The sequence below is a fragment of the Enterococcus sp. DA9 genome, assembly GCF_008000875.1.
GTDB classification, from domain to species: domain Bacteria; phylum Bacillota; class Bacilli; order Lactobacillales; family Enterococcaceae; genus Enterococcus_B; species Enterococcus_B lactis.
The window spans coordinates 2,348,257-2,405,927 of record NZ_CP042839.1 but is presented as its reverse complement, the minus strand read 5'-3'; the positions used below and the strand labels follow the sequence as shown (position 1 = coordinate 2,405,927).

General features: G+C 38.7%; 53 protein-coding genes, 2 pseudogenes and 1 riboswitch (2 of these 56 only partly in view). Of the genes and pseudogenes, 49 read left to right on the top strand and 6 right to left on the bottom strand.

Annotated elements, in window-relative coordinates:
• From FTX43_RS12525 to FTX43_RS12450, 16 genes are all read left to right on the top strand, one after another.
• On the top strand, positions 1-723 hold the 3' portion of the coding sequence (locus tag FTX43_RS12525) for a DUF368 domain-containing protein (protein WP_002309619.1). Its footprint begins 138 nt before the window's first position; 723 of the gene's 861 nt are visible here — the last part of the coding sequence; the start codon falls outside the window, past its left edge; it ends in the stop codon at positions 721-723.
• Between the two features lie 187 nt (positions 724-910).
• A complete protein-coding gene (locus tag FTX43_RS12520; protein ID WP_187160004.1) occupies positions 911-3,226 on the top strand; it encodes a cation-translocating P-type ATPase in 2,316 nt (771 codons plus the stop codon).
• A gap of 181 nt (positions 3,227-3,407) precedes the next feature.
• Positions 3,408-5,249 (top strand): DNA primase, encoded by a 1,842-nt coding sequence (gene dnaG, locus FTX43_RS12515; protein ID WP_002320677.1) that lies wholly within the window; start codon positions 3,408-3,410, stop codon positions 5,247-5,249.
• Positions 5,250-5,272: 23 nt separating this feature from the next.
• A complete protein-coding gene (gene rpoD / locus FTX43_RS12510) occupies positions 5,273-6,382 on the top strand; it encodes an RNA polymerase sigma factor RpoD (protein ID WP_002290142.1) in 1,110 nt (369 codons plus the stop codon).
• A gap of 216 nt (positions 6,383-6,598) precedes the next feature.
• A complete protein-coding gene (locus FTX43_RS12505; protein ID WP_147607094.1) occupies positions 6,599-8,704 on the top strand; it encodes a cell division site-positioning protein MapZ family protein in 2,106 nt (701 codons plus the stop codon).
• A gap of 281 nt (positions 8,705-8,985) precedes the next feature.
• On the top strand, positions 8,986-9,849 hold the full coding sequence (locus tag FTX43_RS12500) for a virulence factor B family protein (RefSeq protein ID WP_002290150.1): 864 nt from the start codon (positions 8,986-8,988) through the stop codon (positions 9,847-9,849).
• A gap of 104 nt (positions 9,850-9,953) precedes the next feature.
• Complete coding sequence (locus FTX43_RS12495) at positions 9,954-10,427, top strand: Fur family transcriptional regulator (protein WP_002290152.1); 474 nt, start codon at positions 9,954-9,956, stop codon at positions 10,425-10,427.
• A gap of 95 nt (positions 10,428-10,522) precedes the next feature.
• Complete coding sequence (gene xerD / locus FTX43_RS12490; RefSeq protein ID WP_002309610.1) at positions 10,523-11,410, top strand: site-specific tyrosine recombinase XerD; 888 nt, start codon at positions 10,523-10,525, stop codon at positions 11,408-11,410.
• Positions 11,411-11,428: 18 nt separating this feature from the next.
• Positions 11,429-11,800 carry a GNAT family N-acetyltransferase gene (locus tag FTX43_RS12485; protein ID WP_002290158.1) on the top strand — a complete coding sequence of 124 codons (372 nt, stop codon included), beginning with the start codon at positions 11,429-11,431 and terminating at the stop codon, positions 11,798-11,800.
• The gene (locus FTX43_RS12480) at positions 11,797-12,567 is read left to right on the top strand and encodes a segregation/condensation protein A (protein WP_301178618.1); all 771 of its coding nucleotides are present in this window, start codon (positions 11,797-11,799) and stop codon (positions 12,565-12,567) included. Before FTX43_RS12485 ends, FTX43_RS12480 begins: the two co-directional genes overlap by 4 nt.
• Positions 12,551-13,126, top strand: coding sequence for an SMC-Scp complex subunit ScpB (scpB, locus tag FTX43_RS12475; RefSeq protein WP_002309607.1), 576 nt, complete (start codon positions 12,551-12,553; stop codon positions 13,124-13,126). The genes FTX43_RS12480 and scpB overlap by 17 nt, the downstream gene beginning before the upstream one ends.
• Complete coding sequence (locus FTX43_RS12470) at positions 13,127-13,843, top strand: pseudouridine synthase (RefSeq protein WP_002313886.1); 717 nt, start codon at positions 13,127-13,129, stop codon at positions 13,841-13,843.
• An 81-nt stretch (positions 13,844-13,924) separates the two neighbouring features.
• Positions 13,925-14,049, top strand: a riboswitch (FMN riboswitch).
• A 123-nt stretch (positions 14,050-14,172) separates the two neighbouring features.
• Positions 14,173-14,784, top strand: a complete 612-nt coding sequence (locus tag FTX43_RS12465) for an ECF transporter S component (protein ID WP_002309605.1) — start codon at positions 14,173-14,175, stop codon at positions 14,782-14,784.
• Positions 14,785-15,163: 379 nt separating this feature from the next.
• Positions 15,164-16,687 (top strand): YfcC family protein, encoded by a 1,524-nt coding sequence (locus FTX43_RS12460; RefSeq protein WP_002290168.1) that lies wholly within the window; start codon positions 15,164-15,166, stop codon positions 16,685-16,687.
• A gap of 236 nt (positions 16,688-16,923) precedes the next feature.
• On the top strand, positions 16,924-18,264 hold the full coding sequence (locus FTX43_RS12455) for a M20 family metallopeptidase (protein ID WP_002313884.1): 1,341 nt from the start codon (positions 16,924-16,926) through the stop codon (positions 18,262-18,264).
• Between the two features lie 153 nt (positions 18,265-18,417).
• Positions 18,418-19,155 (top strand): alpha/beta hydrolase, encoded by a 738-nt coding sequence (locus tag FTX43_RS12450; RefSeq protein ID WP_002316165.1) that lies wholly within the window; start codon positions 18,418-18,420, stop codon positions 19,153-19,155.
• 161 nt (positions 19,156-19,316) lie between these two features.
• Here the strand turns inward: FTX43_RS12450 and FTX43_RS12445 are convergent, their stop codons facing one another.
• Complete coding sequence (locus tag FTX43_RS12445; protein ID WP_002309599.1) at positions 19,317-19,538, bottom strand: ferredoxin; 222 nt, start codon at positions 19,536-19,538, stop codon at positions 19,317-19,319.
• Positions 19,539-19,568: 30 nt separating this feature from the next.
• On the opposite strand from FTX43_RS12445, the gene FTX43_RS12440 reads away from it, so the two are divergent.
• From FTX43_RS12440 to FTX43_RS12395, 10 genes and pseudogenes are all read left to right on the top strand, one after another.
• Positions 19,569-20,600 carry a helix-turn-helix domain-containing protein gene (locus tag FTX43_RS12440; RefSeq protein ID WP_002309598.1) on the top strand — a complete coding sequence of 344 codons (1,032 nt, stop codon included), beginning with the start codon at positions 19,569-19,571 and terminating at the stop codon, positions 20,598-20,600.
• Complete coding sequence (locus FTX43_RS12435) at positions 20,587-21,990, top strand: ATP-dependent DNA helicase RecQ (RefSeq protein WP_147607093.1); 1,404 nt, start codon at positions 20,587-20,589, stop codon at positions 21,988-21,990. The genes FTX43_RS12440 and FTX43_RS12435 overlap by 14 nt, the downstream gene beginning before the upstream one ends.
• 65 nt (positions 21,991-22,055) lie before the next feature.
• The gene (locus FTX43_RS12430; protein WP_002309596.1) at positions 22,056-22,691 is read left to right on the top strand and encodes an SAG1386/EF1546 family surface-associated protein; all 636 of its coding nucleotides are present in this window, start codon (positions 22,056-22,058) and stop codon (positions 22,689-22,691) included.
• A gap of 48 nt (positions 22,692-22,739) precedes the next feature.
• Positions 22,740-23,420 (top strand): (d)CMP kinase, encoded by a 681-nt coding sequence (cmk, locus tag FTX43_RS12425; RefSeq protein ID WP_147607092.1) that lies wholly within the window; start codon positions 22,740-22,742, stop codon positions 23,418-23,420.
• A 134-nt stretch (positions 23,421-23,554) separates the two neighbouring features.
• Positions 23,555-24,784, top strand: a complete 1,230-nt coding sequence (gene rpsA / locus FTX43_RS12420; protein WP_002320679.1) for a 30S ribosomal protein S1 — start codon at positions 23,555-23,557, stop codon at positions 24,782-24,784.
• 181 nt (positions 24,785-24,965) lie between these two features.
• Positions 24,966-26,276 (top strand): ribosome biogenesis GTPase Der, encoded by a 1,311-nt coding sequence (gene der, locus FTX43_RS12415; protein WP_002290177.1) that lies wholly within the window; start codon positions 24,966-24,968, stop codon positions 26,274-26,276.
• A gap of 241 nt (positions 26,277-26,517) precedes the next feature.
• A pseudogene (locus FTX43_RS12410) lies at positions 26,518-26,792 on the top strand (HU family DNA-binding protein).
• 232 nt (positions 26,793-27,024) lie between these two features.
• Complete coding sequence (locus FTX43_RS12405; RefSeq protein ID WP_002309590.1) at positions 27,025-28,071, top strand: hypothetical protein; 1,047 nt, start codon at positions 27,025-27,027, stop codon at positions 28,069-28,071.
• Position 28,072: 1 nt separating this feature from the next.
• On the top strand, positions 28,073-29,332 hold the full coding sequence (locus FTX43_RS12400) for a tetratricopeptide repeat protein (protein WP_002290180.1): 1,260 nt from the start codon (positions 28,073-28,075) through the stop codon (positions 29,330-29,332).
• Between the two features lie 5 nt (positions 29,333-29,337).
• Positions 29,338-29,919: a ReoY family proteolytic degradation factor gene (locus FTX43_RS12395; protein ID WP_002309587.1), complete on the top strand. Its 582-nt coding sequence runs from the start codon at positions 29,338-29,340 to the stop codon at positions 29,917-29,919.
• Positions 29,920-30,000: 81 nt separating this feature from the next.
• On the opposite strand, the gene FTX43_RS12390 is transcribed toward FTX43_RS12395, so the two are convergent.
• Entirely contained in the window at positions 30,001-30,876 is an 876-nt protein-coding gene (locus FTX43_RS12390; protein WP_002309586.1) for a YitT family protein, read from the bottom strand.
• A gap of 147 nt (positions 30,877-31,023) precedes the next feature.
• Between FTX43_RS12390 and FTX43_RS12385 the strand changes: the two genes are divergently transcribed.
• The 3 genes from FTX43_RS12385 to FTX43_RS12375 all read left to right on the top strand — a co-directional run bounded on the left by FTX43_RS12385 (position 31,024) and on the right by FTX43_RS12375 (position 33,281).
• Positions 31,024-31,356: a nucleotide pyrophosphohydrolase gene (locus FTX43_RS12385; protein ID WP_147607091.1), complete on the top strand. Its 333-nt coding sequence runs from the start codon at positions 31,024-31,026 to the stop codon at positions 31,354-31,356.
• 107 nt (positions 31,357-31,463) lie between these two features.
• Positions 31,464-32,672, top strand: a complete 1,209-nt coding sequence (locus FTX43_RS12380; protein ID WP_002344136.1) for a CCA tRNA nucleotidyltransferase — start codon at positions 31,464-31,466, stop codon at positions 32,670-32,672.
• A gap of 153 nt (positions 32,673-32,825) precedes the next feature.
• Positions 32,826-33,281 (top strand): hypothetical protein, encoded by a 456-nt coding sequence (locus FTX43_RS12375; RefSeq protein WP_002290187.1) that lies wholly within the window; start codon positions 32,826-32,828, stop codon positions 33,279-33,281.
• A 369-nt stretch (positions 33,282-33,650) separates the two neighbouring features.
• Here the strand turns inward: FTX43_RS12375 and FTX43_RS12370 are convergent, their stop codons facing one another.
• The gene (locus tag FTX43_RS12370) at positions 33,651-34,868 is read right to left on the bottom strand and encodes an IS110 family transposase (RefSeq protein WP_073490895.1); all 1,218 of its coding nucleotides are present in this window, start codon (positions 34,866-34,868) and stop codon (positions 33,651-33,653) included.
• A 490-nt stretch (positions 34,869-35,358) separates the two neighbouring features.
• Between FTX43_RS12370 and FTX43_RS12360 the strand changes: the two genes are divergently transcribed.
• The 5 genes from FTX43_RS12360 (at position 35,359) to FTX43_RS12340 (ending at position 41,264) form a co-directional block, all read left to right on the top strand.
• Positions 35,359-35,634, top strand: coding sequence for a hypothetical protein (locus FTX43_RS12360; protein WP_002290188.1), 276 nt, complete (start codon positions 35,359-35,361; stop codon positions 35,632-35,634).
• A 12-nt stretch (positions 35,635-35,646) separates the two neighbouring features.
• Positions 35,647-37,725: a sodium:proton antiporter gene (locus tag FTX43_RS12355; protein ID WP_147607090.1), complete on the top strand. Its 2,079-nt coding sequence runs from the start codon at positions 35,647-35,649 to the stop codon at positions 37,723-37,725.
• A gap of 158 nt (positions 37,726-37,883) precedes the next feature.
• Positions 37,884-39,767: an ABC-F family ATP-binding cassette domain-containing protein gene (locus FTX43_RS12350; RefSeq protein WP_002309580.1), complete on the top strand. Its 1,884-nt coding sequence runs from the start codon at positions 37,884-37,886 to the stop codon at positions 39,765-39,767.
• Positions 39,768-39,778: 11 nt separating this feature from the next.
• Positions 39,779-40,726: a thymidylate synthase gene (locus FTX43_RS12345; RefSeq protein ID WP_002344138.1), complete on the top strand. Its 948-nt coding sequence runs from the start codon at positions 39,779-39,781 to the stop codon at positions 40,724-40,726.
• A 19-nt stretch (positions 40,727-40,745) separates the two neighbouring features.
• The gene (locus tag FTX43_RS12340; protein WP_002313876.1) at positions 40,746-41,264 is read left to right on the top strand and encodes a dihydrofolate reductase; all 519 of its coding nucleotides are present in this window, start codon (positions 40,746-40,748) and stop codon (positions 41,262-41,264) included.
• 63 nt (positions 41,265-41,327) lie between these two features.
• Here the strand turns inward: FTX43_RS12340 and FTX43_RS12335 are convergent, their stop codons facing one another.
• Complete coding sequence (locus FTX43_RS12335) at positions 41,328-41,981, bottom strand: hemolysin III family protein (protein ID WP_002309577.1); 654 nt, start codon at positions 41,979-41,981, stop codon at positions 41,328-41,330.
• A 129-nt stretch (positions 41,982-42,110) separates the two neighbouring features.
• Between FTX43_RS12335 and FTX43_RS12330 the strand changes: the two genes are divergently transcribed.
• The 6 genes from FTX43_RS12330 to lepB all read left to right on the top strand — a co-directional run bounded on the left by FTX43_RS12330 (position 42,111) and on the right by lepB (position 46,185).
• Positions 42,111-42,953 carry a DegV family protein gene (locus tag FTX43_RS12330; protein ID WP_002309576.1) on the top strand — a complete coding sequence of 281 codons (843 nt, stop codon included), beginning with the start codon at positions 42,111-42,113 and terminating at the stop codon, positions 42,951-42,953.
• Positions 42,954-43,109: 156 nt separating this feature from the next.
• Complete coding sequence (locus FTX43_RS12325; protein ID WP_147607089.1) at positions 43,110-44,003, top strand: SGNH/GDSL hydrolase family protein; 894 nt, start codon at positions 43,110-43,112, stop codon at positions 44,001-44,003.
• A 5-nt stretch (positions 44,004-44,008) separates the two neighbouring features.
• Positions 44,009-44,722, top strand: coding sequence for a YpmS family protein (locus tag FTX43_RS12320; protein WP_025478090.1), 714 nt, complete (start codon positions 44,009-44,011; stop codon positions 44,720-44,722).
• A 19-nt stretch (positions 44,723-44,741) separates the two neighbouring features.
• A complete protein-coding gene (msrA, locus tag FTX43_RS12315) occupies positions 44,742-45,260 on the top strand; it encodes a peptide-methionine (S)-S-oxide reductase MsrA (RefSeq protein ID WP_002309572.1) in 519 nt (172 codons plus the stop codon).
• Positions 45,257-45,484, top strand: a complete 228-nt coding sequence (locus tag FTX43_RS12310; RefSeq protein WP_002309571.1) for a YozE family protein — start codon at positions 45,257-45,259, stop codon at positions 45,482-45,484. Before msrA ends, FTX43_RS12310 begins: the two co-directional genes overlap by 4 nt.
• 149 nt (positions 45,485-45,633) lie before the next feature.
• Positions 45,634-46,185, top strand: a complete 552-nt coding sequence (gene lepB / locus FTX43_RS12305) for a signal peptidase I (RefSeq protein ID WP_002313873.1) — start codon at positions 45,634-45,636, stop codon at positions 46,183-46,185.
• A gap of 87 nt (positions 46,186-46,272) precedes the next feature.
• On the opposite strand, the gene FTX43_RS12300 is transcribed toward lepB, so the two are convergent.
• Both FTX43_RS12300 and FTX43_RS12295 read right to left on the bottom strand, forming a co-directional pair.
• Positions 46,273-46,815, bottom strand: coding sequence for a folate family ECF transporter S component (locus tag FTX43_RS12300; RefSeq protein ID WP_002313872.1), 543 nt, complete (start codon positions 46,813-46,815; stop codon positions 46,273-46,275).
• Between the two features lie 235 nt (positions 46,816-47,050).
• A complete protein-coding gene (locus tag FTX43_RS12295; RefSeq protein ID WP_002309568.1) occupies positions 47,051-47,449 on the bottom strand; it encodes a VOC family protein in 399 nt (132 codons plus the stop codon).
• A gap of 260 nt (positions 47,450-47,709) precedes the next feature.
• Here FTX43_RS12295 and ylqF point away from each other — a divergent pair, with 260 nt between their 5' ends.
• The 9 genes and pseudogenes from ylqF to codY all read left to right on the top strand — a co-directional run.
• A complete protein-coding gene (gene ylqF / locus FTX43_RS12290; protein WP_002309567.1) occupies positions 47,710-48,570 on the top strand; it encodes a ribosome biogenesis GTPase YlqF in 861 nt (286 codons plus the stop codon).
• Entirely contained in the window at positions 48,563-49,330 is a 768-nt protein-coding gene (locus FTX43_RS12285) for a ribonuclease HII (protein ID WP_002309565.1), read from the top strand. The genes ylqF and FTX43_RS12285 overlap by 8 nt, the downstream gene beginning before the upstream one ends.
• Before the next feature lie 55 nt (positions 49,331-49,385).
• Entirely contained in the window at positions 49,386-50,243 is an 858-nt protein-coding gene (gene dprA, locus FTX43_RS12280; RefSeq protein WP_147607088.1) for a DNA-processing protein DprA, read from the top strand.
• Positions 50,244-50,364: 121 nt separating this feature from the next.
• Positions 50,365-52,443 (top strand): type I DNA topoisomerase, encoded by a 2,079-nt coding sequence (gene topA / locus FTX43_RS12275; protein WP_002345057.1) that lies wholly within the window; start codon positions 50,365-50,367, stop codon positions 52,441-52,443.
• Positions 52,412-53,787 (top strand): annotated as a pseudogene (gene trmFO, locus FTX43_RS12270) (FADH(2)-oxidizing methylenetetrahydrofolate--tRNA-(uracil(54)-C(5))-methyltransferase TrmFO). The gene topA and the pseudogene trmFO overlap by 32 nt, the downstream one beginning before the upstream one ends.
• Positions 53,788-53,984: 197 nt before the next feature.
• Positions 53,985-54,890, top strand: coding sequence for a tyrosine recombinase XerC (gene xerC / locus FTX43_RS12265; RefSeq protein ID WP_002313869.1), 906 nt, complete (start codon positions 53,985-53,987; stop codon positions 54,888-54,890).
• A 35-nt stretch (positions 54,891-54,925) separates the two neighbouring features.
• Positions 54,926-55,474 (top strand): HslVU peptidase proteolytic subunit, encoded by a 549-nt coding sequence (hslV, locus tag FTX43_RS12260; protein ID WP_002290221.1) that lies wholly within the window; start codon positions 54,926-54,928, stop codon positions 55,472-55,474.
• 13 nt (positions 55,475-55,487) lie between these two features.
• A complete protein-coding gene (hslU, locus tag FTX43_RS12255; protein ID WP_002313868.1) occupies positions 55,488-56,888 on the top strand; it encodes an ATP-dependent protease ATPase subunit HslU in 1,401 nt (466 codons plus the stop codon).
• Between the two features lie 15 nt (positions 56,889-56,903).
• On the top strand, positions 56,904-57,671 hold the 5' portion of the coding sequence (gene codY, locus FTX43_RS12250) for a GTP-sensing pleiotropic transcriptional regulator CodY (RefSeq protein WP_002309554.1). 24 nt of this gene lie beyond the right edge of the window; the window shows 768 of its 792 coding nt (coding positions 1-768); it begins with the start codon at positions 56,904-56,906; the stop codon falls past the right edge of the window.

Genomic DNA, 57,671 nt, shown 5'->3' with positions numbered 1-57,671 from the left:
TTTGGCATGTATGAGCGACTGATTTCTTTTCTAGCCCATATCACAAAAAATTTCAAAGAAAATGTTTTGTTTTTCCTGCCTGTTGGTCTAGGCGGAGTGACAGGCATCTTTTTACTTTCTTTTTTAGTCAGTTTTTTATTAGGGGCGTATGAAACAACAATATTGTGGTTTTTTGTTGGGTGTATCGTCGGAACTGTTCCTGCGTTATGGAAAGAAGCAGGAAAAAAAGGACGAGATACTTCTGATGTAATCATCATGGTTGTTACTTTTGTTCTGGCTTATTTGTTTTTATTATACGGTGCTCGATTATTTGATGGACAAGTCGATCAGAATTTTGGGACTTGGCTGATCGCCGGCGGATTGATTGGTTTAGGTATGATTGTCCCAGGATTGAGTCCTTCTAATTTTTTGGTATATATGGGATTGTACAAAGCGATGGCTGACGGATTTAAAGAAGTTCGGTTTGAAGTCATCTTGCCGATTGGAATTGGTGGGGTTCTTTGTGTCCTTGGCCTGTCAAAAATCATGGATTATATTTTCTCAAAGGCATACAGTAAGCTATTCCATTTTATTTTAGGCGTCGTTTTTGCTTCAACGATTATGATCATCCCTACTGATTACGCGGGATTGGGAGTCGCTGGAGTGCTAGCTTGTCCTGTTCTTTTTGTAGCTGGTACAGCACTAGGATGGTGGATGAGCCGTTTGGAAGAACAATATAAGTAAAGATAGTTCGATAATAAAAAACAACACACGGGTGATTCATACAAAAAAGGTCAGCATCTTTTTCGTAAGAATCATTCGTGTGTTTTTCTATAAATTTTATAAAAACAAGTTGTTTTTAATCTTGGAACACGCTAGACTTAAACACGTGATTATTTTTGAAAGTTGGCGGAAAATGGAGAAAAAGAAAATGAATGGACTTACACAGCAAGAAGTAGTTCAGAAAATGGCTTCTGGCCAGCAAAATGACTACCAGGAAGATGCATCAAAAAGTACAAAGCAAATATTCAGCGATAATATATTGACGTTATTCAATTTTCTGAACTTCGGTATCGGAATTTGTCTGTTATTTGTAGGTGCTTATTCCAACATGGCGTATTTAGCAATTATTATCGTAAATATCGTTATTGGAATTTATCAAGAAATACATGCAAGAAATCTTGTACGAAAATTATCGATTGTTTCCCAATCAGAAGTACTAGTGATTCGGGACGGTAAAGAACAATCGATTTCTACTAAAGAGCTGGTATTAGGAGATTTGGTAAAGATCGGAGCTGGAGAACAGATACCAGCCGATTTGCAGGTCATATCAGGACGGGCAGAAGCAAATGAAGCTCTTTTGACAGGTGAATCTGACTTGATTGTCAAAGAAGCTGGAGCTGAATTGCTTTCTGGGAGCTTTTTGACAAGTGGTTCTGTCATGGCTGAAGTCATCCGAGTAGGGGCAGATAATTATGCTGTCCGCTTGACTAGCGAGGCAAAAACCCACAAAGCTATTCATTCTGAACTTGTAGATTCGATTCGTAAAGTATCCAAGTTCACTAGTTTCGTGATTATTCCTTTAGGGATCATACTATTTTTGGAGGCACTGTTCATTCGCGATGCTTCTATCAAGATTTCAGTTATTGCCTCTGCAGCAGCTTTGTTAGGGATGCTTCCAAAGGGATTAGTATTGTTGATAAGTATTGCGTTAACGACAGGTGTAACAAAACTGGCAAAAAAACGGATTCTTGTTCAAGACATGTATTCCATTGAAACACTTGCTCACGTCGATACATTATGTTTGGATAAAACAGGAACCATTACTGAAGGGAAAATGAGTATCCAGCGTGTAGAAGCATTACATCCGCTGTATGAAAAAGCTATTCCAGAAATTATGGGAACGTATCTTGCAGAAAGCAGTGATAACAACATCACCATGCGGGCGATGAGAGAGTATTTTGAGCTTTCTAATCGTTATGATGTAACAAACAAAGTCGCATTTTCTTCTGATCGCAAATGGGGTGCGATGGAGTTTCCAGAATTAGGAGTCGTATACGTAGGAGCACCTGAACGCTTGGTGGAAGAAGATCGACTGCCAGATAGTCTAAAAACAGCTCAAGCGAATGGCTATCGCGTCCTTATGTTGGGGATTGCTCCAAATCAGCAATTAAACGAAGAAACCCCCGCGTTTGTTGAGCCAGTTGCTCTGTTTGAAATCGATGATCCAATCCGAAAAAATGCGCCAGAAACACTAGCTTATCTTCATGAGGAAGGCGTTGACCTGAAAGTAATCTCTGGAGATAATCCATTTACTGTCTCCAATATTGCTAGACGTGCAGGATTACCGAATTATGATGCGTATATCGACCTTTCTCAGATTACTGAAGAATCGGACGTGCGAGAAGCCGCGCATCAATATACCGTTTTTGGTCGAGTGAGTCCTCAGCAAAAGAAGTTACTGGTAAATGAATTAAAAAATAGCGGCAGAACGGTTGCGATGACAGGTGACGGCGTGAATGATGTTTTGGCATTAAGAGAAGCAGATTGCAGTATCGCCATGGCAGAAGGTGACGGAGCGACACGTCAAATTGCTAATCTAGTATTGTTGGACTCTGATTTTACGACATTGCCAGAAGTCCTGTTTGAAGGACGTCGAGTAGTCAACAATGTGACGAAAGTCTCCGGTATCTTTTTCATCAAAACGATTTATTCTTTTATTTTATCGATTATCTGTGCCGTTACAGCTATTGGATTTCCATTTATCCCTATCCAGATTACGCTGATTGATTTGGCGATTGAAGGGTATCCTTCCTTCTTTTTATCATTTGAACAAGATAAACGCAAAATCACTTACCGTTACTTGCCTACTGCACTTATCAACGCTTTGCCGAATGCCTTGCTTGTAGTAGTGAATATCATAGCAGTGTATCTACTTGGAAAAACGTTCGCGTGGGGAAGTAGTGAAACCACTACGTTGATGTATTACTTGCTAATTGGAATCAGCTGCATGGCAGTTGTAAAAGCTTGTTATCCTTTCAACCCGTTGCGAATATTCTTAGCAGTAACAACAATCGTAGGGATATATGTAGCTGCGATGCTGTTCCACGGAATTTTGGAAGTAAACTTAGGTTTAGGAGAAACCATAGGATACTTCGTTATGTTCATGATCGTAAATATTGTCCTTCGATTATTGTACTGGAAGGCTGATATTCAAAATCAGCTACTGAAAAGAGTAGCAAATTGATGCTTAATTAAATAGAAATGTGTTATACTTGAAAAAGAATTGAAATATGATACAATCAAACATGTATAATTGTGTCCTTTAAAATCGCACTGATTTCAGTTAGTGCGATTTTTTACCGGTTATTCTCCTGAAATATCTTTTGTTAAAACGAAAAGATATCAATAAAGCAGGGGGTGGAAAAATGGCTCAACGGATTCCTCAAGAAGTTATCGAAACGGTACGCAGTCAAACGAATATCGTTGAGGTGATTGGACAATATGTCCAATTGAAAAAGTCTGGTAAAAACTACTTAGGGCTGTGTCCTTTTCATGAAGAACGCACACCATCCTTCTCTGTTGCAGAAGACAAGCAGATCTTTCATTGCTTTGGTTGCGGTAAGGGCGGAAACGTGTTTACTTTTCTTCAAGAACTAGAAGGACTGAGTTTTCCAGAAGCAGTGATAAAAGTAGCAGATTTCGAACAGATTCCGTTGGAAGATCAATGGCGTCAGCGAACGTTAGCTGTACAAAACCCTGAATCTGCTACAGGAAAATTGATTGCTGCTCATGAAAAAGCAGCGGAAATCTATCATCACATGCTGTTGCATACAAAAGCGGGACAGCCAGCCTTAGAATATTTGCAAAGTCGTGGGTTGTCTTTAGAATTGATTGAAGAATTCAATATCGGCTTTGCACCTAATGAACGCTCGTTTCTTCAGCAAGTCTTCAAGAATGAATCATTCTCAAATGAATTGTTAGAACGTTCTGGATTGTTTGTCGCACATGATGATGGCCGTATGTCGGACCGTTTTTACCAAAGGGTGATGTTTCCCCTTCGTAATCCTCAAGGCCAGACAATCGGGTTTTCAGGACGCTGGCTTGCACCTGAAAAAGGGCAGGAAAAAGATCAGCCCAAATATTTGAACAGTCCGGAAACAGAATTATTCAATAAAAGACAAGTGTTATTTAATCTTGATAAAGCAAGAAGCGATATCCGAAAAAATGGAGAAGTCTTGTTGTTCGAAGGTTTTATGGATGTGATTGCTGCATGGCAGGCTGGTATCAAAACTGGATTAGCTTCCATGGGAACAAGTCTGACAGCTCAACAGATCCAGCAAATGGAAAAACTGACGAAAGAACTGGTTTTTTGTTATGACGGAGATAACGCAGGTTTTGAAGCAACCAATCGAGGGATTGAATTGCTTCGGCAAAATAGTCGTTTAGGACTTTCGGTCGTAGTCGTTCCAGAAAAGCTTGATCCTGATGAATATCTCCGTAAGTATGGGGAAGCATCTTTTCAAGAATTAGTGGCTCATGGGCGTGAAACAGTTTTTACTTTTAAATCACGTTATTTGAAACAAGGGAAAAATTTAGAAAATGAAAAAGACAAAATCGAGTACCTTGAAGAATTATTAGTTGAACTTAGCCGAGTCGTTTCACCAATTGAACAAGATATGTATTTATCGCAGCTGTCCACAGAGTTTCGGGTCAGCAGAGAGACGATACAAAAACAATTGCGTGAGCTCCGAAGAACAAATCAGCAAAATCGTCAAGAACCTCAGGAAAACCAGCATACGCAGACCAAGAGACAAGAAACTGCACGGAAGAAGAGACCGTTGACGCAGGTAGAAAAGGCAGAGCAGATTCTGTTGTACCGCGCATTTAAAGAAGTTTCTGTCCGCAATATTTTAAAAGAACGAGAATTTCAGTTTATCCACGACGCATACGCAGAAGTTTATTTTTTATTCGATGCATATGTCTCACAACATTATGAATTCAACCTTGCAGAGTTTTTAGACTTTTTGCAAGATGAAAATTTAAGGCGGTTGGTGGTGGAGATCGAATATTTACCGGTGGCAGAAGAAAGTTCGCCACGGGAAATCCAAGACTTGCTAGATGTGATCAGCAAATCTGGCTTAGCTGATGAAATAACATTAAAAAAACAAATGCAGCAAGAAGCCAGACGTACTGGGAACAAACAGCTTGAGCTTGAATTGACGATCGAAATCATCAATTTAACGAAACAGTTAAAACAAGCCAAATAGCTACTCAAGGGGGGCCTTCTTTTATGGCAAATGGAACAGATAAAAAAAAGTATGAAGCAGCAGTAGCAGCTTTCATCAAAGAAAACAAACCCAAACGACAAGTTGTATATGATGATTTATCCAATCAGCTTGCTACACCATTCACTTTGAATGCAGATGAAATGGACAAATTGATCCAAAAGATTGAAGACGCAGGTATCAGTGTGGTGGATGAAAATGGTGATCCATCAATTCACAGCTTGAAAAGTGCTGAGAAAAAAGCTGAACAGGCAAAAACAGAAGATCTATCTGCGCCAACCGGTGTAAAAATCAATGACCCGGTTCGTATGTATCTGAAAGAAATTGGCCGTGTCTCCCTTTTAACTGCGGAAGAAGAAGTAGCGTTAGCATTGAAAATCGAAGAAGGTGACCAAGAAGCAAAACAGCGTTTAGCAGAAGCAAACCTTCGTTTAGTAGTAAGTATCGCTAAACGTTATGTAGGGCGAGGCATGCAGTTCCTTGACTTGATCCAAGAAGGAAATATGGGGCTGATGAAGGCAGTTGAAAAATTTGACTATCGCAAAGGGTTCAAGTTTTCTACTTATGCTACATGGTGGATTCGTCAAGCAATTACTCGTGCAATCGCCGACCAAGCACGTACGATCCGTATTCCAGTTCACATGGTAGAAACAATCAATAAATTGATTCGTATCCAGCGTCAATTGTTGCAAGACCTAGGAAGAGAACCTACGCCGGAAGAAATCGGTGCAGAAATGGACCTTCCGACAGAAAAAGTCCGCGAAATCTTGAAAATCGCGCAGGAACCTGTTTCTCTTGAAACGCCAATCGGTGAAGAAGATGATTCTCATTTAGGTGATTTCATCGAAGACCAAGAAGCAACAAGTCCAGCAGAACACGCAGCATATGAACTACTAAAAGAACAATTGGAAGATGTACTAGATACATTGACTGATCGGGAAGAGAATGTCCTTCGCTTACGTTTTGGCCTAGACGATGGACGTACGAGAACACTGGAAGAAGTAGGAAAAGTATTTGGTGTTACTCGGGAACGTATTCGTCAGATCGAGGCTAAAGCGTTGAGAAAATTACGCCATCCTTCTCGTTCAAAACAATTAAAAGACTTCTTAGAATAAGCATGAACTATTGATCAGAAGAGAAATCAGTAAAATGGTTTGGTTTATTTTAAAAGAAAAAAAGCTTGGGACTACGCGGTCTCAAGCTTTTTTTTCTATAGGGAAAAAATTTATTCATTATTTTTAAGTAAATCCTAAAAATAAGCTATTGGCGTGACGTATAGAATATGATAGATTAAATGGTAGCGTAAACCTAGTAAAGGAGCCGATCGCTAAGTGATGAAAAAATGTCCAAATTGCGGATCGAAAAAAATGGATGAGAACAATATCTGTCCAGACTGCGGTCATCAACTAACTGCAGAAGATCAGCAAACAAAAGAAACAATCGAAGAAATAAATGCAGATGAAACTATGCAGGATAAATCAACTGAAGACGCAGTCTTTCCTGATACAGAATTAAACGATCCAATCGAATGGTCGGAATTGAAAGATCTACCTCTCGAATCTGTGATGGAATTATTCGAAAAAACAGAACCAGAAGACGATGTATCATCTACTCACGATAAAGTAGCCAATAAAGAAAAAATGGAACAGAAGAAAGTGACTGTTCATGAGACTTTGGAAAAATCAGGAAAGAATCAAGAGGAAACCCTTGAATCAAAACAAAAAAGAAGAGTAGCTGAACTAAAAGAAATCGTCGAGAATGAGGAAGAAAATTCGATACTATCCGCCTATATCAAAGCACATCGTGAAGATACAAAGGAAGAGCACGCGGAAGAGCTGCTCAAAATGATCAGTGAAAAAATTGCACAGGAAAACAAAGTAGAACCAGAACATGACGCTGAAAAAGACGCTGAAAAAGACATTAGTAGAGTAAACGCTGCAGGTAAAGAATCAGTAAAAACGAATGATCTAAAAACGGATGTCCCGGAAAAAACTGAAACATTGTCTGAAAAACAATCAGAAGACGAGAAATCGAATGGGTTGCCGGAAGCAGAGAAAAAAGAAATGCTCGAAAAAGCAGACAAGAAATCAACAGAGTCAGATAGTATAAATAATGAATCCGATGCTGAAAGTCAATCTGCAAGTGAAGATAGCACTGTTCTTGAAGCTAAAATAGAAAAAGAAGAGAACCAGCCTGAGCTGATTGAAGCAGAAACAGAACCAACAACAATCGTGCCAAATACTGTAAAAACGCCTCAAGAATCAAACCTAGAAAAAAAAGATCTAGATAAGACACAAAAGAAAAAATCAAAAAAAGTGCCTTATCTCGCTTTAGCAGCAGTTCTTCTACTAGGTGGGGGAGGCTGGGCTTATTATGACCATCATCAAAAAGTAGAAGCCGAAGTAGCAGCAGAAGCAAAAAGACAGCGACAAATGGAAGACCTTCACGGGAAACTTGCTGCCTTTTATACAGATGATCACCATCAATTTATTCGTGCAGATATGATTCATCAAGATCTATCGAAATTAAAAAATGATTTATCAAGTCTTAAGAATGAAAAAGGATATTCAGAGTTAGAAACAACTTATCAAGATATCCAATCTAAGATCCAAGATATCCAGAAAGTGAATGAATGGTTCGTAGCTTCTGTGATCGTCGATGATCATCTAGCAGATGACATCAAGTTGAAAGCAGATAAAGAGATACAAACGATCGAAACGGATAACACAGATTTTGGAAAATTGATTCAACAAGCACAAACAGAAGCTAAAAATCAATATGCTGAATTGCAAACAGCTAAAGAAAAAACAGCTATAGTCTTTAAAGACGGAAAAGTAGTGGGTTCAGCGACACGCGACCAATACAAGACGGCAAAAGAAGCAGTAGAAAAGGTGAAAAATACAGATCTATCTGCTCAGTTGAATGAACAATTGAAACAAGTAGATAAGATGCTCACTGATAAAGAGAAAAAAGAAGAAGAGGAAAAGAAAAAAGCAGAAGAAGCGAAAAAAGCAGCTGAAGAACAAGCAAAACAAGCCGCTCAACAAGCTGCCGCTCAAGCCGCTCAACAAGCTGCGGTCGCACAAGCAGCACAGCAAGAAGCGGCATCCTCGACCCCGTCCTCTTCAAACTCAGCAAATCAGCCAATCAAATCTGCCAGAGCAAGTGATATTGCCGATGCATCTAATCCAGCATGGACGTGGGCACCAGGTGTCCAAAGCAAAGTGATTGCTACATGTATCCAACGTGGATATATCGTTGAAGGAGGATACAGATTAGAAAAAGCCAGAATCGAAAATGGGGAAGGCTATTACAATCTATATGCCACTTCAACAAAATCTGCATTGATGAAAGGCATTGGAGAAAGTGCGTTGCCATTTTATATCGTAACGATCAACTGTAAAACTGGGTGGTTCGGAGGAAATGGGAGCAATTAGTTTTAGCTAAACGAAAGAGGTTGTGAGCCTGCCGTTTCACTCTGAGTCACAAGGAACAATTTCAAAAAACAGCTTCTCATGTTTGATGAATAGTGTGACTTGAAACCGAAGAGTTGGCAGGTGAACATCGTTTATTCGAAAAAGGGGAGTATGACACAACTGTCGTCATACTCCTTTTTTCACCTTTCCAAAGCAAGGCTCAGCTATTCAAGTAGATAACATTATGTTATGATAGCAAAGAAATGTATTAAGAAAACCTTTCACTATAGAGGGAGAAAAAAATGAACGATTTATTAGCAACTATATTTACAGGTATTATTATTGATGAAAATGAAAAAAATTACTTTGTCCAAAAAAATGGGCAAACCTTTGGCTTAAGCAAATCAGAGGGCGAGCACAAAATCGGTGAGGCAGTGGAAGGATTCGGCTACCAAAATCAAAAACATGAAAACCGGATCACTACACAAATTCCAAAAAGTCGCATCGGTCACTATGCATTTGGAATCGTTACTGCTACAAGAAAGGATTTAGGGGCATTTGTCGATATCGGTCTTCCAGATAAAGACTTTGTCGTATCTCTTGATGAATTACCGACCATGACAGAGCTGTGGCCTAAAAAGGGAGATCGTTTGATGATTTCCCTTAGAGTTGACGCAAAGGACCGTGTTTGGGGGAGCTTAGCAGACGAAAAAATATTCAAATCTTTAAGCAAGTATGGAACAGAAGAAATGAAAAACAAAGATGTGATAGGAACAGCCTACCGTTTGAAATTAACAGGTACATATGTTTTGACTGAAGATTTCTATCTTGGGTTTATCCATCCTTCTGAACGATATAACGAACCTCGACTAGGCGAGCAGGTAAAAGGTCGTGTGATCGGTGTCCGACCAGATGGTGTACTGAATCTTTCATTGAAACCAAGAGCGTATGAAGCAATATCAGATGATGCACAAATGATTTTAACCATTTTAGAACGTTCTGCAGATCAGCAAATCAACTTTACAGATAAATCAGATCCAGAAGACATCATGAAAGCTTTCGGCATCAGCAAAGGTGCTTTTAAGCGAGCATTAGGCAATCTTTTGAAACAAGGACTGATTAAACAAGAAAATGGTGTGACAAAATTAGTCAAAAAATCTAATTGAGAATCCCTTGCATGTTTTTCTTAACTAGCTTATAATAATTTTAATTAACACAGTGCTATTGTTTTTCTAAATTGTAATTATTATAAATTGTTGGGGTTGAGTAAATGGTCATGAATGCTATTTCGGCGATGAAAAAAACAAAACAGCAGCTACATGAATCGGGGTTCAAGCTGACACCGCAAAGAGAAGCTACCCTGCTTGTGCTTTTGGAGAATGAGAAAGAGCATTTGTCTGCAGAAGAGATCTTCTTTTTAGTGAAAAAAAAGAGTCCAGAAATTGGACTTGCTACTGTTTATAGAACCCTTGAAATCTTGACAGAATTAAAAATTGTCGATAAAGTAAGTTTTAATGATGGATTAGCCCGTTATGATTTGAGAAAAGAAGGCGCCAAACATTTCCATCATCATTTACTATGCTTGAACTGCGGCACGATCGAGGAAGTAGAAGAGGATCTTTTACTTGAAGTGGAGCAAGTAGTAGAAGAACGTTATCATTTTTTAGTAAAAGATCATCGGCTGACGTTCCATGGAATCTGTCAGGAATGTTATGAAAAAGAAAAAAGAAACCAGTCCGTCTGAGTGTCTAGACGGCTTTTTCTTTGCTCAGATTATGGAAAAAGACTATCAGAATGAAGCGGTATCTGATATGATAGAGAGGCATGAGGGGGATTATTATGAAAGAGCAAATCAACGATTATCTCCACTACTTGAATATTGAACGGGGATTATCCGCCAATACACGTCAAAGCTATGAACGTGATTTGGAACAATACTTGCATTTTCTAGAAGAGCAGAAAGTTGCTTCATGGCAAGATGTCGATCGTTTTTTAGTCATCCGTTTTCTGGAAAAACTGCATGAAGAAAAAAAAGCGACAGCAACCGTTACGCGGATGATCTCAAGCCTCAGAAGATTCCATCAGTTTTTACGACAAGAGCGTGTTACGGATCATGATCCAATGCAGCATATCGATACGCCAAAGAAAGCGCAGAAATTACCAAGTACATTGACGCTGGCAGAAGTAGAAAAGCTGATTGAAGCACCTGATACGACAAAAACGTTAGGGATAAGAGATCGTGCAATCTTAGAAGTCATGTATGCTACTGGGATGCGCGTCAGTGAATTGATTGGATTGAAATTGGGAGATCTTCATCTTTCTCTTGGGCTGGTACAGACAGTCGGTAAAGGAGATAAAGAGCGGATTATTCCTTTAGGTGATTATGCGATCCAATGGCTGGAACGCTACTTAGACGAAGCACGTCCGTTACTTGTAAAGGACGCATCTGAAATGCATGTATTTGTCAATAATCACGGAAAAGGTCTTTCCCGGCAAGGAATCTGGAAAAATCTGAAACAGCTAGTAAGAGAGGCTGGGATTTACAAAGAAGTAACGCCGCATACGCTGCGGCACAGCTTTGCCACCCACTTGCTAGAAAACGGAGCAGATTTGCGGACAGTACAAGAATTGTTAGGTCACGCGGATATCTCTACGACACAGATTTATACACATATCACGAAAAAAAGGATGACAGATGTTTATAAGCAGCATTTTCCAAGGGCTTAGTCATAGGAAGGTGAGAAGATGTTAACACATTACCGAAAAGAAAACCGTAAAATTGCTATGGGACTGTTGAGTTTCCATAAGAAGCTGACAGGTAAGTCTTCTTTGTTGAAGGAGATAGATACGTACGAATCTGAAGATGATTATGAACTTTTTTTCTTTACGCCAGAAGGTTCGACCAACATTCAAGGAATCATTGGTGTTTATTGGGCAACGAACGATCAGCTGATCATCCATGACATTTCTTTGAATCCATCTTATCGTGGTGAGAATATGGGCTTCCAAATGTTAGATGAATTACAAGAAAAGTATCCGGATGTCTCCATCCGTGCAACTGAAATCACAGAGCCTTATATTGGAAAGTGGCTAGCAAAGAAAAAGAAGAAAGAGTGAATGAGTTGACGGAGATCAATATTAAATTAGATGTATTCGAGGGACCTCTCGATCTGCTGCTTCATCTGATTCAGCAAATGGAAATCGATATATATGATATACCAATTGCTACGATCACAGAGCAATATATGAATTATATCCATACAATGAAAACATTAGAGCTAGCTGTTGCAGGAGAATACCTAGTGATGGCTGCTACATTGATGGCAATCAAAAGTAAGACGTTGCTCCCTATCCAAGAGTTTGTTACAGATGATGAAGAACTATGGGAAGAAGATCCTCGAGAAGAATTGGTCACTCAGCTTTTAGAATACCGTAAGTATAAGTATGCGGCTGAAAAATTAACAGAAAAAGCAGAGGAACGAAGTCTTTATTACACAAAAGACCCTATGAACATCGATGGATTGGCGGATGTTGAAAAGCCGTTGAAGCGAGGACAAGTCAAAAAAATCGATTTGATCCGTGCCATGCAGAAAATTTTGGAACGTAAGAAATTTTCTCAAAAAGTGGAAAAAACGATCACGCCGGATGATACAACGATCGAAGAACGAATGATCTTTATCGAAGAGCGTATAAAAAGAAATACGCATGGCTGTACCTTCGACTCTTTTTTTGAGTCGCCTTCCAAAAGTGAAGTTGTCACTACTTTTATGGCTTTGCTAGAGTTGATGAAAAAAGGACAGATTATTGCGCAACAAAAAGAAAACTATGAATCAATTATGCTTTATCTAGCAGTAGGAGATACCGAACATGACGAAATTAAGTGAACTTGAAGCCCTTCTTTTTATTGTTGGCGAGGAAGGAATCAGTAATGAAGAATTAAGCGGACTGTTGAATCTCAGTGAAGCAGAAGTCGCAAATTTAGTGAAAGAATTAAGAGACTCTTACGCTCAAAACCCGCACTCAGCTTTGCATATTTTTGAAACGGAAAGCCATTATGTATTAACGACTAAAAAAGAGCTAGCGCCATTGCTCAAGCGATATGCGCAAGGAACATCGAACACGTTATCTCAAGCCGCTGTCGAGACTTTAGCAATCATTGCCTATAAACAACCAATCACACGAGCTGAGATCGAGCAGATTCGAGGCGTTCAGGTTTCAGGAGCGGTACAGCGTCTGGCTGCTCATAAACTGATTGAAGAAAAAGGCAGAGTAGAAGGACCAGGTCGACCGATATTATATGGAACAACTGGTTACTTCTTGGATTATTTTGGGCTGAAATCATTAGAGGAACTGCCTGATACACAAGAAATGGAAATTTCACTTGAAGAAGATGTGTCACCAGATCTATTCTTTGATGGAATGAATAAAGGAGAACAATTGTAAATGGAGAGATTACAAAAAGTAATTGCCCACGCTGGCATTACTTCTCGTCGAAAAGCAGAAGAATTTATCCTTGCAGGACGTGTAAAAGTAAACGGACAAGTTGTAAGAGAATTAGGGATAAAAGTTGGAAAACATGACACTGTGGAAGTGGATGAAGTGCCAATTTATCAAGAAGAATACGGTTATTATTTATTATACAAACCTAAAGGAGTCATTTCTGCTGTAGCAGATGACAAAGGAAGAAAAGTCGTTACGGACCTTCTGCCGATGGTAAAAGAACGAATTTACCCCGTAGGTCGACTGGATTACGATACTTCGGGTATCTTACTGCTGACAAATGATGGAGATTTTGCCCAGCGCCTGACACATCCAAAACATGAAGTGGATAAAGTTTATGTCGCAAAAGTAAAAGGGATTGCGACAAAATCAATGCTTGCACCTTTGGCAAAAGGAATAAAGATCGAAGGACGAAAAACGTCTCCAGCTAAGTTCCAAATTTTATCAGTGGATCCTAAGACAAATCACAGTATCGTGGAATTGACGATCCACGAAGGACGGAATCATCAAGTGAAAAATATGCTTCAAGCAGTTGGGCTCCCTGTGCAAAAGTTAAAACGTGAAAAATACGGTGATTTGACATTACAAGGTCTACGCCCTGGGGATTATCGTGAATTGAACAAAAAAGAAGTCAGCAGCTTATTGAACCATTCAAAATAAACACTTACTTTTTATAAGTGTTAAATGTTGCGTTTTTTGAAGAGATATGTATAATGAATATGTAAACAAAATTTATATAAGGTTCGTCTTCAGGGGCAGGGTGAAATTCCCGACCGGTGGTTATAGTCCACGACCTATTTTGCAAAAAATAGCTGAATCGGTGAAATTCCGATACCGACAGTACAGTCTGGATAAAGAAGATAGGGCTTATTTGACGCACACTTGATCAAATAACTCTAACTCTATTTTCCCTGGAAAATAGAGTTTTTTCATTTGGAGAGAAACGTCAAAAAGTTCGCTGAAGAGGAGTCCTAACAGGAGGATTTCAAATGAAGAACACCCGTGTACAGAAAATGGTTGCAGTAGCGATGTTTGCTGCGATCGCATTAGTTTTACAGTATTTTGCTTTTCCGATCATGCCGGCTTTTAGTTTTTTGAAGATTGATTTTAGTGATATCCCGGTATTGATCAGTATGTTCTTATTCGGTCCAGCGGCCGGAGTAGCAACAGCGTTCTTGCGTTCAGTATTACATCTGCTGACTACAGGTTTTTCTCCAGATAACCTAGTGGGAGACACAGCTAGTTTCTTATCAACAACGATCTTTACCTTTCCGATTTATTACTTCTTTAGTGTAAAGAAACAGCATAAAGGAAGAAATAAATTTTTAGGTGTGATTACAGGAACGATTGCTCTGACTATTTTCATGAGTATCGCGAATTATTTCGTTATTACGCCTCTTTACTTAATGTTTTTAGGACTGAACGCGACACAGATGTTGGGGATGTCTTTAGCAAATTATGTATTGATTGGGATTGTTCCTTTCAACTTAATCAAAGGATTCATCGTGAGTGCTGTCTTTTTAGTGCTACATGCGCAACTTCTTCCATGGTTAAGTCGAAAACAACATCAGTTGGAACAACGTCATACAGCAGTTAAATAAATGTCAAAAAGATCAAGAAATTCTTGATCTTTTTTTTTTTGGAAAAAAATACAATACATGCAATATTGTAAACGTTTTATTTGTTTGTTTTGAGTATTTTTTTTATTTATGCATAAAAATCAATTGGTTCTTTTGGAATGTGAAATCCTTCTCCTTTTAAAAGACGGAAATGTTTGTTTATATAAAAAAGGAAACGCTACAATAAAAATGAAGAAAGCTTTAAAAACCTAAGAGAAGGGGGAGGAAATAGGAAAAAACGAACTTTTTGAACAAAAGTTTTATAAAATGCGTGTTATTATTTTTGTTCTGGTACTCTTTTTGATAAAATAACATTAGAGCCAAAAATGATGTCTCTAACGGAAAAGAAAGGAAGAAGAAGATGGAACAAACAAAGAAGAAAAAATTTCAAATGCCTTCAGCGTATACGGTCTTATTCATTATTATTGCAGTAATCGCTGTACTTACTTGGTTTATACCAGCTGGGCACTATAGTGTAGACGATGCAGGCAACATTGTCGCTGGATCATATGAACGAGTACAACAAAATCCTCAAGGGCTGTGGGATATTTTCATGGCGCCAATCAATGGGATGCTAGGTGTACCAGCGGGGGAGCTAACTAAAGAAACACCTGCTGCAATCCCAATCTCTTTCTTCATTTTAGTTGTTGGTGGATTTTTAGGTATTATCAACAAAACAGGTGCACTAGATGCCGGAATCGCTTCAGTTGTGAAGAAATTCAAAGGAAAAGAAAAAATGCTTATTCCAGTATTGATGCTGTTATTTGCATTAGGCGGATCTACTTATGGAATGGCAGAAGAAACGATTCCGTTCTATGCTTTACTGATCCCAGTTATGATGGCAGTAGGCTTTGATACAGTGGTAGCAGTAGCCATCGTATTAGTAGGGTCTCAAGTAGGTTGTTTAGCTTCAACGGTCAATCCTTTCGCAACAGGCGTAGCTTCACAAGCTGTTGGGATTTCGATGGGTGAAGGTATTGGTCTTCGATTCTTGATGTTCGTTATTTTGTTAGCTATTTCTATTGTATATGTGTATCGCTATGCATCAAAAATCGAAAAAGATCCAACAAAATCATTAGTATACAATCAACGTAAAGAAGATATGAAACATTTCGATATCGAAGCAATCGGTCGCCAAGAAGTAATCACGAAAAAACAAAAACATGTAAATGTATTGTTCTTCATTACTTTTGGTATCATGATCATCAGTTTGATTCCTTGGACAACCTTGAATGCGAATTTCACAATTTTTGAATCGTTGACAAACTGGTTAACAAATCTTCCAGTACTAGGTACTGTTTTAGGTAAAAGCATGCTTCCACTAGGTGACTGGTACTTCCCAGAAATTACTATGTTGTTCTTAGTCATGTCAATCGTCGTAGCAATCACGTATGGTATGAAAGAATCTGAATTCGTCTCTGAATTTTTAGCTGGTGCTTCTGACTTGATTGGTGTAGCTATCGTAGTAGCTGTTGCTCGTGGTATCCAAGTAGTTATGAACAACGGGTTGATTACAGACACTATCTTACACTGGGGCGAACAAGGATTAAGTTCATTATCTTCAAGTGTATTCATCATCATTACATTTATTTTCTATATTCCTATGTCATTCTTGATTCCTTCAACTTCTGGCTTAGCTGCTGCAACAATGGGAATCATGGGACCTATGGGTGAATTTGCCGGTGTAGGGAAGGATTTAGTTATCACTGCTTATCAATCTGCGTCTGGCTTAGTAAACTTGATTACACCAACATCAGCTATCGTAATGGGTGCTGTAGCGATTGCTCGTTTCGATGTTTCAGTATGGTGGAAATTTACTGGTAAATTAATTGCGATATTATTTGTAGCCATCTGTGTGATCCTAGGTGTAGCAGCAATGTTCTAAACCTAGACAAATACAGGTACAAGGTCTATCATAAGAGTGAAGAAACCGATATACGGCTATCGATAAGCACGTGGATAAGTCGATTGCTCCATTCAGTGAGTGTTTTTTCTTTCATCATTTGTTAAGAACATTCTGCTTGCTGATGGAGCAGGCTTAAAACGTCATTATTAGAGAAGAAGAGGTTGTGTCGGAGGCATTTGACATAACCCTTTTTAACATATTAGGAGGTTAAAATCATGAAACAATTTGTGACAGAACAACATCATGAACAAGCATTAGAATCATTGAGCGAATTGATCCGTATCCCTTCCGTACTAGATGAAGCAGATTCAGGGAAAGGACACCCCTTCGGTAAAAAAGTGATTGAAGCTTTAGACAAAGTATTGGAAATCAGTGAAAAGCTAGGATTTAGAACATTTAAAGATCCAGAAGGCTATTACGGTTATTCAGAGATTGGCTCAGGAGATGAATTATTCGGTATCTTGTGTCATATGGATGTTGTTCCGGCAGGCGACGAAAACAATTGGGAAACGAAACCATTCGATCCAACCGTAAAAGATGGCTGGTTAGTTGGTCGTGGCTCCCAAGATGACAAAGGTCCTTCCATTGCGGCAATGTATGCTGTAAAAGCTTTGATGGACGCTGGCGTGGAATTCAAAACACGTATTCGTTTTATCTTTGGTACTGATGAAGAAAATTTGTGGCGTTGTTTAGAAAAATATAACGAAAAAGAAGAAGGCATTACGCAAGGATTTGCGCCAGACGCTGAATTCCCTTTAATTTATGCGGAAAAAGGCTTATTACAAGCTTACTTGACAGGCCCTGGAACGAACGATTTTTCTGTAAAAGCTGGCGGGGCGCTGAATGTTGTTCCTGATGCAGCTCCTTATTCTGGTGAAAAGATTTCTGAAGTAAAAGAAGCATTGAAAAAACACGGATTCGATTTCGAAGAACAAGGCGAAGGAATCGTCGTTCTTGGTAAAAGTATCCACGCGAAAGATGCCGCACAAGGAGTGAATGCTATTTCTCGTCTGGCAATCGTTCTTTCAGAAGTATTCGATTTTGGCCCAATCAATTTCTTAGGAAAATTAGTTCAAGAAAATGCAACTGGTGAAGCAGTCGTGGGCAAGACAGAAGATGAACAATCTGGTGAGCTAACGATGAACTTTGCAAGTTTGGAAATCACACCAGAACAAACAAAAATCGGTGTAGATATGAGAATTCCTGTGACATTCAAAAAAGAGGATTTAGTAGCTAAATTAACGAAAACAGCAGAAAAATATGAGTTGTCTTATGAAGAGTTTGACTTCCTAGATTCATTATACGTGCCATTGGATAGTGAGTTAGTGAAAAACCTATTGGGGACATATCGCGAGATTACTGGAGACATGACTGAACCATTTGTATCAGGTGGCGCTACCTTTGCCCGTACGATGAACCAGTGTGTGGCATTCGGTGCGATGTTCCCTGATACTCCTGACTTCATGCATCAGGCAAATGAACGATGGGAATTAAGCAGTATGTATAAAGCAATGGAAATTTATGCAGAAGCAGTGTATCGTTTGTGCGCTAAATAAAAAATAATCATATAAAAAGGCGGATATTCAAATGGATATTCCGTCTTTTTTATTTGGTGCTGGAAAGTTTGCATTTTTCTCTTATTTTTTTTAAGGTATAATCATACTTGATTGAGAAGAAGGTATAAACTCAGATAGAAAAGGTGGGAGAAATTGAAAATATTTAGACGAATACTAATTGGCTTAGTCATTATTTTAGGATTACTTGGCGGAGGCGGTTATTACTATATACAGCAAAATACGTACGAACCATCGTCAGAAGCACAAAAGGTGGTAAAAGAAGGAAGAAACAAAGAAGATTATTTGTTTTTTGAAGGAGAGAAAAAGAACCAGGCAAAGTCTCCATTACTTATTTTTTATCCTGGTGCTCTCGTAGACCCAGAAAGTTATAGTATTTGGGCGCAAGATTTAGCAAAAAACGGCTACTCAGTTGCTATTGTCAAAATGCCTCTTGATCTAGCAGTGATAGGTGGAAACAAAGCGGATAAGATCAAAGAAGATTTTCCGGATTCCGATTATGTGATCGGTGGTCACTCTTTAGGCGGTGTCATGGCAAGTCGATATGCGAATAAGAATCATTCAGACAGTCATTTAAAAGGGGTATTCTTCATGGCAAGCTATCCCGATAAAAAAGGAACATTGAAAGAATCAGCTGTCCCAGTTTTATCCATTACAGCAACTAAAGATAAGGTATTGAATCAGAAAGCTTATGAAGAAGCCAAGCAGTACTTACCAGAAAGAACAGAGTATGTATCAATCAACGGCGGGAACCACGGAGGCTTTGGTAGCTATGGTGAGCAAAAAGGAGATGGAGAAGCAGAAATTTCTAACGCAGATCAGCAAACTGTGATTGTCAATACATTGGAAAACTGGCTGAAAAAGTTGAAATAACCGAAATGGGTCCTATAGGGTCTATGAAAAAACAAGTCAAATAAATAGATAATAAATATAACTTTCAAAATAAGTCGGGATTTCACGGAATGGGAGAAACAGATCCCGGCTTATTTTCAAGTTTAGAAAATCTAGTGTTCATTTTTAAAGCTTAGTTTGACTTAAATTTTGTTTTCTAATAAAATCGCCCGAACTGGACATTTTTGATACGCTTTTCTTACATACGCTTCTTCTTCCGGCATGACGAACTGTTGATGAGCCTCTGGTTCTTGGGCAAATAAAACGATTCCTTCTTCATCATAATCGAAAATATCCGGCGCTTCGATTTGGCAAAGACCGCATGCAATACAGCGTTCAGGTACAAGTTTACATAGTAGTGACATTTCTAACCATCCTAACTTAAGGAGAATAATATGATTGTTTTTATTTTATCGCTATTTTCATCAAGAAACAAGCTGCGAGTCAGCTCTCTTTACCAGCTCCTTGTGGGAAAGCGAACGACTTCAGTACTTATTTTCGGATTTACTCACGAACTTTTATTTGCTCATAACAGTTTTCCAGAATTGAAACAGGACAAGTTTTCTCAGATTATGCAAAAACTTGCACAGCAAGGCTGGATCGAAATAAATGAAAATGAAGCAAAACTAACGTCTGCAGGAGCAGATAGGTTGTCTGAACTTCACACAGAATATACTGGTTTGCGTTTTGACCGATATGGACGAACTGGGGAAACTAGTTGGCGGCTCATCAAATTTGCTGTTCAAGTGATTTCTAATCTGGCATCTGGGAACCAAAATTATCTTCCAGCAGAGACAAGTCCTTTTTATACTTTTCAACTGAAAAAATGGCTTAGTGGAAGCAGATTGTCACGTGGAATTTTGATTGATAGCGCGTATGAAAGTTTAGCGCAACTGTTTTCGGAGATACCAGAAGGAGCAGCCGATTTTTTAGCTAACCAATTCTCTGGAAATGATCGAACAGGCCTTCTGCCATATCAGCTAGCAAAAACCAATGATGAGTCAGCTGTTTATTTACAACAAAGCAGATGTATCCATCTTTTGCTCGCACAAATAGAAGAACGGCCAGATTCGCTATGGTATGTGTTGATTGATCCGTTATTACAGCAAAATTTCAATCAAAGCATGATGATCACCAAGCAGATGTTTATGAATGGTCAGACAATTGACCAGATTATGGCAATCCGTCATTTAAAAAAAGGGACGGTAACAGATCATCTTATTGAGTGGGCCTTGTTTTTTGATGATTTTCCATACGAGCGGATTCTCTCTCAAGAAACGGTCGAACGGTTGGAACCAAATAAGGATTCCGTGCGCGAGTGGCGCTTCAGCGAATGGAATGTAGATGGACAATTAGATTATGGAGAATTTCGTTTGTATCAAATCTATCTATTGAGAAAGGAAGCGATACAGAATGTTAATAAATGAATTAAAAAAATATTTTGGATTCGATTCATTTCGACCCGGCCAAGAAGAAATTATTCAGGCGTTGCTTGATGGAGAAGATACTCTCGCTATTTTGCCTACAGGAACGGGGAAAAGCCTATGCTATCAATTAACAGGGTATTTAATGGATGGGATGGTCCTCATCGTGTCACCGCTACTTTCTCTCATGGAAGATCAAGTAACACAACTGCAAAAACGAGGGGAAAAACGAGTAGCTGCTTTCAATAGCTTGCTTTCGCGAGCTGAAAGAGGATATGTTCTCCGTCATCTGTCGCAATATAAATTTTTATTTTTGAGTCCGGAAATGTTGACTAACCCTTCTCTATTAGAGCAGCTGAAAAAACAGGATATAGCGCTATATGTAGTGGATGAGGCCCATTGTGTATCACAATGGGGGGTTGATTTTCGGCCAGAATATCAACAGTTAGGAAAAATCCGCGAGCATTTGGGAAACCCAGTCACATTGGCTCTAACGGCGACAGCGACAGATTTGGTAGCGAAAGATATACGTCAGGTGCTATTTGATCGACAGCCAAAAGAGGTTAGACAATCAGTCAATCGACAAAACATCTCGCTTTTTGTTCGAAAGACGCAGCAAAAAGAACAAGAACTTGAACAATTCATGGAAAGAGCACAAGGTGCGGCAATTATTTATTGTGCAACAAAAAAAGAAGTCGAACGCTTGTATCATTTATTCAGGGAGCGCTTTTCAGTTGGATATTATCACGGTGGCCTTGACACAGCTCAAAGAAGACAGCTTCAGCAACAGTTTGTAAAAAATCAGCTGCAGTTTCTCATTGCTACGAACGCATTTGGTATGGGGATCGATAAATCTGATATTCGTTATGTGATCCATTACGATTTGCCAGACAGTCTGGAAAACTATGTACAAGAAATCGGTCGAGCAGGCAGAGATCAAGAAGAAAGTGCAGCAATCCTTTTATATCAAAGTGGAGATGAACGTATTCATTATTTCTTTAATCAACTTTCTAGAGAACAGCGACAAAGTTTTGAGCTTTATTTGGAATATACAGCAGAGCAAGCGCCATTTGATGAGCTGCAAAAAAAATGGATGGAGTTGATCCAACAGTCTGAAAAACCAGAAAATTGGGTGGAACGGCTCAAACGCCAGGAAAAAGAAAAAGAATTCCGCCTACAGCAGATGCTTCGTTATATCCATGAAGAAGACTGCCGCAGAAAATTCATCTTGGCCTATTTTGGTGAAGAACTTTCCGAAAAGCCGCAGAATTGTTGTGATATTGATGGCGCAAAAGTAGAACTTCTACCAAAGAAAAAGGCTTTTTCTAAGACTGAACCGCTTCATTGGGAATCGATTTTACTAAATTTATTTAAAAAAAACATGGAACATTGATTTTTTAGGACAAGACACTTTTTCCTATGGTATAATACACACGATAGAGTTTAGGAGGTAAAACAGTGAGCAGAAAAGATAGACATCAATCTACAGAAAATAACGAAACACAAGAACCATGGGAACAACCAATCTATGATACAGATGATGAGGTTTCATCAAGAAGTTCTCAGAGACAACAAAAGAAAGGAAATACATTATTTCTTTCGCTATTTTTGATTTTACTAGTCTTATGTATCGCTATTCCAGCAGGTGCTTATTTCTGGATCAGAAACGGATCAAGCAACAATGCAACAGCAGCATCTTCTTCTGAAACTTCGACATCAGTAGTAGAAAGTTCCACAAGTACAACAAAAGAGGAGTCAACTGAGACTTCAACAGTAGAATCTAGTACAATGGCGGAAGAATCTACTGTTTCTCAAGATACAGGGGTAACGTCAGAAAGCAGTATTGCAGCAGAGACAACACCTTCTTCCTCAAGTGACACAACTTATCAAGCAGGGGATTCAAGCAGCAATGCAGCAGAAACAACACCTTCTTCCTCAGCTGTAGCCGGTACGACAACGACTGTTCAAGCAGGCGAAGGTCCAAAACAAGTGGCTGAGCGTGCAGGAATCACCATTGACCAATTGTTTGAATTGAATGGCTTAGATCCAAATAACTTTATGCTTTACCCTGGTCAAGAACTAAGAATTAAATAATAATAGTCGCGCTTTGCGGCTTTTTTTTTGAGAAAAAGGAGTTATATCATGACACAAATCAGTATTACAATCGACGGACCTGCTTCATCTGGAAAAAGCACCGTTGCCAAAATCTTAGCAAAAGAATTAAATTATATTTATACGGATACCGGTGCCATGTATCGCGCAGTAACTTATCTAGCTATTACGAATAATGTATCTTTTTCAGATGAGGAAGGACTAGTTTCACTGATCAAAAAGTATCCTATCTCTTTTTCACAACAAGAAGATGGGCAGCATGTATTCACAGCATCAAAAGACGTCACACTAGAAATCCGTCAGCCAGATGTCACAAAAGCTGTTTCAGAAGTCTCTGCTCATGGGAAAGTAAGAGAAGAACTAGTTGCTATCCAACGGAAAATAGGCGAACGCGGTGGCGTTGTGATGGACGGAAGAGACATTGGGACAGCTGTATTGCCGAATGCAGAAGTAAAAATCTTTTTAGTAGCAAGCGTAAGTGAGCGTGCAGAAAGACGATTCAAAGAGAACCAAGAAAAGGGTATCCCAACTGATCTTGAAACATTAACAAAAGAGATACAGGCAAGAGACCATTATGATTCAACAAGGGAAGTTTCTCCGCTGCAGCAAGCAGAGGACGCTGTTCGTATTGATACTACCGGCAAATCCATTCCAGAAGTCGTTGCAGCGATAAAAGCCGTCGTTTTGGAAAAGGGATATCTTCTTTTTTAAATGAAGAAAAAAACTGAAAAACAATTGTTTTTTCAAGGAAAACGAACGAAATCGCTTTATTTTTTTTGAATAATCAATTAAACTAAAAACAGTACCGTATTTACGGCAGAATGTTGGTTAGGAGGACAAGTGTTATGACAGAATTTGATCAAAATCAAGAGAACAACCAGTCAATGGAAGACGCAATGAAAAGCGTCCAAGAAGTAAAAGTTGGCGATGTTGTTAAGGGCGAAGTTTTGGTTATCGAAGACAAACAAGTAATTATCGGAATCGAAGGGGCCGGAGTTGAAGGCGTCGTTCCGGCAAAAGAATTATCAACTTTACCAGTAGAAGATATCAACGAAGTAGTGAAAGTCGGCGATGTATTAGACTTAGTTGTTATCAGTACGATCGGCAAAGATAAAGAAAACGGCAGCTATCTTCTTTCAAAACGCCGTTTAGATGCTAAAAAAGTTTGGGAAGACATCGAAAGAGATTTCCAAGACGGTAAGGTAATTGAAGCACCTGTTACAAATGTTGTCAAAGGCGGTTTAGTCGTTGACGTCGGTGTGCGTGGTTTTGTCCCTGCATCAATGGTGGAAGATCATTTTGTTGCGGACTTTTCAGATTATAAAGGCAAAACATTGAGTTTTAAAATCATTGAAATCGAACCATCAGAAAATCGTTTGATCTTATCGCACAAAGCGGTAGTTGAAAATGAAAGAGAAGAAAAGAAAAAAGAAATCCTTTCAACGATTCATGAGGGCGATGTTCTTAGCGGACGTGTCGCACGTCTTACTGATTTCGGGGCATTTGTCGACCTAGGCGGAATTGACGGTCTAGTCCATGTCTCAGAGATTTCTCATAGTCATGTAGCAAAACCAAGTGATGTGTTAGCTGTTAATGATGAAGTAAACGTTAAAGTGTTGTCTATCAACCCTGAGCAAGAACGTGTTTCCTTGTCAATCAAAGATACACAGCCTGGACCTTGGTCAGAAATCGATACAAAAGCCCCAGTTGGAGCAGTATTGGACGGAACTGTTAAACGTCTGACAAGTTTCGGTGCCTTTGTTGAAGTATTCCCTGGAGTAGAAGGGCTAGTCCACATCTCACAAATCTCACATAAACATATCGCCACACCTCACGAAGTACTTCATGAAGGCGACGAAGTGAAAGTGAAAGTATTGGAGATCCATCCAGAAGAACATCGTATTGCATTGAGTATCAAAGCTTTAGAAGAAAAACCAGCTTCAGAAGAAGAACCAAAAAATGTGGAGTCTTATGAATTACCAGAAGAAAATACTGGATTCACTATGGGAGACATTTTAGGGGATGCGTTGAAAGAAGAAGTAGAAGAAAAAGCAACCGATGATTCTGAAAAATAATTGATTTTGTATCTGTGACTGAGATGAAAGCAGCTGCTTTTGTCTCAGTTTTTCTTTTGAAAAGCGGTTAGTATTTCATTAAGGAATAAAAATACTTCGTTTAATTGACAATCTATGCTTGAAAGTTGGCATTGCATTCGTTAAACTAAGTGAGATTGGAAACTTGTGAGGAGGAAATAATATGGCAAATCCAACAATTGCAATCGTTGGCCGCCCGAACGTCGGTAAGTCTACGATTTTTAACCGCATCGCTGGTGAGCGTATCTCGATTGTCGAAGATACTCCTGGAGTAACTCGTGATCGTATTTATGCAAAAGGCGAATGGTTAGGTCGAGAATTTAGCGTGATCGACACAGGCGGAATTGATCTTGGCGATGAACCTTTTATGGATCAGATCAAACATCAAGCAGAAATCGCGATTGAAGAAGCAGATGTGATCATCTGTGTCGTCAGCGGACGCGAAGGCGTGACAGACGCAGATGAGATGGTTGCGAAAATTTTATACAGAAGTAATAAACCAGTGATTTTAGCAGTCAATAAAGTAGATAATCCGGAAATGAGAAATGATATCTATGAATTTTATTCTTTAGGACTAGGCGATCCTTATCCTGTTTCAGGAAGCCACGGACTAGGAATTGGCGATATTTTAGATGAAGCAGTGAAGTATTTCTCTGAAGAGACTGAAGAAGAGGATGACGACACGATCAAGTTTAGTTTGATTGGTCGCCCAAATGTTGGTAAATCTTCTTTGATCAACGCGATTTTAGGAGAAGAACGGGTGATTGTTTCGGATATTGAAGGAACGACAAGGGATGCAATCGATACTCACTTTGTTTCTGAAAGTGGACAGAAATTCTTGATGATCGATACAGCCGGCATGCGTAAACGCGGAAAAGTATATGAAAATACTGAGAAATACAGCGTGATGCGTGCGATGCGTGCGATCGACCGTTCTGACATCGTTTTGATGGTACTGAACGCGGAAGAAGGGATTCGAGAACAAGACAAGCGAGTAGCGGGTTACGCTCATGAAGCTGGTCGTGGTGTCATTATCGTTGTGAATAAATGGGATCTTGTGAAGAAAGAAACCAATACGATGCGTGATTTCGAACAAGAGATCCGTGATGAATTCCGATATTTAGATTACGCACCGATCGTCTTTGTTTCTGCAGTGACTAAACAACGGTTGGAACGTCTTCCTGAAATGATCGAACAAGTAAGTATGAACCAGAATCTTCGTATCTCTTCTGCTGTTTTGAATGATATCATTATGGATGCTGTAGCCATCAATCCAACACCGACAGATAAAGGAAAACGGCTGAAGATCTTTTATGCTACACAAGTCGCTGTCAAACCGCCTACATTTGTTGTTTTTGTCAATGAAGAGGAATTGATGCACTTTTCTTATGAGCGTTTCTTAGAAAATCAAATCAGAAAAGCATTTACTTTTGAAGGGACATCCATTCGAATCATCCCTCGTAGAAGAAAATAGGCATTTTACCATATCAACGTTTTTTTTTCAAAAGAAAAAGATAGTTTTGTTTGTTACGTTTCTATGACTAAAAAAGCATATGAAAATTGGTAAAAACCTTGCTATTAAGCGGTTCATATGATATCGTGATAACAGAATATTGAAGTTAATCAATATTTCTTTTTAAACTTCTGGACCACTCAGAAAGTTTTAACTAAATGATATTTCTATCATATCTCTTGTGGAGGAGGTGAATCTATCCATGGCAAACAAAGCAGAATTAATCGAAAAAGTTGCTTCAGCTACTGATTTAACTAAAAAGATGCAACTGCAGCAGTAGATGCTGTATTTTCAACTATTCAAGATGCTTTAGCTAACGGCGAAAAAGTTCAATTAATCGGTTTTGGTAACTTTGAAGTTCGCGAACGCGCAGCTCGCAAAGGTCGCAACCCACAAACTGGTGAAGAAATCGAAATTCCAGCTAGCAAAGTACCTGCATTCAAACCAGGTAAAGCATTAAAAGACGCTGTTAAATAAGACAGTAAAAAAGCGCTTGTGGCTCTAAGGCTACAAGTGCTTTTCTTTTTATTTCCTAGCAGAAAAAGTCAATTAAGAGACAAAAATTTCGAATCCGTATGTCATACATAAAAAACACATGTATTCTATTTAATTTTTATTTATTTCCAAGTTAAGAGGTGGACTTTGCCCTTATCTTTTCTAGATTTTGCTTACTAATGGTAAAATAAAAATAAGAAGAGGAGGGATGCGTATGGAACTTGATTATCAAGTAGAAGAAGCATTGACAAAAGTGTTCTACGGAGAAACGCTTGTCAGTCAACTAAGAGCACTTTCGATCGATCAACCCATCTTGTTTTTAACAAATCAGCGTTATTATGATTTGTTTGCAGATAAGATCAACCCATTATTTGCAAATCAGGCAAATAATGACTGGTACATTTGTGCCAATACTCAATGCAATCATTTAACAGAATTGAAGAACTTGCTTGATTTCACCAAACGCTATCCCGAAAATCAATCCATGTTTGTTATCGGATTTGGAAATGAAGGGATCATGGATCTGGCAGGTTTTTTTCAAAAACATACAATCCTTGATTCATCACTTTGGCTGATTCCTGTCTCGATCCGTTCGCTGAGCCGAGCATTAACTCCACAGCGAACGATTTTGCAGCTACCGAATCGTGTCGTGCTACAAACCATCAACATGCCAGAACGCATCGTTTATGATCAAACGATCAGCGAGCGGCAAGTGGACGGAAAACAGATTGACTTTTTGACTTTTATCTGTTGCGGAATGATTTGTGATCACCGTTTTTTACAAAATTTGTATAAAAACTATCCAAATAAAAAGCAATTAACGACCCGGCCATTTGCCGGGATGATCGAAGAAATGATTTATTTTTATCAATTAGAGGCAGAAAATCTGTCGAATTATGGTAAACTATTTGAACAAGCTTTTTATCTGACTGAAAATGGACACTTGCTTTCTGCTAGTATGAAAAAATTCTTAGGGATGATGTTTCATTTCGTGTGGAATCTCCAAGCCTATCCGTTTGATTTCCAACTAAAAAATTTTTTTGTATGGCTAGACTTGCTTGGCTATCCTATCCAATGGTTGGAACAGATTTCAAAGATGGAGTATTTGGAAAAAGTCCTTTTCTTGGCAGAAAAAAGCAAAAAAATACTTGTTTTAGAAAAAATAGGTATAATAGACGGATACCAACGACCAAACGAAAAAGAATTGTTGAGAACAATGACGGTATTTCAACAAATCGTCAGCGAGATAAGAGGGAATTGAAATGAATACAAATAGCGAAAAAATGTTGCAAGCTTTATCAGATGAAGATCTGGCACAAGCACAACTCTTTTTAGAAAAAGCATTAAAGGAAGATCCAGCAGATATATTAGCTGAACTAGGGGAAGAATTGCTAGCTATTGGCTTTTTGATCGAGGCAAAACAGATTTTTGAACAATTGATCAACCAATACCCAGAAAATGACGGACTAAACATCCCGCTAGCAGAAATTGCAATCGAAGACAATGAGATTGACCTAGCTTTTGAATACTTGGAAAAAGTGGATAAGGAAAGTGATTACTATCCGCAAAGCTTATTGGCGATAGCTGATTTGTACCAAGTCATCGGGATTCCTGAAGTAAGTGAAGCAAAATTGAAAGAAGCGGCAGGGTTGCTACCGGATGAACCATTGATCCAGTTTGCACTAGCTGAATTGTATTTTTCAGTCGATCGTTTCAAAGAGGCAGCAGTAATTTATGAAACATTGTTGGCAAGTGGAATAAACGAGATGTCAGGAATCTCGATGCAAGAACGTTTAGGGCAATCCTTAAGCATGCAAGGTGAATTTGAAGCAGCTATCGCACCTTTAGAAGAAGCATTGAAAGAAGAAAAGACAGATGATCGACTGTTTCAGCTAGCTTTTACGAATCTCCAATTAAAAGAAAATCAGCAAGCAATCAACTATCTGGAAGAGCTTCGAGAAGTTAATCCACATTATCAATCATTATATCTATATCTAGGACAAGCTCTTCAAGAAGAAGAAATGGTTGAAGAAGCGCAAACAGTGTTAGAAGAAGGAATCAAAGAAAATCCTTACCAAGTTGAACTTTATCATCTAGCCTCTGAAAATGCTTTTCGTCTGCACGACAAACAGCGAGCAGAGGAACTCTTGCTGAAAGCTTTAGAAGTAGGAGATAAACAAGATGAAACATTACTTACTTTAAGCAATCTTTACTTGGATGATGAAAGATATGAAGATGTGATACAAGTGATCAATCAGATGGAAGAAACTGCTAATCCGTATGCGGAATGGAATCTAGCGCATGCTTATAATGAATTAGAAGACTTCACCGTTGCAGCTGTACACTATGAACAAGCTTATCATGAACTATCTCATGAACCAGATTTCTTGAAAGAATATGCCTTTTTCTTAAGAGAAGAAGGACAGCTAAAAAGAGCGCAAGAATTATTGACTCATTATTTAAAACTTGAACCAGGAGATATGGAGGCACTGTCATTATTAGATGATCTAACAGAGAGGTGAGAAAAATGCTAATTGATGTACGGGAAAAGAAGAATTTTTTAACGTGGATGGTCAATCATGTATCTTTTAGCCGAAGAGAAGTTTTTTGGATCTTGAATTATCTTGCCAATCATGAAGCGATTTTAAGTAATGTCCACTTTGTAGAAGGGGCAAATTTTGCGGATCGAGGTCTGCAAATCAGTGATCTATCTGTTGAAGGGGAACCAATGAAATTGTTTTTGCAGGGAAAAGAATTTACGGATACAGATCAGATTTTTCATGAGATCCGATTGAATTGGAAGAAACCCTTATATGTGGAATGTCTATTTGAGAATGCTTGGCAGACAAGAGAATATCTATCGATCTTAGAAGATAATCCATTTTCTTCTTGGGATGCTTCTGTTAGTGAAGAAGATACTGAATTGATCGAGCGATATTTTCAAGAAAAAGAAGAAGCAGCAAAACTAAATATGCTTTATGCTCAAATCGATCAAGCGCTAGAAGATGGAGATAGGGATGCTTTTTTGAAATTATCTGATGAAGTTAACCGAAAGATCCTTTTGCAGACACAAAAGAAAAGTAACCGGGTAAGTGAACATAACAATTAGTTAAAAACAGTATAGTACTAAAAAAGACAAAGGTCAGCTGGATGTGGAATCTTTCCTCATAGCCAATCTTTGTCTTTTTTCTTATAGTTTTTTCAGTAATCTTGTCTGTGGCTTCAAATAAGTAAAGCCTTGCCCTTCCACTTCATGCACATTGATGATTGAAAGGAAAGCTTTTTCGTCAATCTCGTGGACGATCCTCTTAGCTTCAGTTAATTCACTAGAGCTAACGACCATATAGATGATTTTTTTTGAATTACCAGAGAATGCGCCTTCTCCAGAAAGGAAAGTCACACCTCTTTGCAGACCGGTCATCAGTAGCGGTGCAATCTCTTCACTTTTGTTGGAGACGACAAGTAGACCTTTTGCAGAATATCCGCCATCTAAGATCGAATCAATCACACGACTGAAAACATACGAAACGATCAACGTATACATCATGCGTTTCAAGTCGATATAGGTTAAGGAAGCAAGCAAGACGATGATATCGAATGCCAATAGGGAACGTCCCATGGAGATGCCGTAATTTTGTTCTAAAATCCGAGCGATAATATCGCTTCCGCCTGTTGTTCCACCCATCCGATAGACGATCCCGCTTCCTACCCCTGCAACCAAACCCGCAAGTAGAGAAACGATCAGTAGATCATGCTGTAAATTAATTTCTAGCGGAACCCGTTGCCAGATCCATAAAAAGAATGACAAAGAGAGTGTACCTAGAACAGTATAGGCTAAAGAACGTTTTCCGAGGATCTTTCCCCCTAGTAAAATCAACGGGATATTAATTAATAAAGTCGTATAAGCTGGATCAATTCCGAATAAAGCTCTCAAGATCAAGGTGATCCCTGAGACGCCCCCTTCTGCTAAGTGATTAGCGATGTTCAAATAAACAAGTCCAAATGCGTAAATACTCGTTCCTATAATAATAAAAAGTACTTCTTTTACTGTTTTCCGTGTAGCCATATGAATCCCAGCTTTCAATTATGTATTTTCACAGAATCTCCATTTAGAAATTCCTTCCTAAATGTAGCACGGAAATTCGTTTTTCTCAATTGCTCTTATCTAGGATTTGCGTTAAAGTTTTGGTAAGATAGTTTTGGAGGGAAAAAGATGGATGAAAAACGTTCTTTATACAGTATGCAGCAGGAAGTAGATGAATATATCCAACAATTCAAGGTCGGGTATTTCTCTCCATTAGCTCAACTGGCTCGATTAACGGAAGAAGTAGGTGAATTGGCCAGAGAAGTCAACCACGCTTATGGAGAAAAAAGCAAAAAAGCTTCGGAACCAGATAACTCGGTAGCAGAAGAACTTGGAGATGTTTTATTCGTTACGATGATCATGGCTAATTCATTGAATATCGACTTAACTGATGTTTTTGAAAAAAATATGGAAAAATTCAATCAAAGAGACCATAACCGCTTTGAACGTAAGGCCAAGTAAAAAAAAGTGGTTTGTGCTTTGAAGCTACTAAAACGGACTTATCAATCAGGCATCATGCAACTGAGTACTTATCTCAGTACAAGAAACACGCAGGAAAGGTTGGAAAAATGAAATTAAAACAATTACCTCTGGAATACCAAAAGGCAATTCCAGTTCTGAAAAAATTAGAAAATGCAGGATATGAAGCTTATTTTGTAGGTGGAAGTGTTCGTGATATCTTGCTGAACCAGCCGATCCATGATGTGGATATCGCAACAAGCGCATTTCCAGAAGAAATCAAACAGCTTTTTCCAAAAACGATAGATATCGGGATTGAACACGGGACTGTATTGGTATTAGAAAACGATGAACAATATGAAATCACTACATTTCGGACGGAATCAACTTATCAAGACTACCGCAGACCAGATCATGTAGAATTCGTTCGTTCGTTGGAAGAAGACTTAAAACGAAGAGATTTTACAATCAATGCCTTTGCTTTGAAAGAAGACGGCGAAATCATCGATTTGTTCGATGGTCTGCAAGATTTAGAAGAACAAATCTTGCGAGCTGTAGGCAATCCTCATGAGCGGTTCCATGAAGATGCCTTGCGAATGATGCGTGGGTTGCGTTTTGTCAGTCAATTAGGATTCAAATTAGAGGAAGAAACCTTCTACGCCATCAAAGAAAACCACGAGCTATTAGGCAAAATATCTGTAGAACGTATAAATGTGGAATTCATCAAGATGCTTTTGGGAAATGAACGGTCTGCAGGAATCCATGCATTCATAAAAACAGAATGTTATATTTGCTGCCCTGGTTTGAGAGAAGAAGGTGAAGCACTTTTACGTTTTGCTGAATTACCTTCCGTTCCATTGAAAGAAGAGAGTCAAGCATGGACATTATTAATCAGTCAACTGGATCTAAAAGAAAATGAAATTCGCTCCTTTTTGAAATCGTGGAAGTGTTCCAATCAAATGATCAAGGATGTCCAAGCACTTGTTCAAGGACTGCGTCAACGAAAAACTGGAGTTTTAGAACCGTTCGAATTATACTTCTTAGGCAAAAAGCATGCATTGCAAGTAGAAGAATTAATGACTTATTTTGATGAAACACCACAGATGGATGTCGTAGAAGAATCCTATGATCGTTTACCTATCAAGTCATTAAGCGAATTAGCTGTAGATGGTAAAATCTTGCTGGAAGAAAGTGGAAAAAAACCTGGTAAGTGGGTTAGTGAAGCTTTGCAATCAGCTGAAAAAGCTGTCGTAGAACAAAGAATAGAAAATGATAAAAAACAGGTTTTGGATTTTTTATCGAAAGAAAAATTGATTTAAAAAACGCTAGACTGTATCTGCTCAGCTTGGCTAGCTACTTAAACTGGGCAGATACGTCATTAGAAGAAAAAACATAAAATGTGACCACTTACATAAATTTGTGCTAAACTGAGGAAGTACAAGAATAAATTACATCATAAAGGAGTCTTTTTAATGAGTAAAGAAATGACAGCGCTAAAATTTTATTTTAGAAATGGAGAAACATGGACGATTAACCGCCGTCACATCGGCGATCTTTGGATCAAACAAATCACAACAAGTTTTGGACGGATCAACGGCAGTGAATTTGTTGAAATCCATCCATGTGCCGGATTTAAAATCGAAATTTTCCATGAGGGGGACGCAGTTGCGACACATGATATCAACTTAGGTGGACTGGAAATGGGCATGTTTAATCGTGCATTGAAATACGAAGATATCGAACGAATGGAAATCCTTTACCGCAATGGAACACCTGATCTTGTATACTTCCCATATCTAGATAAAGGAACAGAAGGATTAGACAATCAATACCAATCTACAAAAATCAGCGAAAAAACAGGTAACTTGTACATCGTGATCAACCCAGACCAACGTGTAGAAGATGTATACGGAGAATTTTTCGAATAAATTGATCTTACGCAAAAATGAGGTTGTGAAAGAGACATTCAGCCTTGAGCGATGATGAGAACTCTAACAAAGAAATTGCGACGAGTAACCGCAGGAGCGATAAGAAGTGATTTTTGAAAAATAGCTTCTCATATTTTTACAAAATCGTGCCTTATGGCTAATAGGCTGTCTCTAGAACACCATTTATTCAGAATAAGGGACTGTGACAATATTTTTGTCACAGTCTTTTTTCCTACGATTAGTCAAGTAAAAGGTGCAAGAAAAATAGCTCGTAAACGAAAGCGACAAAATCAAGGCACACCAAATAAAGCCCCGTTCGTAAAAAATTTTCGATCTGGGCAAAGAAGTGGTATACTGTAAGTGGTTTAGTTAATGGTCCACTGAGACCGCGTACGCATAGTCGTACTCTGTATGTGCCCTAACCATAGCGTGCATACATTTCAGAAGCTTGTTCATACAAGCAACTGTGGCAACCTTCTCTTTCTTAGGGATAGGTTGCTTTTTTAATTTGTAGTAATAATCGACAATATGATTAGGAGCTGCGCGTTGCTGGCGAATCATATTTCGAATGGTGAAGAAAATAATTTTCCGTGCTTTGGGATTACCACGCTTATTGATGCGGTCTTGGCCAGTATACTTACCTGATTGATACCGTCGGATGTCGATTCCGACAAAAGCATTCAATTGTTTATGGGTTTTAAATCGTGTGATATCTCCTAATTCACCGAGCAATAAAGCGGCTGTGAGTGCGCCAATCCCAGGGAACGTTTGGTACAACAAAAAGCAAGGAGAGCCTTCGGCTTTTTTGATCATTTGTGTCGCCAGTGCTTCTTTTTGTTCGAGTAAATCTTGGAGAAGTTCGGCGTAATAGATTGTTTTTTGACATTGGATACTGTCTTTTTCAACAGCTGGATAGGCACACTGTGCATAGTGGATGATTTGATCTGCCTTTTGCTCGGCACGATTCGCGGAGATTTTTTTCCGTGTTTCGTTGATCAGTTTATTTTTTATTTTTGTCCGAGTAGATGCCAATACAAAATCTGGATGGGGAAAAAGACGGATCAATGTCAATGCGTAAGGGGTCAGCCTGTTTGAAAAGAACTGTTCAAGCTCTGGAAAAGTCAACTGAAGACAGTTGTGTAAATCCATGCGCAGACGAGTGATTTTCTTCTCAATTTCTTGATAAAAACGGGCTAAATCGCGCATCTCTAAGTAAAAATTGCTTTGTACTTCTTTTGGCTGACGTTGACTTTTAAGATGAGTCTGTGCGAGCCGATGGGCATCCGATTTATCTGTTTTCCAACTGCGTAAGGTGCTTTCTTCCATCTGTTTTTTCGCTTCTAACGGGTTTAACAAACAGTAAGAAAAGTGATGATCTTGAAAGAACTTTTCGACTGGTCTGGAATAAATCCCCGTTGCTTCAAAAACAATCAATGGACGTTCAGGCAAGTGCTGGATCTCTTCGAGTAATGCATGAAATCCTCTTTGAGTGTGTTCAATCTCGTCTTCAAATAAGCAGGTGTCGTCTTTGTATAGGACACTGTAGCTGTGTCCCATTGAAACATCTAATGCAAGAATGTAAGGCATTTGTTTTCCTCCTTTTTAAGTTTTGAAAGAACTTTACTGCTTCATTTCGATTCCAATTTCCTATACACGGGCTCATGGCCCCAACATACGTAAACCTGATTCTAAAATGACAGTAAAGAAGTTCGGTTTTTGATAGGGACTCGTAGTCCTCAAGGCTTTGTTCGAACTTTCTTTCACTCTTCACTATAATCTAAAAATAGAAAATAGAGGAGAACATCATTCGTCAATGATGTTCCCCTCTAATCTTAGTATGTTTTTGTTGTGACAAAGGAACAAGGAGGATATGATAAAAAAACAAATATTATTTTTGTTAGAAACTTTTATCTTTCTTAAGTTTTACTTGATATCTGAGACTATTTGGAATAGAATGAGGCGTTGAAAAATTTATGGAAATTTCTAACTAGCAATAAACGATGAAACAATGAAATATTTTTCATTCAAAGAGAACTTTGCTATAATGATGGAAGTTTGTGTATAGGAGATCTAGAAAATGAGAGAAAGTTTTGAACAACAAAAAAAACTGTTGCATGATCGCTATGGCGCCCTTTCGATGGATGACCGCCGTCAAATACTTTGTAAGTTGCGTAAAAGAAATATATTGATGTATCGTCAGTTGGAACGTCTGAAACATGATCTGCTTCGTTTGGAGTCAAAACGTGTACAGTGTGAATTAGAGGGAAATCAAACACAAGTTGAAGTAGTTGAAACCAAAATTTTAAAGAAAAAAGAACAATTTTTAAAAATGCTTACACAAAATAAAAAGTAAAGGGGATGGACGATGGAATTTGCTGAGTTAGTTATTGTATTTGCAGTAACGATCACCTTATCGAACATAGCTAGCCGCATTTTGCCAATGATCCCAGCTCCACTGATCCAAATTTTCCTTGGAGTGGTATTAGGTCTGACAGAGTGGGGACAATCAGTTGATTTTGAACCTGAATTGTTCTTGGTTATGATCATTGCACCATTGTTATTTAGAGAAGGAGAAAAAGCAGATATTTCTTCGATTCTCAAAAATTTCGGGACTATTCTGTTCTTGGCATTTGGCGGAGTCATTTTGACCCTTGTCGGCGTAGGTGCGACGTTGTCATTCCTGTTGCCAAGTGTCCCTCTTGCTGCCTGCTTTGCTTTTGGAGCAGCGTTAGGTCCGACAGATGCGGTAGCAGTCAGTTCGCTTTCTGGACGGGTGAATATTCCTAAGAAAGCAATGCATATTTTAGAAGGAGAAGGCCTGTTGAATGACGCATCTGGCGTTACTGCCTTCCAGTTTGCTCTTGGTGCGCTAATCACCGGTTCTTTTTCCGCAGTAAACGCTGGGGTGAGTTTAGTGGTCTCCAGTATTGGTGGAGCTTTGATCGGTTTTTTGCTTGTCTGGTTCAAACAAAAAATAATTCATTTGATTGAAAAAGCATCGGCACAAGATGTCACAGGGTATCTGCTAATCGAACTTTTGCTTCCTTTTCTAGCCTATGTCTTGGCAGAGGCATTTGATGTATCTGGGATCATTGCTGCGGTGGCAGCAGGTATTCTCCAAGCTTCTGGTTTTAGGAGAATCACCGTGTTTGATGCAGAGTTGTCGAGTTTGTCCCACAGTACATGGACAACTATTGCTTTTACACTGAATGCATTAGTGTTTATATTCTTAGGAATCGAACTGACACAAGTATTCTCGCCGGTATGGGGAGACGGTTTATATCCAAATGGTCTTTTGTTAGCAATTATCGTATTGATCTCTATTATGCTTTTTGTGATTAGATTCATTTCCATCAGTCTTTTTTATGTATTCAAAGATGGCAGTAAAAAGTTCAAAAAACAGTTGAACGAGATCTTGATTTTGACATTTGGCGGTGTAAAGGGAACAGTCAGTTTGGCTACGATCTTTATTTTGCCCTTTTCAATCAATAATATGATGTTTTACCAGCGATCTTTACTTTTGTTTTTGACGGCCGGTGTTATCTTAGTGACTTTGGTCATAGGGATCATTGTCTTGCCTATGCTGACGGAAACAGAGGAAGCGAAAAGCACGGATTTGAATGCTTTGATGATCTTAGAAGAGGTCGTTGAAGTTTTGCGAAAAGAAATAAAGAAAATTGATCGTGATACAAAAGAATTTTTAGCCACTGAAGCAGTGATAGAAAATTACCAGGAACGGATACGTGATCTGTACTTGGAAGATTTAACCGATGATGAAAAGCAAGAAGTACAAGAAATACAAGCACTGATTTTGTCGATCGAACGCGACGGATTAGATGAAAGTTATCGTTCGGGTAAACTTTCTTCTAATGGTTATCGCTTTTATTCCCGTTTTCTTTCCCGGTTCGAACATTCGATCACCAGTCAATTTTTATCTTTTATCGGCTTTTGGTTCATTGTTGTCCGTAGGTTGATGCGAATCGTTCTCCACCCAAAAATGTTTTGGCAAAGAAGGTATGCGGATCGTCAGACATTTATTAGTGATGAAGATATCCAAGAAATCAGGGAGACATATCAAAAAAATACACAATTGATTATTGAAAGTTTAGATAACTTGACTGATATTTATGATGAAACGATGCTTCAATTTTTTATCCAACAACGCAAACTTGAGGGAATAAAAATGAGCTCGGGGAATTTGATTTCTTCGTGGATGATCCAGCAAGATAACCTGTTTACGAAAAAAATGCTGAGAGGTTACTATCTTGAAAGAAAAATCATTGATGAATACGAAGTTGCTGAGAAAATCACGACGTTTTCTGCGAATAGCTACCGTAGGAATATCAATTTGTTAGAATCTTACACGATGAACAAACCGTCAGATAACTTTTCTTTCCGATTTGCGTTTCGAGCAAAGTCAAAAAAATCGAGCGCAACGAAATAAAAAAATAGATTTTCAAGAACGATAAAAACAAAACATGTCAGAACAGGATCAGATCGGTCCTGTTCTTTTTTTGGAACACAAAAAGAACAAATTCGAAAAAAATTTTCCTGAAGTTCACTATTTTTATGATACAATATCCAAGATAAGGAGGGAACACGTTGAAAGAATTAAAAGTAACTGACCTCAAAAAAACTTATGGTGAAAAAGATTTGTTTGACCAGATTTCTTTTTTGATCCACGAAAAAGACCGTATCGGGTTGATTGGGACGAACGGGACGGGTAAAACAAGTCTCTTAAATATTATTGCTGGTATCGATAGCGGCGATGGCGATCGGCAAACAGTGTTTTATCCAACTGATTACCGTATAGGTTATCTTTCTCAAGCAGCTGAATTTTCTGATGAACTAACTGTTCTCCAAGCAGTCTTTCAGGGAAACAGTCCCTTGATCCAAACTGTTCGAGCATATGAGGAAGCATTGATCGAACTAGGGGAAAATGGAGAAGACCCTAATGTGCAAAAACGTTATGCTAAAGCAGAAGAACAAATGAATAAAGAAGATGCTTGGACCACAGATACCAATGCGAAGATTATTTTGCAAAAATTAGGAATCAGTGAATTAGATAAAAAAATCAATACGCTATCGGGTGGACAGAAAAAACGAGTTAGTTTAGCTCAAGTGCTGATTGATGAACCCGATTTACTATTACTAGACGAGCCAACAAACCATTTGGATTATCAAGCAATCGAGTGGTTGGAAAACTATTTGAAACAATACCGTGGCGCTCTATTGATGGTTACTCACGATCGTTATTTTCTAGATCGAGTAGCAAACCGGATCTTCGAACTTTCATTTGGAAAATTATACGAGTACAAAGGAAATTATGAAGCTTACGTCTTAGAAAAAGCAGAACGTGATCGTGTAGAAGTAGAACAAGAAGAAAAGCGCAAGCGACTTTATAAGCAAGAACTAGCATGGATGAGGGCAGGAGTGCAAGCTCGTGGTACCAAGCAGCAAGCACGAATCAACCGTTTCGAAGATCTAAAGGAGAATTTATATCAAGTAAACCAAGAAGATGACTTAGAATTGAATCTAGCGACACAACGTTTAGGAAAAAAAGTATTGGAAATCAAAGATGGCAGTTACCGTATAAATGACCAAACACTGCTAGAACATTTAGATTTGCTGATCCAATCTCGGGAAAGGCTAGGAATTACTGGTAAAAATGGGGCAGGGAAATCGACATTGCTTAATATTCTAGCTGGCAGAATTCCTCTGGATAGCGGTACAATTTCTATCGGTGAAACGGTTCGGCTTGCGTATTATACACAAGAAAATGAAGAAATGGCGCCAGATAAACGGATGATTGCTTACTTGCAAGAAGCTGCTGAAGAAGCAAAAACGGTTGATGGCAGTCAAATCGGGGTAGCAGAATTACTTGAACGATTTTTATTTCCGAGATTTATGCATGGGACACTGATTGGCAAACTTTCAGGTGGAGAGAAACGGCGATTGTTTTTGTTGAAACTGCTGATCCAACAACCCAATGTGTTATTATTGGATGAACCGACCAATGATTTGGACATAGCAACATTGACGATTTTGGAAGACTATTTCAGAAGTTTCCCAGGTGCTGTGATCACTGTTTCCCATGACCGTTATTTCTTGGATAAGGTAGCAGATAAGCTATTGGTATTCCAAGGAAACGGAAAACAAGAACTTTATTATGGAAACATGTCCAGTTATTTGCTGAAGCAAAAAGAACTCCAGCAGCCTGCTGAAAAAGTGAAGCCAAAAACACAGAGCAAGGAACCTGCTGGAAAGAAAAAATTATCTTATATGGAGCAAAAAGAATGGGAAACGATTGAAGAGGATATTGCAGAACTTGAAGAAAAAATCTCATTACTCCAAGAAGAGATGAATCATCAAGGAGATGATTTCACTCGGTTACAGGAATTGCAAAACGACGTATCTGAGACAGAAGCACAACTTGAAGAAAAAATGGCACGTTGGGAATATTTGAGTGAATGGGCAGAAGATTAGGAGGAAAAGGGATGGAACAAGCGTATCTTGACTTAGGAAGAAAATTGTTGGAAGAAGGACATCGTAAAGAAGACAGAACAGGCACGGGCACGTTAAGTTTATTCGGGTATCAAATGCGGTTTGATCTGCAAAAAGGTTTTCCTTTGTTAACAACGAAACGAGTACCTTTTGGCTTGATCAAAAGCGAACTGCTTTGGTTTTTAAAAGGAGATACGAACATCCGCTATCTATTACAAAATAAAAACCATATTTGGGATGAGTGGGCATTTGAACGCTATATCAAAAGTACAGATTATAACGGACCAGATATGACTGATTTTGGACATAGAAGTTTGACAGATCCTGAATTCAATGAAGAATATAAAAAGCAGAGCAAACTTTTTTGCGAAAAGATCCTAACAGATGATTCCTTTGCTGAGAAATACGGTGATCTTGGTCACATCTACGGTTATCAATGGCGGCACTGGGAGACAAAAGACGGCGGTTTTATTGATCAAATCAAAGAAGTGATCGAAGCAATCAAAAAAACACCTGATTCTAGAAGATTGATTGTCTCTGCATGGAATCCAGAAGATGTTCCTAGCATGGCTTTGCCTCCTTGCCATACGATGTTTCAATTTTATGTGCAAGAGGGACGGTTAAGCTGCCAATTGTATCAACGTAGTGGGGATGTCTTTCTAGGTGTTCCGTTCAATATTGCAAGTTATGCGTTGCTGACTCACTTGATTGCACATGAAACAGGTTTAGAGGTGGGAGAATTTGTTCATACATTAGGAGATGCTCATCTTTATATCAACCATATCGAACAAATGGAAGAACAATTAAGCCGAGAAGTACGCGCATTTCCAACTTTAGCTTTGAATCAGGAAAAGCAGTCAGTATTTGATTTTGAGATGGAAGATATCCAGTTAGAAGGATATGACCCACATTCAACGATCAAAGCGCCTATCGCTGTTTAAAATCAGAAAGGATGAGAAAATGTTAGCTGCAATTTGGGCACAGGACGAAAACGGATTGATTGGAAAAGAAGACCGTCTTCCTTGGCGTTTGCCAAATGATCTGAAATTCTTTAAACAAATGACAGAAGCAAATACATTAGTGATGGGACGTAAAACTTTCGAAGGGATGGGCAGCCGTCCGTTGCCGAATCGTCAAACGATTGTTTTGACTAGAGATTCTTCCTATACAGCAGAAGGCGTGCATGTTATGCATAGTGTAGAAGAAGTGCTTGCCTTGGAAAAAGAAACAGATGGTATTTTTTTCATCGCTGGAGGTTCAGCTGTTTATCAAGAATTTCTACCTTTTTGTACGATATTATACCGGACAGTCATCTATCATGTATTTGATGGAGATGCTTATTTTCCACCTGTTGACTGGTCTGATTGGTCATTGATCAATACGAGTCAAGGAGAAATAGATGAAAAAAATCGTTACCCGCATCAATTTGAAACCTATCAGCGTAATGAGAATCCTTTAAAAAATGGGACAGGCGAATAGACGATAAAAAAACTATTGATGGAACAGCTTTTATTTAGAGCTGACCCATCAATAGCTTTTTTATTAAGTAAAGAATAAAACAGAGAAGTACATAAAACCTGCACCTAACATAACAAACAAATGCCAAACCACATGCATATAGCGGATAGAATTCAAGCTATAAAAGAATGCGCCTATCGTGTAAGAAAGACCGCCTGCCACCATCAAAATAACACCAGTCATTCCAAGAGAATGATAAAGAGGAACAGCAGCCACGACACAGAGCCACCCCATAAAAATATAGATGATCGTAGATACTTTTGATACTCTCTCGCGTTTATGCAACGTCAACGCTTTATATATAATGCCAAGAATCGCAAACAACCAAATCAATACAAATAAAGTCCAACCTAGCCATCCTCGGATACTCAGCAAACAAAAAGGAGTATAACTTCCTGCAATCAAAAGAAAAATCGAACTATGATCGAATACTTGGAACACCTTTTTTGCTTTTGTAAAAATCAATGAATGAAACAACGTAGACGTTAAAAATAAAAGAATCATCATCGATCCATAGATAGCATAAGAGACAATATGGAGAGAGGAATGCAAGTGGGCACCCTTTATCAAAAGAATCACTAGTCCTGCGATACTCAATCCAGTCCCAATTCCATGGGTGACTGCATTAAACACTTCATTTAATATTTCATACGTTCGATTAAATTTCGTTTTTTCCATGAAAACGGCTCCTTTACTAGGTGTAATTAATGAAAAATCATTATTTGTCTGTTATACTAAAAATAGAAATTGTCTTACATGTAGTTTAACATGAATAAGACATCTTGTTAAAGAAAGAGAGAGAAAATAATGACAAACGTAAAAATCGTAACAGATTCTTCATGTACGATGGAAAAAAACATACGCGACGCTTTAGGCATTCGTGTCATGCCGCTATCCATCATGATTGACGGAACAGTATATCCGGATGATGACCAATTAGACGGTGAAAGATTTATGGAAATGATGGCGAAAGCAAAAAATCTGCCAAAAACCAGCCAACCACCGATTGGAGAATTCATCTCAATGTATGATGAGTTAGGAGAAGACGGCAGTGAAGTGATTTCGATCCATATGACAAAAGGCTTGAGTGGAACAGTAGAAGCAGCAAGACAAGCTAGTAATTTAACCAAAACGAAAGTAACGGTTATCGACAGTGATACCACTGACCAAGGATTATCGTTTCAGGTAATTCGAGCAGCTGAATTAGCAAAAGAAGGTAAATCAGTAGAGGAAATCCTTGAAGAAGTCAAAAAAGTACAAGATAATACAAAATTATACATCGGAATTTCCACACTAGACAACTTGGTAAAAGGTGGAAGAATCAGCCGAACGACTGGTTTACTGTCTAGTGTTTTGAACATACGCGTGGTGATGAATTTCGCCCACTCTGAATTGATCCCTGTAACGAAGGGGCGAGGAAAGAAAACGTTCGACAAATGGTTCAATAATTTGAAAAACGAACTGAAAGAATTGCCAAATGTGCGGCAAATCGGCATCTCTCATGCGGATGCAAAAGAACTGGCACAAGAATTCAAAGAAGGTCTGCAAGAATTGTTTCCGGATATGCATATCCCTGTACTGCATACGAATCCGGTTATCGCTACGCATACTGGTAAAGACGCGTTTGCAATCATGTATTACGTAGACTAGTCAAAAAGAGGATAAGCCCTCAGCCTGCAAGGCTTTTAGCTTATTCTCTTTTTCTTTGTAAAAATAGGGAAATAATTATTTTCTTTTTTCATAAAGACTACCTTTTTGATAAAATTTTTGATAACATTAGACCAATCGAATACAAGAGGTGAAAAGATGAAATTAACGAAACGGCATTTGATCCTCGTTTTGTTCCCATTATTAATTGCGATCATCATCTATGCAGGTCTAGCTGCTTCCATACCGAAAGCTGGCCCTCTAATGAAACCAGTAACTACTGTGAGAGAAGACCCAAATAAAAAAGAAAAACTTCACTACATAGCTATCGGAGATTCGCTGACTGAAGGAGTAGGGGATCAAACCAAACAAGGAGGCTTCGTTCCCCTTGTCGCAAATGATCTAAAAGACCGTTATAATTTGACTGCGGTTGAAACAGAAAACTATGGTGTAAATGGTGAACGAAGTGACCAAATCTTAAAGCGAGTAAAAACAAAAGAAGAAATTCGAAACAATATCAAAACAGCTGATTTTATCACGCTGACTGTTGGCGGAAATGATTTGATGAAAGTTGTCCAAAATAATTTGTTCGGGTTAACGGTCAATTCCTTTAAAAAACCGATGAAAAACTATCAGGAAAATGTCACAGAACTATTGGAAGAATTTCGATCCCTCAATAAAACTGCGCCAATTTATATTTTAGGCATCTACAATCCATTTTATTTGAACTTTCCTGAAATCACTGACATGCAGACCATCGTTAATAATTGGAACAAAGGAACAGAAACGGTGACGAAAAAAATGCCGAACTGCTACTTTATTCCAATCAATGACTTGCTTTATCAAGGATTGAATCAAGAAGTAGGTGTCACAGAAGAAGGCACAGATCAAACAACTAGCACGACAGAAAATCTAAATGGCATCAAAAACAATGTGCTTTACGAAGAAGATCATTTCCATCCGAATAATTTAGGTTATCAATTGATGGCAAATGCAGTGAGAGATCAGCTGATTGAGACACAAAACCAATGGCTAGAGAAGGAGGACGAGTAAAAAACATGAAAACAAGGTCTGGAGCAACTTCAAACAAAGCAAAGAAAACGAATTACTGGAAAGTCGCTTTTCTTATCCTTCTTGGGGTAGTACTCGGTTCGACAGTATTTTTAGGTAGCCGCATTTTTGCTAATCGGGAACCAGAACTCCCAGAAATACCTGCCCTCACGGAAAGGCAAGGCGATCCTGTCCTCACAATCAATTCAAATAAAGAAAAAGTCAATCAAATCATTAGCTTTTTCCTTAGTGAGTATCAAAAAGATAGTGATATCGAATATAAATTCTATTTGGAAAATGAAGCACTACTCAATGGTACTTTCGAAGTATTAGGTTTTCCTATCAATTTCTATTTATATTTTGATCCTTATGTGATGGAAAATGGAAATGTCCAACTAAAAGCTAGAAGTCTTTCTATTGGAACCTTGAGTTTGCCAATCAAAGATGTGATGAATATGATCAAGAGAAACTATAAATTGCCAGATTGGATCGAAGTTAATACAGATGATTTGACTATCATGCTTAGATTGGATCAATTCCGAATGCAAAACGGGATGTATATTAAAGCAGATAAAATCGACTTAGTAAATGATGACATTCGATTTAGTCTATATTTGCCAAAAGATACCTCTGATGCTTCAAGCAACTCAAATACAAACAAAACTAGCAACAGCAGTACTGAAAGCAAGACAAAAGAGAACAAAAAAACATCAAATGAGTAGTATTAGAGGAGGAATAATAATGGAACGAGCAATATTTGCAGGAGGCTGCTTCTGGTGTATGATCCAACCTTTCGATACGCTTCCGGGTATTCATACAGTGATGTCAGGATATACTGGAGGACACGTACCAGATCCAACTTATGAACAAGTAAAAAGCCAAACGACTGGACATACGGAAGCAGTGGAGATTATCTATGATCCAACATTGATTTCATATGAACAGTTAGTAGAACTTTACTGGCAGCAAACGGATCCGACTGATGCTTTCGGACAATTTGAGGATCGCGGCGACAATTATCGTCCGGTCATCTTTTATTTGACAGAAGAACAACGGATCATTGCTGAAAATAGTAAGAAACAATTAGCTGAAAGTGGACGTTTCGAACAGCCAATCGTTACGAAAATCGAACCAGCCCAACCATTTTATCTAGCAGAAGAAGACCATCAAGAGTATTATAAAAAGCATCCTGAAAATTTTAAAAGAAACCATGCACGCCGGGCTGCCTTTATTGAAGAAAATTGGAGGAACGAAGGGTGAATCGAAGCTTTTTTCACTATTTAATGACACTGCGAGGCGGTGGTGCACATGATACTTTATCTATTTTTGCTACAGAAGCCGGTAAAGATATCCAATTCCCTAAGCACAGCTCTAGCTACGAAGAAATTTCTAGTTATCTAGAATTGAATGTCGACTATTTGCCATCCATGGATATTTTTGACGAAGCTTGGGAAAAATATTTAGAGAACAATCATGACTTATAAAAATTGGCTTTCCATTTATGATCCAAGCGCTTTTTGTCCAACAGCTTGATAGAAAGAATTATTTTTATTTCAGCTATCTAGTCGCATTTTTTTGATATTTTTCTTATAATAAAGAAAGAAGGAAAAAACGAGGGATGGATTGATAGAGATTGACAAAAAAACAACGCTATATTGATCGCTTCTGGCTTATATTCAAATACTTACTTGTTTCTGGATTCATTGCGTTCATGTTGCGGGGATTTTTGTTCATCCCTGTACCAGTAGAAGGCAATTCAATGGAAAATGTGTTGAAACAAGGCGATATGGTTGTGATGGAAAAATTTTCGGAGATCAGACGATTTGATATTGTTGTTTTTCAATTAGCAGATGGGACGATTTATATCAAACGAGTGATTGGGCTTCCAGGAGAAAATGTTAGCTACCAAAATGATCAATTGAAGATCAATGGAAAAGTAGTGAAGGAGCCTTATCTAACTAAAAACATAAAGTCAGATCATGCAAATGCATCCTATACGACGGACTTCACACTACAAGAACTGACGGGACAATCGAAGCTTCCCGAAGATAGTTATTTTGTACTTGGAGATAATCGAAGAGTTTCAAAAGATAGCCGCTCATTTGGTACGATCAATAAAACGGATATTTTAGGCAAAGCAAGATTCGTTTATTATCCGCTTGATGAAATAAAATGGATTCAGTGAGAAACAATAAAGAGGTTGTGACCATTCTTTTGTCACAACCTCTTTATCGTATGGTCCAAAATCAGCATATTACCTTAGTACATAAAATCAAACAGCTCGTTTAAACACTTTTCTAGCCTCTAAAGCTTTGATAAATGAATAAACAACCGTTATTTGAATAGGGATCTGAATCATATTCCTGATAACCCTACCTAGAAAAATCACTTTGAAATCTGCACCAAACAAAACAGACATCAGCCAAGAATTGATAAAAAGGCTAACTGGAATCATAATCAATAGTTGGGCAGCGATGACGGAAAGCAGGTTTATCTTTTTATGATATAAAAATAAGCCATTGATAAACCCACCAAGGAATGCTGTGATAAGAAAAGCAACTTGAAACGTACCTGAACCAAATATTGTGAAATTCAAAGTGTTCGACAACGTTTCAAGCAAACCAGCCCAGATCGGCCCATATAGATAACCCATAAGTGCCATACTTAAAAATCCGAATGTGACTTGAAAATAAGCAGGACCAATCGCTATCTTGTATAAGATGACATCAAGAGCTAATAAAAGGGCAGAAGTCGATAACAATCTTGCATTCATTTCGGGCAATCTAAAAACGTCTTTTGCAATCAAAGTGTTCAAAATATTCTCTCCTTTGTCAGTTAATAAGAAAAGGATACCATAAAATCGCCAAGGTGTCATGACACCTTGGCGATTTACAAAAATAACCATCCAACAACTAATAAAATGAGAAGAAGACTGCTTTTATAAACTGTAAAAAAGGCAATTGTACGATCGAAAAAATAGAGGTGGAGAATACTTATCGCATCATCCATCTCTATTTTTTTGTTATAAAAACGTCAGTTTCGTTATCTGCTTACATCTTCATCCATACGGGTTCTAATGTGTTTCCATCCAAATCTTGGACTTCTAATGAAAACATTTCTTCTTCAGGTATTCCCATATCGACTTCGTGGAAAGCACCACCATTTTCTTTTGCAATTTGAGCGAATTTTTTTACTTTATCCGCGTTGTCCATACTAAACGAAATCAAAGCGCCACTTGTTTTTTTATTATCGGCTATTTCTTTATCTTTTATAAATTTTTTATAAAAATCATGAGAGAGGAGCATCACCCAAAAAGTGTCATCCCACACCATTGAACTAGCTTCTTCAGTAGAGAATTCTTCGTTTTTTTTAAACCCAAGCTTTTCATAAAAAGCAACGGAACGATTGACATCGGCAACAGGAAAATTAACAAAAACCATACTATTCATTTGTTTCGTCTCCTTTCTGCATTGTTCGTCTATCATCTCTTATTTAGGAAGCGCTGTCAAAAAATCAGACTCGTATACAGAAATCAAAATAAAAAATTTACATCATCAAAAAAGAGAAGATGTGATAGAATGAGGACTGGTTCACTTTCACTTAACTAATAGATAGGATTTTTTATAATAGAAAAAAGTGAATATATATTGAAAAATAAAAAACAAGTAAAGTCGGAGAATATTCCGATATGAAAGGAATGGAGAGAACAATGACCATCCAATGGTTTCCAGGACACATGGCAAAAGCCCGACGAGAAGTTTCTGAAAAAATGAAATATGTGGACATCGTATTTGAATTGGTAGATGCACGTTTACCTTTATCTTCTCGTAATCCAATGTTAGATCAGATCATTCAGCAAAAGCCTCGGCTTGTTTTGTTGAATAAAGCGGATCTGGCAGATCCACAACAGACAAAGCTGTGGCAAGAATATTTTCGTAAGCAAGGCCACCTTGCGTTAGCTATCACGGCACAAGAAAGTAAAGGAATCAAAGGGCTAGTACCTGCAGCTAAAGAAGCGTTGAAAGAAAAACGAGCAAGAGACGCTGCTCGTGGGATCAAGCCTCGCGCTATTCGGGCAATGGTATTGGGTATTCCGAATGTTGGAAAGTCTACGTTGATGAATCGACTAGTAGGCAAAAAAATTGCTCAGACAGGAAATAAACCAGGTGTAACAAAAGGTCAGCAGTGGCTTCGTTTGGGTAACGAGTTGGAACTGTTAGACACACCAGGGATTTTATGGCCCAAATTTGAAGATGAAGAAATCGGCAAAAAACTAGCGCTGACAGGCGCCATCAAAGACCAACTTGTCCATTTAGATGATTTGGCGATTTACGGATTGGACTTTTTTGCCCGATATTATTCAGGAAGAATCAGCGATCGTTATGGTTTGCCAATCGAGCAAGAAGAAAAATTGGCACCGGAATTGCTGATGGATATCACAGCAAAACGTGGGTATAAAGAAGACTATGATCGCGGTAGCGAATTAGTCGTGCATGATATCCGTCAAGGAAAACTTGGTCGATACACATTGGATCGTTGCGAAGAAATGGAGCAAAAAAGCGATGACTGAATCCATCCAAAGTATCAAAGAACGATTGAAAAGCATACAGAGAATAGATGATCCTACACTAGAATCATTGAGGAACGATCCACGCAAAGGCGTACAGCAAGCGCTAGTTTCTTTTGAACGACGATTGAAAAAAGAGGCATTGATCAAGGAAAAATATGAAGAAATGTTTTGCTTTGAAAAACAAGGGTACGCACAAGGTCACCAATGGATTGCCGGCATTGATGAAGTAGGAAGAGGACCGTTAGCTGGACCTGTCGTGGCAGCTGCAGTTATCTTGCCGAAAAATGAGATCATATTAGGGCTGAATGATTCAAAACAGTTATCAGAGAAAAAACGAGAACTTCTTTCTCAACAAATTCAAGAAAAAGCTTTGGCCATCGGGATCGGAATCATTGATCAGCAGACAATCGATGAAGTGAATATTTATGAAGCAAGTAAATTGGCGATGATCCAAGCAGTAGAAAACTTGTCTATTGCACCAAGCTATTTGTTGATCGATGCGATGACCTTGGATTTGTCTATACAGCAGGAAAAAATAATCAAAGGGGATGCACGATCTGTGTCGATTGCGGCTGCAAGTATCATTGCTAAAGTATATCGAGACCAATTGATGAAAGAATATGACGTGCTTTATCCTGGGTATGGTTTCTCGCATAATGCAGGCTATGGAACAAAGGAACATTTAGAAGGACTTGAAAGACAAGGGATTACGCCAATCCATCGCAAAAGTTTTGCACCTGTAAAAAAATATTTACAATAAAAAACAGCCGCTTTTACGTATCTTATTAGAAAGAGAGACGAAAGGCGGTTTTATGATGTATCAAATAGAAGAGAATTTATTGAAACTTGCTTATGCAAAAGGAATTAGTAGCCAAGGGAAATGGACACTTGCTAACTGGATGATGCAGTATCCTTACAAAGAAATCGGATTTGAAGACGTCGTTAAGATAGGAAAAATCACCGCACATCGGGAGCTGTTCCGTACAAGTTGGCATGAAATTCACGATAATTGGGGCAAAATCCAATTGAAACAGTCGTTTATTACTTGCTTTGATCCCAACTATCCCCCTCAGTTGCTTCACTTGACCTATCCGCCAATTGTCCTGTTTTACAGTGGTGACCTATCTTTACTTTCTTGTAATATGTTAAGCGTTGTTGGTGGAAGACGTACTTCTGCTTTAGCCAAAAAAACAGTGTATTATTTACTAAAACCAGTGGTTGAAGCTGGATATGTAATCGTCAGTGGCTGCGCGAAAGGGATAGATACCTACAGTCACCAAGCAGCAATCTCTCATGGTGGACGGACAATCGCGGTCATTGGAACAGGGATAGAGCAAGTCTATCCTGCTGAAAATCGTGACCTGCAAGAGGTGATTGCAAATGATCATCTTCTTTTGAGTGAATATCCTCCTCAATCCGGCCCGAAAAAGCATCGTTTTCCAATGAGAAATCGTATTATCGCAGCTTTGTCTAAAAGAACATGTGTCTTTGAAGCCAAGAAAAAAAGCGGCTCTCTGATAACAGCCCAGCAAGCATTGGATCTTGGAAGAACAGTTTTTTCTGTTCCAGGAAATATTTTAACAGAACATTCTGCCGGATGTCATCATTTGATCCAAGACGGTGCAGTTTGCACGGTTTCGGGTGAAGATATCTTGGCAGAATTTAAAGAATAACACCATACTTTTCATTTGCTTTTCTTGACAAACGTTTTCTGAATGGATATGATTAGCTACGATTTGTATGAATCCTCTTTTAATAGTAGGAACACGACAATGGAAAGGAGTCCATTCAGTAATGGCGTATAAATATTTAGTGATTGTAGAATCACCTGCAAAAGCCAAGACGATTGAGAAATATCTTGGACGAAACTATAAAGTAATGGCCAGTGTTGGTCATATAAGAGATTTACCGAAAAGTAAAATGGGTATCGATTTTGAAAACAATTATGAACCCCATTATATTTCTATACGCGGAAAAGGCGATGTCATCAAAAGCCTGAAAGCCGCAGCAAAAAAAGCTCAAAAAGTTTACTTGGCAAGTGACCCGGATAGAGAAGGAGAAGCAATTGCTTGGCATTTAGCGTACCTACTTGGGTTGGATCTGAAAGAAAAAAATCGGGTGGTCTTCAATGAAATCACAAAAGATGCAGTCAAAGCAGCCTTTAAGGAACCAAGAACGATCGATGTAGATTTAGTAGATGCACAGCAAGCTCGTCGTACCTTAGACAGAATCGTTGGTTATTCGATCAGCCCTATTCTTTGGCGCAAAGTCAAGAAAGGGTTAAGTGCAGGACGTGTCCAATCTGTCGCTTTAAAAATTATTATTGACCGTGAAAAAGAGATTCGAGAATTTGTTCCAGAAGAATATTGGAGCATCGACGGTAATTTTAAAAAAGCTCGCAAGAAATTCAAAGCAAATTTCTGGGGAATCGACGGTAAGAAAAAGAAGTTACCAGATGCACAAAGTGTAAAAGAAGTCACTGCTAGAATTGATGGAACAGACTTCGAAGTAAAAAAAGTAGAAAAGAAAGAGCGCAAAAGAAACCCTGCGAATCCTTTCACTACAAGTAGCCTGCAACAGGAAGCTGCCCGTAAATTAAACTTTCGAACAAGAAAAACCATGATGGTAGCACAACAATTATATGAAGGAATCACTTTGGGTAAACAAGGAACAGTCGGCTTGATTACATACATGCGTACTGATTCTACCCGGATTGCCGATACAGCAAAAGCAGAGGCCGCAGCATTTATTGAAGATACGTATGGAAAAGAATTTTCTAGACATGATCACCGAAAGATCAAAAATGCTCAAGGCGCACAAGATGCCCATGAAGCTGTGCGTCCAACGAGTGTGCTTCGTACACCAGAAGAACTCAAACAATATTTAGATAAAGATCAATTGAAACTTTATACATTGATCTGGTCACGTTTTGTGGCTAGTCAGATGACGCCGGCTATTTTAGATACAATGAAAGTAACATTAGAACAAAATGGTGTGATCTTCATTGCGAACGGTTCAAAAATCAAATTCAAAGGATTCATGCAAGTGTATGTGGAAGGTAGAGACGACGGCAAAGAAGAGAAAGAAAATATTCTTCCAGAACTTGAAGAAGGCGATGTCGTCCAATCTGTTGATATTGAACCAAAACAGCATTTTACTCAACCACCTGCACGTTTCAGTGAGGCTACGTTGATTCGTGCACTAGAAGAAAACGGGGTAGGGCGACCTTCCACTTATGCACCAACACTTGATACGATCCAAAGACGCTACTATGTAAAATTGACACAAAAAAGATTTGAGCCGACAGAATTAGGAGAGATTGTCAATTCGCTGATCTGTGAATTTTTCCCTCAAATCGTCGATGTCCATTTCACAGCAGAAATGGAAGGAGATTTGGATAAAATCGAAGAAGGCACGGAAGCGTGGGTCAAAGTAGTCGATCGTTTCTATAAACCGTTTGAAAAAGAACTGACGAATGCGGAAGAAAAAATCGAAAAAATCCAAATCAAAGATGAACCAGCAGGATTCGATTGTGATGTCTGTGGACATCCGATGGTGATAAAATTAGGGAAATACGGGAAGTTTTATGCTTGTAGCAATTTTCCTGATTGTCGGAATACCAAACCAATCGTAAAAGAAATCGGTGTGACTTGTCCAGTATGTCATGAAGGGCAAGTTATCGAACGAAAATCTAAGAAAAACAGACTGTTCTACGGTTGTTCTCGTTTTCCAGAATGTGAATTCACTTCTTGGGATAAACCAGTGGGCAGAAATTGTCCAAAATGTGATGGATATCTGGTTGAGAAGAAAGTCAAAGGTGGCAAACAAGTAGTCTGTGTAAATGGAGACTACGAAGAAGACATCCAAAAATAATAGAAAAGAGGTTCTTTCATTGAAAATGGTAAATGTTGTTGGAGCAGGACTTGCCGGAAGTGAAGCTGCTTGGCAGATCGCACAAGCAGGAGTACCTGTCCGTTTATATGAAATGCGTCCAGTCAAATCGACTGAGGCGCATCACACAAGTAATTTTGCTGAACTAGTATGTTCCAATTCACTAAGAGGAAATAGTTTGGCTAACGCAGTAGGATTATTGAAAGAAGAAATGCGACGATTGAATTCAGTAGTAATCACTTCGGCAGATGAAACAGCAGTGCCAGCTGGTGGTGCTTTAGCTGTTGACCGAGATTCTTTTTCTGAAACGATTACTCGAAAAGTCAAAGAGCATCCATTAGTAACAGTGATAAACGAAGAAATTACTGAAATACCAGAAGGAATCACCGTAGTAGCAACAGGACCGTTGACTTCTCATCCATTGGCAGAAAGTATCAAAGCATTCAATGGTTCAGATGGTTTTTATTTCTACGATGCAGCTGCACCGATCGTAGACAAAGCTACGATCGATATGGATAAAGTATATTTGAAGTCCCGCTATGACAAAGGAGAAGCAGCTTACTTGAACTGTCCGATGACAGAAGAGGAATTCAAAGCTTTCCATGAGGCACTAATCAATGCCGAAGTGGCAGAACTTAAATCTTTTGAAAAAGAAAAATATTTTGAAGGATGTATGCCAATCGAAGTAATGGCACAGCGTGGTTTCAAAACAATGCTTTTTGGTCCTATGAAACCAGTTGGGCTGGAAGATCCTAAAACTGGCAAACGTCCTTATGCTGTTATCCAGCTACGTCAAGACAATGCTGCAGCTTCTTTATACAACATCGTGGGCTTCCAAACTCACTTGAAATGGGGCGAGCAAAAACGTGTTTTCCGGATGATTCCTGGATTGGAAAATGCTGAATTCGTTCGCTATGGTGTTATGCACCGAAATAGCTTTATGAATTCGCCAGAATTACTGAAACCGACGTATCAATCAACGAAACGCGAAGATTTGTTCTTTGCAGGTCAAATGACTGGTGTAGAAGGCTATGTTGAAAGTGCAGCAAGTGGATTACTTGCTGGAATCAATGCGGCACGCTTAGCAAAAGAAATGGAACCAGTCGAGTTTCCACAAGAAACAGCTATTGGAAGCATGGCTTATTACATTACTCATGCGGAAGGAAAACATTTCCAACCAATGAATGCCAACTACGGTCTATTTCCTGAATTGCCGGAACGCATTCGAGACAAAAAAGCAAGATATGAAGCAATTGCCCAACGTGCTTTAAAAGCTAATGAGACAATAAAAAAAGAATTAGAAAAACAGCAGTCCCAAATGAGTGAGCAAACTCGATGAAGAGGGTGAGACGGATAGTCTCGCTCTTTTTCTTGCGTTTTCCTTAAGGATTTCTCAAACAAAATGTGAGGAATTGCATTAATTGTGAACAAACTTAGAAATATTGGTTAAATTCTGACAATTTATTTGTCTTTTTGTAGACGCTGTGCTAAATTATTCTCTGGGACAAAAGGAAGGTGAGAAAATGACGGAAGCCACGTGGGAACAAAAATTTTTGCGTTATTTGATTGTCGAAAGAGGATATTCAGAAAAAACGAAAGAAGCATATGAAGAAGATATTCTCCATTTTAAACATTTCTTGGAGGAATCTGGAGACGCTGATCTGCTGAAGGCGGAATACTTTACGGTTCGTGTCTATTTGAGTGCATTAGCTGATCATCGCCCCAGCTATAGCAGAAACTCTATCAGTCGCAAGATAGCTAGCCTACGTTCGTTTTATCAGTACCTTCTCAAAGAAGAAGTGATAAAAGAAAATCCATTTTCTTACGTTCATCTCAAAAAGAAAAATTTGAGATTGCCACGCTTTTTTTATGAAAATGAAATGCAAGCACTTTTTGACAGCGTAGCAGGAGACAGTCCTCTAGATTTGAGGAACCGCGCTTTGCTGGAAGTCCTTTACGGATCTGGTATCCGTTTAAGCGAGTGTAGTAATCTGTTGGTATCAGACATTGATTTTGATTCAGAGGTCATGTTGATTCATGGTAAAGGAAACAAGGAGAGATACGCGCCGCTAGGTTCTTTTGCCCAAGATGCTCTACAAGAATATTTCACAGAAGGCCGTCAGGTATTGATGACAAAATACCACGAAGAGCATGATATTGTTTTTGTGAATCATCATGGAAAACCAATCACGCCTACTGGTATTGAATATGTCTTGAATCAGATCATCAAAAAAAGCAGCTTGGATAGCGATATCCATCCCCACATGCTGCGCCATACATTCGCCACTCATTTATTAAATAATGGGGCAGATTTGCGGACAGTCCAAGAATTGTTAGGACATGCCAATTTATCAACTACCCAGATCTATGCCCATGTAACAAAAGAAAGTCTACAAAAAAACTATCGTTCATTCCATCCAAGAGCGTAAAATAAGGAAAAGAACAAATTTAGGAGGAAACAAACATGGTCGAATCACCATTTCATTCAACCACAATCTGTGCTGTCGAAAAAGACGGAAAATTTGCCATGGCTGGAGATGGCCAAGTAACAATGGGTGAATCTGTTGTCATGAAAGGTACAGCAAAGAAAGTACGACGTATCTACAATGGAGAGGTTGTTGTAGGTTTCGCCGGAAGTGTCGCAGATGCGTTTACTTTAGAAGAAAAATTTGAAGGCAAATTGAACGAATACAATGGAAATCTGCAACGTGCGGCTGTTGAATTAGCTCAAGAATGGCGGACACAGCAATCTATGCAAAAACTTGAAGCGATGCTGATCGTAATGAATGAGAAAGAAATGCTTCTTGTTTCAGGTACAGGAGAAGTGATTACGCCAGATGATGGCATCTTAGCTATCGGATCAGGCGGGAATTTTGCATTGGCCGCAGCCCGAGCAATGAAAAATTATGCTCAAAATGACATGAGTGCGAAAGAAATTGCAGAAAATGCGTTAAATATTGCCGCAGACATCTGTATCTTTACTAATCATAATATTATCGTAGAAGAACTGTAAGAGGTGAGTAAATATGTATGAATTGAAACAAACACCAAGACAAATCGTAAGTGAATTAGACGAGTACATCGTAGGACAGCATGCAGCAAAAAAATCTGTTGCCGTCGCTTTGCGTAACCGCTACCGCCGTTTGCAGTTAGATGAAAAAATGCAACAAGATATTACACCCAAAAATATGCTGATGATCGGACCTACAGGGGTCGGTAAAACAGAAATCGCGCGACGCTTGGCCAAAATCGTCAATGCACCATTTGTCAAAGTCGAAGCAACAAAATTTACTGAAGTCGGTTATGTTGGAAGAGATGTAGAATCAATGGTCCGGGATTTAGTGGAAAATGCGATCCAAATCGTAGAAAAAGAGCAATACAGCCGTGTATACACAAGTGCTAAAAAAAATGCTGAAAAACGTTTGGTAAAAATCTTAGTGCCTGGTATAAAAAAAGAACAGAAACAATCCACTAATCAATTTGAACAAATGATGAATCTTTTTAATGCTAGTCAGCAAAACAATGCTGAACCACAAGAAGAAGTGACAGAAGATATTCGGATCAACCGCCGTACAATTTTGGAACAACTACAAAAGGGATTACTGGACAATCGTGAAGTAACCATTGAAGTCGAAGATCAAAAGAAACCTGCACCAATGATGAACAATGGATTGGAGCAAATGGGGATCGACCTAAATGAAACGTTAGGTGCTCTAACACCGAAGAAAAAAGTGGAACGGACGGTAACAGTCAAAGAAGCTTTAGAGTTATTAATCAAAGAAGAATCAGCAAAACTAGTCAAGGATGCTGATATCCATAGTGAGGCAATCAAATTAGCGGAAGAAAGTGGGATTATCTTTATCGATGAAATCGATAAGATTACTTCTAAATCACAGCAATCTGGAGAAGTATCCAGAGAAGGCGTCCAAAGAGACATATTGCCAATTGTCGAAGGTTCACAAGTAAACACAAAATACGGGATCATTCAAACAGATCACGTCCTATTCATTGCTTCAGGAGCTTTCCATTTGTCTAAACCAAGTGATCTAATTCCAGAACTTCAAGGACGCTTCCCAATACGGGTAGAATTAGATGATTTGACAGCTGAAGATTTTGTGAAAATTCTGACTGAACCGAATAATGCTTTGATAAAACAATATGTAGCATTGATTGGTACAGAAAATGTGTCAGTTACATTTACAAAAGAAGCAATTGAACGGATCGCTCAAATTGCTTTCGATGTCAATCGTGACACAGATAATATCGGTGCACGTAGACTGCACACTATTTTGGAAAAATTATTAGAAGACCTATTATTTGAAGCACCAGATATGCAAATGGGTGAAATAACGATCACAGAAGCATACGTTGATGACAAACTTGGCTCAATTGCGGCAAATGAAGATTTAAGTCGCTATATTTTATAAAATCGGAGGACGACAATGACAGACTTGCTAACGAAAACTCGCAAGATAAACACACTTTTGCAGCAAAAGAATACTTTTGACATGCAAGCAGATTTGCCTTACGATAAAATGGCTGTCACATTAGGTGGTATTCTTGACAGCAACACCTATATCATAGGAAGTGACGGAGTATTACTAGGTTACAATGAACGCCACGATGTGAATAATGAACGAATCAAAACAATGTTTGTTGAGAAACAATTTCCTGAATCTTACACTGATACAGTGGCACAGCTGATGAAAACTGAAGCTAATATCCCGATTACAAGTGATATCACTGCGTTTCCGGTAGAGTCAAGAGAAAAATACCCATTTGGTTTGACGACTGTCGTTCCAATCTTTGGAGCTGGCGAACGTCTGGGGACGATCATTTTGTCTCGCATGGAACAATCGTTTGCAGATGACGATCTCGTCTTAGCAGAATATGGAGCTACGGTTGTCGGTATGCAGATCCTTTATCAGAAGTCTCGAAGTATCGAAGCTGATGTACGGAGTGCGACGGCTGTTCAAATGGCAATCAACACATTGTCTTACAGCGAGTTAAAGGCTGTACAAGCCATTTTTGAAGCGTTGGATGGAGATGAAGGACGTTTGACTGCTTCTAATATCGCCGATAGCATCGGAATCACTCGTTCTGTGATCGTCAATGCTTTACGAAAATTGGAATCAGCTGGAATCATTGAATCTCGCTCGTTAGGCATGAAGGGAACTTATTTAAAAGTATTGAATTCCCGTTTTAAAGAA

What these genes read in the sequence shown, in the direction of transcription:
- FTX43_RS12520 (WP_187160004.1), top strand. Translation starts at nt 911, where the DNA reads ATGAATGGACTTACACAGCAAGAAGTAGTTCAGAAAATGGCTTCTGGC.
- dnaG (WP_002320677.1), top strand. Translation starts at nt 3,408, where the DNA reads ATGGCTCAACGGATTCCTCAAGAAGTTATCGAAACGGTACGCAGTCAA.
- rpoD (WP_002290142.1), top strand. Translation starts at nt 5,273, where the DNA reads ATGGCAAATGGAACAGATAAAAAAAAGTATGAAGCAGCAGTAGCAGCT.
- FTX43_RS12500 (WP_002290150.1), top strand. Translation starts at nt 8,986, where the DNA reads ATGAACGATTTATTAGCAACTATATTTACAGGTATTATTATTGATGAA.
- FTX43_RS12495 (WP_002290152.1), top strand. Translation starts at nt 9,954, where the DNA reads ATGGTCATGAATGCTATTTCGGCGATGAAAAAAACAAAACAGCAGCTA.
- xerD (WP_002309610.1), top strand. Translation starts at nt 10,523, where the DNA reads ATGAAAGAGCAAATCAACGATTATCTCCACTACTTGAATATTGAACGG.
- FTX43_RS12485 (WP_002290158.1), top strand. Translation starts at nt 11,429, where the DNA reads ATGTTAACACATTACCGAAAAGAAAACCGTAAAATTGCTATGGGACTG.
- scpB (WP_002309607.1), top strand. Translation starts at nt 12,551, where the DNA reads ATGACGAAATTAAGTGAACTTGAAGCCCTTCTTTTTATTGTTGGCGAG.
- FTX43_RS12470 (WP_002313886.1), top strand. Translation starts at nt 13,127, where the DNA reads ATGGAGAGATTACAAAAAGTAATTGCCCACGCTGGCATTACTTCTCGT.
- FTX43_RS12465 (WP_002309605.1), top strand. Translation starts at nt 14,173, where the DNA reads ATGAAGAACACCCGTGTACAGAAAATGGTTGCAGTAGCGATGTTTGCT.
- FTX43_RS12460 (WP_002290168.1), top strand. Translation starts at nt 15,164, where the DNA reads ATGGAACAAACAAAGAAGAAAAAATTTCAAATGCCTTCAGCGTATACG.
- FTX43_RS12455 (WP_002313884.1), top strand. Translation starts at nt 16,924, where the DNA reads ATGAAACAATTTGTGACAGAACAACATCATGAACAAGCATTAGAATCA.
- FTX43_RS12445 (WP_002309599.1), bottom strand. Translation starts at nt 19,538, where the DNA reads ATGTCACTACTATGTAAACTTGTACCTGAACGCTGTATTGCATGCGGT.
- FTX43_RS12440 (WP_002309598.1), top strand. Translation starts at nt 19,569, where the DNA reads ATGATTGTTTTTATTTTATCGCTATTTTCATCAAGAAACAAGCTGCGA.
- FTX43_RS12435 (WP_147607093.1), top strand. Translation starts at nt 20,587, where the DNA reads ATGTTAATAAATGAATTAAAAAAATATTTTGGATTCGATTCATTTCGA.
- cmk (WP_147607092.1), top strand. Translation starts at nt 22,740, where the DNA reads ATGACACAAATCAGTATTACAATCGACGGACCTGCTTCATCTGGAAAA.
- rpsA (WP_002320679.1), top strand. Translation starts at nt 23,555, where the DNA reads ATGACAGAATTTGATCAAAATCAAGAGAACAACCAGTCAATGGAAGAC.
- der (WP_002290177.1), top strand. Translation starts at nt 24,966, where the DNA reads ATGGCAAATCCAACAATTGCAATCGTTGGCCGCCCGAACGTCGGTAAG.
- FTX43_RS12405 (WP_002309590.1), top strand. Translation starts at nt 27,025, where the DNA reads ATGGAACTTGATTATCAAGTAGAAGAAGCATTGACAAAAGTGTTCTAC.
- FTX43_RS12400 (WP_002290180.1), top strand. Translation starts at nt 28,073, where the DNA reads ATGAATACAAATAGCGAAAAAATGTTGCAAGCTTTATCAGATGAAGAT.
- FTX43_RS12395 (WP_002309587.1), top strand. Translation starts at nt 29,338, where the DNA reads ATGCTAATTGATGTACGGGAAAAGAAGAATTTTTTAACGTGGATGGTC.
- FTX43_RS12390 (WP_002309586.1), bottom strand. Translation starts at nt 30,876, where the DNA reads ATGGCTACACGGAAAACAGTAAAAGAAGTACTTTTTATTATTATAGGA.
- FTX43_RS12385 (WP_147607091.1), top strand. Translation starts at nt 31,024, where the DNA reads ATGGATGAAAAACGTTCTTTATACAGTATGCAGCAGGAAGTAGATGAA.
- FTX43_RS12380 (WP_002344136.1), top strand. Translation starts at nt 31,464, where the DNA reads ATGAAATTAAAACAATTACCTCTGGAATACCAAAAGGCAATTCCAGTT.
- FTX43_RS12375 (WP_002290187.1), top strand. Translation starts at nt 32,826, where the DNA reads ATGAGTAAAGAAATGACAGCGCTAAAATTTTATTTTAGAAATGGAGAA.
- FTX43_RS12370 (WP_073490895.1), bottom strand. Translation starts at nt 34,868, where the DNA reads ATGCCTTACATTCTTGCATTAGATGTTTCAATGGGACACAGCTACAGT.
- FTX43_RS12360 (WP_002290188.1), top strand. Translation starts at nt 35,359, where the DNA reads ATGAGAGAAAGTTTTGAACAACAAAAAAAACTGTTGCATGATCGCTAT.
- FTX43_RS12355 (WP_147607090.1), top strand. Translation starts at nt 35,647, where the DNA reads ATGGAATTTGCTGAGTTAGTTATTGTATTTGCAGTAACGATCACCTTA.
- FTX43_RS12345 (WP_002344138.1), top strand. Translation starts at nt 39,779, where the DNA reads ATGGAACAAGCGTATCTTGACTTAGGAAGAAAATTGTTGGAAGAAGGA.
- FTX43_RS12340 (WP_002313876.1), top strand. Translation starts at nt 40,746, where the DNA reads ATGTTAGCTGCAATTTGGGCACAGGACGAAAACGGATTGATTGGAAAA.
- FTX43_RS12335 (WP_002309577.1), bottom strand. Translation starts at nt 41,981, where the DNA reads ATGGAAAAAACGAAATTTAATCGAACGTATGAAATATTAAATGAAGTG.
- FTX43_RS12330 (WP_002309576.1), top strand. Translation starts at nt 42,111, where the DNA reads ATGACAAACGTAAAAATCGTAACAGATTCTTCATGTACGATGGAAAAA.
- FTX43_RS12325 (WP_147607089.1), top strand. Translation starts at nt 43,110, where the DNA reads ATGAAATTAACGAAACGGCATTTGATCCTCGTTTTGTTCCCATTATTA.
- FTX43_RS12320 (WP_025478090.1), top strand. Translation starts at nt 44,009, where the DNA reads ATGAAAACAAGGTCTGGAGCAACTTCAAACAAAGCAAAGAAAACGAAT.
- msrA (WP_002309572.1), top strand. Translation starts at nt 44,742, where the DNA reads ATGGAACGAGCAATATTTGCAGGAGGCTGCTTCTGGTGTATGATCCAA.
- FTX43_RS12295 (WP_002309568.1), bottom strand. Translation starts at nt 47,449, where the DNA reads ATGAATAGTATGGTTTTTGTTAATTTTCCTGTTGCCGATGTCAATCGT.
- ylqF (WP_002309567.1), top strand. Translation starts at nt 47,710, where the DNA reads ATGACCATCCAATGGTTTCCAGGACACATGGCAAAAGCCCGACGAGAA.
- FTX43_RS12285 (WP_002309565.1), top strand. Translation starts at nt 48,563, where the DNA reads ATGACTGAATCCATCCAAAGTATCAAAGAACGATTGAAAAGCATACAG.
- dprA (WP_147607088.1), top strand. Translation starts at nt 49,386, where the DNA reads ATGTATCAAATAGAAGAGAATTTATTGAAACTTGCTTATGCAAAAGGA.
- topA (WP_002345057.1), top strand. Translation starts at nt 50,365, where the DNA reads ATGGCGTATAAATATTTAGTGATTGTAGAATCACCTGCAAAAGCCAAG.
- xerC (WP_002313869.1), top strand. Translation starts at nt 53,985, where the DNA reads ATGACGGAAGCCACGTGGGAACAAAAATTTTTGCGTTATTTGATTGTC.
- hslV (WP_002290221.1), top strand. Translation starts at nt 54,926, where the DNA reads ATGGTCGAATCACCATTTCATTCAACCACAATCTGTGCTGTCGAAAAA.
- hslU (WP_002313868.1), top strand. Translation starts at nt 55,488, where the DNA reads ATGTATGAATTGAAACAAACACCAAGACAAATCGTAAGTGAATTAGAC.